General features: G+C 66.5%; 37 protein-coding genes (1 of these 37 cut by a window edge). 19 read left to right on the forward strand and 18 right to left on the reverse strand.

What is annotated here, in order from left to right; all coding sequences use genetic code 11:
* A protein-coding gene (locus AC5P78_RS02315; protein WP_109337278.1) for an acyl-CoA dehydrogenase family protein crosses the window boundary here: on the forward strand, positions 1 to 441 show its 3' end. 708 nt of this gene lie to the left of the window's left edge; the window shows 441 of its 1149 coding nt (coding positions 709-1149); the start codon falls outside the window, past its left edge; it ends in the stop codon at positions 439 to 441.
* A 45-nt stretch (positions 442 to 486) separates the two neighbouring features.
* On the opposite strand, the gene AC5P78_RS02320 is transcribed toward AC5P78_RS02315, so the two are convergent.
* Positions 487 to 1404, reverse strand: a complete 918-nt coding sequence (locus tag AC5P78_RS02320; RefSeq protein ID WP_049397586.1) for a hypothetical protein — start codon at positions 1402 to 1404, stop codon at positions 487 to 489.
* Between the two features lie 277 nt (positions 1405 to 1681).
* On the opposite strand from AC5P78_RS02320, the gene AC5P78_RS02325 reads away from it, so the two are divergent.
* On the forward strand, positions 1682 to 1975 hold the full coding sequence (locus AC5P78_RS02325; RefSeq protein ID WP_033833585.1) for a hypothetical protein: 294 nt from the start codon (positions 1682 to 1684) through the stop codon (positions 1973 to 1975).
* Positions 1976 to 2128: 153 nt separating this feature from the next.
* On the opposite strand, the gene AC5P78_RS02330 is transcribed toward AC5P78_RS02325, so the two are convergent.
* Genes AC5P78_RS02330 through AC5P78_RS02340 form a run of 3 tightly spaced genes read right to left on the reverse strand, consistent with a single transcriptional unit; the run spans position 2129 to position 7242 of the window.
* A complete protein-coding gene (locus tag AC5P78_RS02330) occupies positions 2129 to 5302 on the reverse strand; it encodes a multidrug efflux RND transporter permease subunit (RefSeq protein WP_012480771.1) in 3174 nt (1057 codons plus the stop codon).
* A gap of 15 nt (positions 5303 to 5317) precedes the next feature.
* Entirely contained in the window at positions 5318 to 6586 is a 1269-nt protein-coding gene (locus AC5P78_RS02335) for an efflux RND transporter periplasmic adaptor subunit (RefSeq protein ID WP_414498326.1), read from the reverse strand.
* On the reverse strand, positions 6586 to 7242 hold the full coding sequence (locus tag AC5P78_RS02340) for a TetR/AcrR family transcriptional regulator (protein ID WP_005410245.1): 657 nt from the start codon (positions 7240 to 7242) through the stop codon (positions 6586 to 6588). The genes AC5P78_RS02335 and AC5P78_RS02340 overlap by 1 nt, the downstream gene beginning before the upstream one ends.
* A gap of 250 nt (positions 7243 to 7492) precedes the next feature.
* Between AC5P78_RS02340 and AC5P78_RS02345 the strand changes: the two genes are divergently transcribed.
* The 3 genes from AC5P78_RS02345 (at position 7493) to AC5P78_RS02355 (ending at position 14517) form a co-directional block, all read left to right on the forward strand.
* The gene (locus tag AC5P78_RS02345) at positions 7493 to 12469 is read left to right on the forward strand and encodes an NAD-glutamate dehydrogenase (protein ID WP_414498325.1); all 4977 of its coding nucleotides are present in this window, start codon (positions 7493 to 7495) and stop codon (positions 12467 to 12469) included.
* A 282-nt stretch (positions 12470 to 12751) separates the two neighbouring features.
* Complete coding sequence (locus tag AC5P78_RS02350) at positions 12752 to 13525, forward strand: NAD kinase (protein WP_010480442.1); 774 nt, start codon at positions 12752 to 12754, stop codon at positions 13523 to 13525.
* Positions 13526 to 13572: 47 nt separating this feature from the next.
* Positions 13573 to 14517 carry a 5'-nucleotidase gene (locus tag AC5P78_RS02355; RefSeq protein WP_005410242.1) on the forward strand — a complete coding sequence of 315 codons (945 nt, stop codon included), beginning with the start codon at positions 13573 to 13575 and terminating at the stop codon, positions 14515 to 14517.
* Between the two features lie 180 nt (positions 14518 to 14697).
* Here the strand turns inward: AC5P78_RS02355 and AC5P78_RS02360 are convergent, their stop codons facing one another.
* The 11 genes from AC5P78_RS02360 to asnS all read right to left on the reverse strand — a co-directional run bounded on the left by AC5P78_RS02360 (position 14698) and on the right by asnS (position 24234).
* Positions 14698 to 15249 (reverse strand): DUF2939 domain-containing protein, encoded by a 552-nt coding sequence (locus AC5P78_RS02360; protein WP_012480767.1) that lies wholly within the window; start codon positions 15247 to 15249, stop codon positions 14698 to 14700.
* A gap of 55 nt (positions 15250 to 15304) precedes the next feature.
* Entirely contained in the window at positions 15305 to 15991 is a 687-nt protein-coding gene (locus AC5P78_RS02365; RefSeq protein WP_005410240.1) for a DUF2461 domain-containing protein, read from the reverse strand.
* Complete coding sequence (sbcB, locus tag AC5P78_RS02370) at positions 15988 to 17427, reverse strand: exodeoxyribonuclease I (protein WP_043034704.1); 1440 nt, start codon at positions 17425 to 17427, stop codon at positions 15988 to 15990. The genes AC5P78_RS02365 and sbcB overlap by 4 nt, the downstream gene beginning before the upstream one ends.
* The gene (locus AC5P78_RS02375) at positions 17427 to 18794 is read right to left on the reverse strand and encodes an FAD-dependent oxidoreductase (protein WP_043034703.1); all 1368 of its coding nucleotides are present in this window, start codon (positions 18792 to 18794) and stop codon (positions 17427 to 17429) included. Before AC5P78_RS02375 ends, sbcB begins: the two co-directional genes overlap by 1 nt.
* Positions 18795 to 18825: 31 nt before the next feature.
* A complete protein-coding gene (kynU, locus tag AC5P78_RS02380; protein ID WP_005410237.1) occupies positions 18826 to 20100 on the reverse strand; it encodes a kynureninase in 1275 nt (424 codons plus the stop codon).
* Positions 20101 to 20262: 162 nt separating this feature from the next.
* Entirely contained in the window at positions 20263 to 20784 is a 522-nt protein-coding gene (locus AC5P78_RS02385; RefSeq protein WP_012480763.1) for a 3-hydroxyanthranilate 3,4-dioxygenase, read from the reverse strand.
* A gap of 20 nt (positions 20785 to 20804) precedes the next feature.
* Entirely contained in the window at positions 20805 to 21467 is a 663-nt protein-coding gene (gene can / locus AC5P78_RS02390; RefSeq protein WP_005413910.1) for a carbonate dehydratase, read from the reverse strand.
* A 74-nt stretch (positions 21468 to 21541) separates the two neighbouring features.
* Positions 21542 to 22180: an FMN-binding negative transcriptional regulator gene (locus AC5P78_RS02395; RefSeq protein WP_065183938.1), complete on the reverse strand. Its 639-nt coding sequence runs from the start codon at positions 22178 to 22180 to the stop codon at positions 21542 to 21544.
* A gap of 7 nt (positions 22181 to 22187) precedes the next feature.
* The gene (locus tag AC5P78_RS02400) at positions 22188 to 22502 is read right to left on the reverse strand and encodes a hypothetical protein (protein ID WP_006453002.1); all 315 of its coding nucleotides are present in this window, start codon (positions 22500 to 22502) and stop codon (positions 22188 to 22190) included.
* A gap of 7 nt (positions 22503 to 22509) precedes the next feature.
* Entirely contained in the window at positions 22510 to 22809 is a 300-nt protein-coding gene (locus tag AC5P78_RS02405) for a hypothetical protein (RefSeq protein ID WP_005410232.1), read from the reverse strand.
* Positions 22810 to 22839: 30 nt separating this feature from the next.
* A complete protein-coding gene (gene asnS, locus AC5P78_RS02410) occupies positions 22840 to 24234 on the reverse strand; it encodes an asparagine--tRNA ligase (protein ID WP_414498324.1) in 1395 nt (464 codons plus the stop codon).
* Between the two features lie 128 nt (positions 24235 to 24362).
* Here asnS and AC5P78_RS02415 point away from each other — a divergent pair, with 128 nt between their 5' ends.
* From AC5P78_RS02415 to zipA, 7 genes are all read left to right on the forward strand, one after another.
* Entirely contained in the window at positions 24363 to 24701 is a 339-nt protein-coding gene (locus AC5P78_RS02415; RefSeq protein ID WP_005410230.1) for a HesB/IscA family protein, read from the forward strand.
* Positions 24702 to 24767: 66 nt separating this feature from the next.
* A complete protein-coding gene (locus AC5P78_RS02420; protein WP_005410229.1) occupies positions 24768 to 25310 on the forward strand; it encodes a CbrC family protein in 543 nt (180 codons plus the stop codon).
* 230 nt (positions 25311 to 25540) lie between these two features.
* Entirely contained in the window at positions 25541 to 25978 is a 438-nt protein-coding gene (rpsF, locus tag AC5P78_RS02425; protein WP_005410228.1) for a 30S ribosomal protein S6, read from the forward strand.
* An 11-nt stretch (positions 25979 to 25989) separates the two neighbouring features.
* Positions 25990 to 26220, forward strand: a complete 231-nt coding sequence (rpsR, locus tag AC5P78_RS02430) for a 30S ribosomal protein S18 (protein WP_002804494.1) — start codon at positions 25990 to 25992, stop codon at positions 26218 to 26220.
* Between the two features lie 104 nt (positions 26221 to 26324).
* Positions 26325 to 26774 (forward strand): 50S ribosomal protein L9, encoded by a 450-nt coding sequence (gene rplI, locus AC5P78_RS02435; RefSeq protein WP_005410227.1) that lies wholly within the window; start codon positions 26325 to 26327, stop codon positions 26772 to 26774.
* 252 nt (positions 26775 to 27026) lie between these two features.
* Entirely contained in the window at positions 27027 to 30530 is a 3504-nt protein-coding gene (gene smc, locus AC5P78_RS02440; protein ID WP_099527300.1) for a chromosome segregation protein SMC, read from the forward strand.
* Between the two features lie 46 nt (positions 30531 to 30576).
* On the forward strand, positions 30577 to 31317 hold the full coding sequence (zipA, locus tag AC5P78_RS02445) for a cell division protein ZipA (protein ID WP_005410225.1): 741 nt from the start codon (positions 30577 to 30579) through the stop codon (positions 31315 to 31317).
* 95 nt (positions 31318 to 31412) lie between these two features.
* Here zipA and AC5P78_RS02450 read toward each other — a convergent pair whose 3' ends face one another.
* Positions 31413 to 32537, reverse strand: a complete 1125-nt coding sequence (locus AC5P78_RS02450; RefSeq protein ID WP_012480756.1) for a pyridoxal phosphate-dependent aminotransferase — start codon at positions 32535 to 32537, stop codon at positions 31413 to 31415.
* A 248-nt stretch (positions 32538 to 32785) separates the two neighbouring features.
* Between AC5P78_RS02450 and ligA the strand changes: the two genes are divergently transcribed.
* From ligA to AC5P78_RS02485, 7 genes are all read left to right on the forward strand, one after another.
* Positions 32786 to 35257, forward strand: coding sequence for an NAD-dependent DNA ligase LigA (ligA, locus tag AC5P78_RS02455; protein WP_172958440.1), 2472 nt, complete (start codon positions 32786 to 32788; stop codon positions 35255 to 35257).
* Between the two features lie 49 nt (positions 35258 to 35306).
* Positions 35307 to 35792, forward strand: a complete 486-nt coding sequence (locus tag AC5P78_RS02460; protein WP_005413904.1) for a GNAT family N-acetyltransferase — start codon at positions 35307 to 35309, stop codon at positions 35790 to 35792.
* Positions 35789 to 36745 carry an EF-P lysine aminoacylase EpmA gene (epmA, locus tag AC5P78_RS02465; RefSeq protein ID WP_099523252.1) on the forward strand — a complete coding sequence of 319 codons (957 nt, stop codon included), beginning with the start codon at positions 35789 to 35791 and terminating at the stop codon, positions 36743 to 36745. Before AC5P78_RS02460 ends, epmA begins: the two co-directional genes overlap by 4 nt.
* A gap of 138 nt (positions 36746 to 36883) precedes the next feature.
* On the forward strand, positions 36884 to 37612 hold the full coding sequence (locus AC5P78_RS02470) for a DUF3011 domain-containing protein (RefSeq protein ID WP_065183944.1): 729 nt from the start codon (positions 36884 to 36886) through the stop codon (positions 37610 to 37612).
* A 47-nt stretch (positions 37613 to 37659) separates the two neighbouring features.
* Positions 37660 to 38724 carry an S-methyl-5-thioribose-1-phosphate isomerase gene (gene mtnA, locus AC5P78_RS02475; RefSeq protein WP_005413901.1) on the forward strand — a complete coding sequence of 355 codons (1065 nt, stop codon included), beginning with the start codon at positions 37660 to 37662 and terminating at the stop codon, positions 38722 to 38724.
* A 218-nt stretch (positions 38725 to 38942) separates the two neighbouring features.
* Positions 38943 to 41657, forward strand: a complete 2715-nt coding sequence (gene gyrA, locus AC5P78_RS02480) for a DNA gyrase subunit A (RefSeq protein ID WP_111197195.1) — start codon at positions 38943 to 38945, stop codon at positions 41655 to 41657.
* 130 nt (positions 41658 to 41787) lie between these two features.
* Positions 41788 to 44316, forward strand: a complete 2529-nt coding sequence (locus tag AC5P78_RS02485) for a membrane-bound PQQ-dependent dehydrogenase, glucose/quinate/shikimate family (protein ID WP_414498651.1) — start codon at positions 41788 to 41790, stop codon at positions 44314 to 44316.
* 51 nt (positions 44317 to 44367) lie between these two features.
* Here AC5P78_RS02485 and AC5P78_RS02490 read toward each other — a convergent pair whose 3' ends face one another.
* A complete protein-coding gene (locus tag AC5P78_RS02490; RefSeq protein WP_201862251.1) occupies positions 44368 to 45312 on the reverse strand; it encodes an IS481-like element ISStma12 family transposase in 945 nt (314 codons plus the stop codon).
* A 141-nt stretch (positions 45313 to 45453) separates the two neighbouring features.
* Positions 45454 to 45586 (reverse strand): integrase core domain-containing protein (locus tag AC5P78_RS02495; RefSeq protein WP_139338732.1); only part of this gene is annotated, 133 nt, incomplete at its 5' end.

Below are 45586 nucleotides of genomic sequence, written 5' to 3' on the forward strand. Positions count from 1 at the left end.
ATGAGCGTGCTCGATGCTGGCCGCATCGGCATCGCCTCGCAGGCCATCGGCATCGCCCGAGCCGCCTATGAGGCGACCCTGGAATACGTGAAGGAGCGCAAGGCCTTCGGCGCGGCCATCGGCACCTTCCAGATGACCCAGGCCAAGATCGCCGACATGAAGTGCAAGCTGGACGCAGCGCTGCTGCTGACCCTGCGTGCCGCGTGGGTGAAGGGTCAGGGCAAGCGTTTCAGCACCGAAGCAGCGGTGGCCAAACTGACCGCTTCGGAAGCAGCGATGTGGATCACGCACCAGGCGGTGCAGATCCACGGCGGCATGGGGTACTCGAAGGAGATGCCGCTGGAGCGTTACTTCCGTGATGCCAAGATCACCGAGATCTACGAGGGCACCTCGGAGATCCAGCGCCTGGTGATCGCGCGCAACGAGACCGGGTTGCGCTGATGGACGCGACGGGGCGGCGATTGCCGCCCCGTTTCCTTTGTGCGATCAACGTGGCAATCGGCAAACGATATCCGTTCCGTTCCATTCACAGACGATCTGCAGCGACTCAGGTGGAGCACCGGGGAACATGTTCACCCCATAGAGGCGACCGGAGTCGATCCATCGATCCAGATCGTCCCGGCTGTTGAAGTTGTAGGTGCCGGCGAAGTGTTGGGCCAGGCCGGGGCTGGTTGCCGCGCCGTCGGGAATCATGTTGCCATTGGCGTCCTTGCTCTGGCCTTGCACGTATCTGGCGGTGTCCACTGACGAAGAGACGATGACCAGCGTAGTCTTCGAGCCATCGCGCCAGGTGATCCTGTAGATTGCACCGTCGATTCCGAGGGCCTTGCTGACGAAGCTCAGGCCGATCGAGGACAGGAATATCGCCATGCTGTTCCAGGCCCTCGACGATGTCGTGGCGCCAGTGAATGCCTTGCCCATGGCGCTCTCCAGCCTGAATCGCTCGGTTGCCATCTGCACGACATCGTAGGCGTTGAGGTTCTTGTGCTCTTCCGGGAAGCCTATGCTGTTGGCGTATTGCGGGTCATCAGGATGAACCTCGTACTGGACTCCTCTTCCGGCCCACTGCCGCGGCGCGAACTGTACGGTTGGCACGTTGTTGTCGAGCATCCCCATGATCCGATTGAAGGATGCGTTGATTGGCCCGGGAATCTGCGCCCTGGTGGCGCGATAGCGACGCAGCTCGCGATCGTATTCCACATCGAAGCCATGGATCCGGCGCTGCTGGAAGTCGGCGACGATGGTGGGCCCCGTGCCCGAGGACAGCGCCAGCGCGCGTGGATCGCGACAGTTGTCGCAGACGAGAACGCCTGCCGCATGTGCGTCCTGGACGCTGCTGGCCGCGAAGAGCGCACCAAGCAGAAGGGCGGGGCGGCTGAAGCGTCGTAGTGGTGCTCTTTCCATGAACTGTCTCCTGGGCGGCATCGGATCGATTGCCGTGGAGGTATCTGGATAGCAACGATCCGGGCGTGCCGCACTACTGCGCGCCCAGGAATCCAAAGCGGGGGCCTTATGCGAAACCGGTAGACGCCTTGAGCGCCTCGTTGTCGGCGCAGCAGTGGAAGGGACTTTTCAGTACAGGCCGTATGCGACCGGTCTCCGGGCAGTCGACATGCCAACGGTCCATTGGCATTCCCGCTCCTTGGTCGCAGAATGCTCCACCGTTCATGGACGCCACCACATGCTCATCTATCGAGGCGCAGGGCTGCTGACCCTGCTCACACCGATCGCTGCCGTGCTGCTCATCCTCATCCTGTTCCCGGATCCAGCGGTAGGTCGCGGCAATACTTCACTCAGTCAGGTCCTGCTGGCGTTCGGCCTTGGCTCGGCAATCAACACGGTGCTGGGTTTCGTGCTCAATCGAAAGCCGCGTGCACCTGGGCAGCATGCTCCGCATCACTTCTTCTTCCTGCCGATGCAATGGCCTGCACTGGCGATTGTGGCGGCATGCGTGGTGATCGCAGTGTTACGCTGAGACGCTGCCCGGACAGCGCCCACCAAGGTTGGCGACTACCGGGTATGCCGTTGCCCCGGTAGATGCCAACCTGGGGCGGCATGGATCCAGAAGCGGCAACAACAAAGGCCCCGGATCGCTCCGGGGCCTTTCTCGTTTCAGTTCACCGCTGGATCAACGATCCGGACGGTGTGCTGCATCCGCGTCGCGCTGGCGTTCCATGAACTCCTTGGACGGTTCATCCAGCTTGTCGCCCAGCATGCGGCGCACGACCACGAAGAACACCGGGATCATCAACAGGCCGAGCAGGGTGGCGAACAGCATGCCGCCGATCACGCCGGTACCGATGGCGTGGCGGGAGTTGGCGCCCGCGCCGGTGGAGATCGCCATCGGGATCACGCCCATGATGAACGCGAACGAGGTCATCAGGATCGGGCGGAAACGCAGGCGGGCCGCTTCGATGGTGGCATCGCGCAGGTTCTTGCCGGCGGCGCGCTGCTCCACCGCGAACTCCACGATCAGGATCGCGTTCTTCGCCGCAAGGCCGATCACGGTGATCAGGCCGATCTTGAAGAACAGATCGTTTGGCAGGCCGCGCAGCATCGACAGGCCGAGGGCACCGAGCACACCCAGCGGCACCACCAGCAGCACCGCCACCGGGATCGACCAGCTCTCATACAGCGCGGCCAGGCACAGGAACACCACTACGATCGACAGCACCAGCAGCAGCGTCGCCGCGTTGCCAGCCAGGATTTCCTGGTAGGACATGCCCGACCAGTCGTAGCCGAAGCCGGCCGGCAGATCGTCGTTGACGATGCTCTCCATGGTCTGCATCGCCTCGCCCGAGCTGGTACCCGGGGCCTGCGAGCCGACGATGTTGATCGCCGAGTAGCCGTTGTAGCGGCTCAGCGACGGCGGTGCCGACACCCATTCGGACTTGACCACCGTGTTCAGCGGGATCATCGAATTGGTGCCATCGGCGTTCTTGGTCAGGCTGGAGGGGCTGTAGAAGCTCTTCAGCGACTCCTGGCCGGTGCGGTACGGACCATCGGCCTGCATGGTCACGCGCTTGATGCGGCCTTCGTAGAAGAAGTCGTTGACGTACACCGGGGCCAGCATCAGCTGGATGGTGCTGTACACGTCCGACACCGACATGCCCATCGACTGCGCCTGCACGCGGTCCACATGCAGCTGCAGCTGCGGCGCGTTTTCCAGGCCGTTCGGGCGCACGCCGACCAGGTGGTCCGGCTTCTGCGCGGCCTGGCCGAGCAGGATGTTGCGGGCCTGCGTCAGCTGCTCGTAACCGGCACCACTGCGGTCCTGCAGCCACATGTCGAAGCCGCCGAACTGGCCAAGGCCCTGCACGGTGGGCAGGTTGACCACGAAGATCTGCGCTTCCTTGATGCCGTAGAACGCGCCGTTCATGTTCTGGATGAACTCGGGTGCGGTGAACTTGCGTTCTTCCCACTGCTTCAGGCGGATGAAGCCCATGCCCACGTTCTCGCCGGAGCCGACGAAGCTGAAGCCGGCCACCTGCAGCATGCCTTCATAGCCATCCTGCTTTTCCAGGATGCCACGCATCTGCGCGAACACTTCGTTGGTCTGGCCCTTGGTCGAGCCCGGCGGCAGCTGCACGATCGCCAGCGCATAGCCCTGGTCTTCTTCCGGCAGGAAGCTGCCCGGCATGCGGGTGAACAGGAAGCCGCACAGTGCGGTGAGCACCACGAACAGGATCATCCAGCGCGGCGCATGGCGCACCGCCGAGGTGATGTGGCCGACATAGGTGTGGCTGATCTTGTCGTAGTACTTGTTGAAGGTGCGGTAGACGATGTTCGGGTTGTCGTTGTGCGTCGGCTTCAGGAAGGTCGCGCACAGCGCCGGGGTGAAGCCCAGCGCCAGGAACGCCGAGAACGCCATCGAAATGGCGATGGTCAGGGCGAACTGCTTGTAGATCTCACCGGCGGCGCCGCCCTGCAGGGCGGACGGGATGAACACCGCAGCCAGCACGACGGTGATCGCCACCACCGCGCCGGTGATCTGGGTCATCGCCTTCTGCGTGGCCGGCTTCGGCGCCAGGCCTTCCTCGGTCATGATGCGTTCGACGTTCTCGATCACCACGATCGCGTCATCGACCACGATGCCGATCGCCAGCACCATCGCGAACAGGGTCAGCTGGTTGATCGTGAAGCCGATCATCCACATGCCCAGGAAGGTACCGAGCAGCGCCACCGGGATGACCAGGGTCGGGATCAGCGTGGCGCGGAAGTTCTGCAGGAAGATCAGCATCACCAGGAACACCAGGAACACTGCTTCAAACAGCGTCTTGACCACTTCCTGGATCGAGATCTTGACGAAGGTGGTGCTGTCGTACGGCGAGAACCAGGTCACGCCGGCCGGGAAGCTGGGTTGCAGCTCGTCCATCTTGGCGCGCACCGCCTCGGCCACGTTCAGGGCGTTGGCGCCCGGCAGCAGCTGGATGGCGAAGGCACCGGTCGGCTTGCCGTTGTACTGGGTGTCGAAACCGTAGTTGTTGGCACCGAAGGCAACGCGGGCGATGTCCTTCAACAGCACCCGCGAGCCGTCAGCGTTGGCGCGCAGGATGATGTTCTCGAACTCCTGCGGCGAACTGAAGCGGCCTTCGGCCGAGACCGTGGCGGTGAAGTGCTGGCCTTCCGGCGACGGATCCGAGCCAAGCGCACCGGCGGCGAACTGCACGTTCTGCGCGCGCACCGCAGCCAGCACCTGGCTGGCCGACAGGCCATAACCCTGCATCTTTTCCGGGTTCAGCCAGATGTTCATGGCGTACTCGGAACCGAACTGCTGGGTGCTGCCGACGCCGGGGATACGCGAGACCTGGTCGAGCACGCGCGAACCAACGATGTCGTTCAGCGCATCACGGTTGATGGTCGGGGTATCGGACTGCAGCGCCACCACCATCAGGAAGCCGGCGTTGGCCTTGGCCACCACCACGCCCTGCTGGGTCACTTCCGAAGGCAGTCGGGGCGTGGCCAGCGAGACCTTGTTCTGCACCTGCACCTGGGCGATGTCCGGATCGGTACCCGTCTCGAAGGTCAGGGTGATCTGCGCACGGCCGTTGGACGACGAGGAAGAGCTGAAGTACAGCAGGTGATCGATACCGGTCAGCTGCTGCTCGATCACCTGGGTGACCGATTTTTCCGTGGTGTCGGCACTGGCGCCCGGGTAGGTGGCCGAGACGGTGACCTGCGGCGGGGCGATGTTGGGATAGGACTCCACGCCCAGGTTGAGGATCGCGATCACGCCGCTGAGCGAGATCAGGATCGCCACCACCCAGGCGAAGACTGGATGTTCGATGAAAAATTTAGGCATGACGGAAGGTTCCCGTTACTGCTTGTTCGAATCGGTGGCGGCCGGCTTGGCCGCATCGGCCTGCTCGGGCTTGGCCGCGTCGGCCGGTGCCTTGCCAGCAGCCGGTGCGGTGCCCGCCGCAGCGGCGCCGCCTGCGGCCGGCTTGCCGTTGGCGTCCTGCCCCGGGCTCCACGGCTTGGCCACCGCCGGTGCACCTTCCTTGACCTTCTGCACGCCGGCCACGATCACCTTGTCGCCGGCGGCCAGGCCGTCGCTGACCAGCCAGTTGCCGTTCTGCGCGCCATCGGTCTTCACGTTCTTGCGCGCGACCTTGCCGTCGGCGCCGACCACCATCACGTAGCCGCCGGTGGTGTCGCGCAGCAGGGCCTGCTGCGGTACCAGGAAGGCATTGTTGCGTTCGCCCAGGTTGGCCTGGAAGCTGACGAAGGCGCCCGGCAGCAGGATCTGCTGTGGGTTCGGCAGCAACGCGCGCAACGACACCGCACCGGTGGCCGGGTCGACCGTGGTCGAGGAGAAGTCCAGGGTGCCCGGCTCGCTGTAGGTGCTGCCATCGGCCAGCTTGACGTTCACCGTGGCCTTGCCGTCGCCCGACAGCGCCAGCGCGCCCTTGGCCTGTTGCGCGCGCAGCTGGGTCAGCTCGTCCACGCTCAGCGAGAAGTTCACGTACAGCGGGTCGAGCTGGTCGACGGTGGTCAGCAGGGTCACATCGCCCTGGCCGACCAGCGCGCCTTCGGTGACCTGCTGCTTGTTGGCCACGCCGCTGATCGGTGCGGTTACTTCGGTGTAGCCCAGGCTGATGCGCGAGGAAGTCACCGCTGCTTCGGCCTGCTTGACCGCCGCCAGCGCGGTACGCTCGGCCGATTCAGCGTTGTCCAGGTCGGACTTGGAGACGAACTGCTGCGGCGCCAGCGAACGTGCACGGTCGGCGGCCACCTTGGCGTTGGCGTAGGTCGCGCGGGCCGAGGCCAGCTGTGCTTCGGAGGCGTTGAGCGAGGCACGCAGCGGCGCCGGGTCGATCAGGAACAGGGTCTGGCCCTGCTTGACCTGCGAGCCTTCCTGGTAGACGCGCTTGAGCAGCACGCCCGGCACGCGCGCACGCACGTCGGCGCTGCGGAACGGCGACAGGCGACCGACCAGCTCGCGCTGCAGCGGCAGGGTCTGCGGCTTGGCGTCGATCACGCCCACCTCCGGCGGCGGGGGCGTCTGCTGTTCCGGCTTCTTGCAGGCAGCCAGCGCGACAGCAACGGCGCACGTCAAGGCAAGGGTGCGGAGTGGGGCGGTCATCAGGAGGAACTCCGGGGTTGGTTTGAAGACGGGGCCGGCGACGGCTGAGGCGCGAAGGCGCGCAGGAAGCTGTCGACGGAGAACTCTGCCCAGCGCCGACGCAGCCGCGCGTCATCACGATGGGGGGTATGGAAACGCTGTTTGTCGAAATCCTGACCGGCAATCATGCTCAGCAGCAGTTCGGCCATGAAGTGCGGGTCGTCATGCCGGAGCTGGCCACGCATGCAAACGGTTTCAATCCATTCAGCAAGATGAAGCGTCAGTGCGCCGGCTCCGTGCCGGTACAGCGTACGCGCCTCTTCGGGAAACTGGGCCGCGTCGGCGGCGATCAGCCGGCAGGCCTGGCCCACGTGCGGTTGGTTGAAGTGCTCCAGGAAGTCGGTGGCGAACTGGAGCAGGCTGGCACGCAGGTCGTCAGTGCGGAGTGCACGAACCATGGCGCCGGTGGCGTGGCCGACGTGGCGCTGCATCACCCGGCGCAGCAGTTCCTGCTTGCTGCCGTAGCGCGAGTACAGGGTCTGCTTGGAGCAGCCGGCGTGCTGGGCCACCGCCTCCATGCTCATCTGCATGCCCTGCTGGGCCAGCAGTTCGCGTACGGCGTCGAACACACGCTCATCGCGTGCATCGAGGGCAACGGGGAGGTAGGCCGGGTTCACGCGGTGGACTATACCGTCCAGTTCAGGATTGTGGAATCGCGTCGGCGTCGCCGCGTGTGTCTTCCGGTAACACGTTTTGCCGATCCTGTCGGCAGTGCTGAAACAGGCGCCAGCACCATACCGGTGCGAACTGAATAGGCGTTTGAACCGCAGCAAACCCGAATCTGCTTATTCCGTCCTGCAGCAAGGCCTTTTCGCGCGGTAGGGCTACAATTTCATTTTCCCAACTGAGCAAGCGCATCGCTCTGCCATGAAACCGCAAAAAACCGCAGCCAAGACCGTGAAGAACAAGACGAAACCAGCAGAGTCGGAGGTCGCAGTGACCGCTGGTTTCTCCCTGGAGCCGGTGTACACGGCCTTGCGCAAGCGCTACCCCGCGGCCGCACAGGCCGAAGCAGTGGCCTTTGCCACTGACTTCTACAAGCGCATGGAATCGGACGAGTTCCCGCACCACAGCGCTGAAGAGTGGGCCGCTCTCGCGGCTGAGACGCTGGAATTCGCGCGTGCCCGCAAGGCCGGCAAGGCCAACGTCCGCGTGTTCAATCCGACCGCGAAGGCCAACGGTTGGGAATCGCCGCACACCGTTCTGCAGATCGTCAACGATGACATGCCGTTCCTCGTGGATACGGTCACCATGTCGCTGGCCGAGCAGGGCGTGGGCGTCCACGTGCTGGGCCACCCGGTGCTGCGCTTCACCCGCGACAAGGCCGGCAAGCTGGTCAAGGTCGGCGAGGGTGATGCCGAGTCGGTGATGCTGCTGGAGATCGACCGCCAGCCGGCCGAAGCCATGGCCGCCATCGAACAGGCCATCAACAAGGCGCTGGACGAAGTGCGCGCGATCGTGCGCGACTGGCAGCCGATGAAGGACAAGGCGTTGGCGCTGGCCGACGACCTGGGCAAGCGCCAGCTGCCAGTCGACGATGCATCGCGCAAGGAAGCACAGGAGTTCCTGCGCTGGGCCGCCGACAACCACTTCACCTTCTTCGGCTACCGCGAGTACCGCGTCGAGAAGCAGGGCAAGGAAGACGTACTGGCGCCGCTGAACGACACCGGCCTGGGCCTGATGCGCGGCAAGGACAAGTCCGCGGCCCGCCCGGTCAAGACCCTGGCCGCGCAGGGCCTGAACGCCACGTCCGGCCTGAAGGACGCGCTGATCCTGACCAAGACCAATGCCCGCTCGCGCGTGCACCGCGCCGGCTACATGGACTACATCGGCGTGCTGGAATTCGACGCCAAGGGCAAGATCATCGGCGAGCAGCGCTTCCTTGGCCTGTTCACCTCCAGCGCCTACAACCGTCGCCCGTGGGAGATCCCGCTGGTGCGCCAGCGCCACGAGCACGTGATGAAGCAGTCGGGCCTGGCCCCGGCCAGCCACAGTGGCAAGGCCCTGCGCCACATCCTGGAAACCCTGCCGCGCGAAGAACTGTTCCAGTCCAGCGAGGACGAACTGTTCCGCACCGCGATGGGCGTGCTGGGCCTGCAGGAACGCGTGCGCAGCCGCCTGTTCCTGCGCCGCGACAAGTACAGCCGTTTCATCTCCGCGCTGGTCTACCTGCCGCGTGAGCGCTTCAACACCGACGTGCGCCTGCGCATCGAAGCGATGCTGAAGGACGCGCTGCACGGCGAGTACGTCGACAGCTCGGTGGTGCTGGGCGAATCGCCGCTGGCCCAGGTGCACCTGATCGTGCGCCCGAAGCCGGGTGAAATGCTCGACGTTGATACCGCCGAACTGGAGCAGAAGCTGGCCCAGGTGCTGCGCAACTGGCAGGACGACCTGCGCGAAGCGCTGGTGGCCCGCCACGGCGAGACCGAAGGCCTGCGCATCGCCGCGCGTATCGGCAAGGCGCTGCCGGCCGGCTACATCGAAGACAACAGCACCGCGGTTGCAGCCAACGATGTCAGCCAGCTTGATGCCCTGACCGGCCCGGACGACCTGCGCCTGAGCCTGCAGGCCGTGCCGCGCGAAAGCGGTGATGGCCTGCGCCTGAAGCTGTATCGCCAGCTGGACGACATCCCGCTGTCGGACGCGCTGCCGATGATGGAAAACATGGGCCTGCGCGTGATCGCCGAGCGTCCGTACCGCCTGTCGGTCGACAACGCCCCGGTGTACGTGCAGGACTTCGAGGTCGAATCGACCGCCGGCGCGATCGATGCCGCCAGCGTCGATGAAGCCTTCGGCGAGACCTTTGCCCGCGTCTGGCACGGCGATGCCGAGAACGACGGCTTCAACCGCCTGGTGCTGGCTGCCGGCCTGCACTGGCGCCAGGTCGCCATGCTGCGTGGCTACTGCAAGTACCTGCTGCAGACCGGCGTGCCGTTCTCGCAGGCCTACGTGGAAGGCACCTTCGCGCGCTACCCGCTGCTGGCCCGACTGCTGGTCGAGCTGTTCGAAGCGCGCTTCGATCCGGCTACCGGCCACGAGAGCAAGGACGACATCGCCGCCGGCCAGGCCCAGCTGAAGGCCCACTTCGATGTGCTGGCTGCTGGCGACGACGCCACCCTGAAGGTGCTCAAGACCGTGGTCGACGCCCGCAAGGGTGACCGCGACGCGCAGATGCAGGCCGCGCGCGATGCGCTGCTGAAGCTGATGGACCGTGTGTCCAGTCTGGACGAGGACCGCATCCTGCGCTCGTTCATGGGCGTGATCGACGCGACCCTGCGCACCAGCTACTACCAGACCGATGCCAACGGCCAGCACGGCCATGTCATCAGCTTCAAGTTTGATTCGGCGCTGGTGCCGGACCTGCCGAAGCCGCGCCCGTACCGCGAGATCTTCGTCTACGGCCCGCGCGTGGAAGGTACCCACCTGCGCTTCGGCGCGGTCGCCCGTGGCGGCCTGCGCTGGTCGGACCGTCGCGAAGACTTCCGTACCGAAGTGCTGGGCCTGGTCAAGGCTCAGATGGTCAAGAACACCGTAATCGTGCCGGTCGGCGCGAAGGGCGGCTTCTTCGCCAAGACCCCGCCGGTGAACGGCGACCGCGACGCGATCTTCGCCAACGGCGTGGCCTGCTACAAGCTGTTCATCCAGGGCCTGCTGGACATCACCGACAACATCGTCAACAACAAGATCGTGCCGCCGGTGGATGTCGTGCGCCACGACATGGACGATCCGTACCTGGTGGTGGCCGCCGACAAGGGCACCGCGACCTTCTCCGACATCGCCAACGGCCTGGCCATCGCGCACGGCTTCTGGATGGGCGATGCGTTCGCCTCCGGTGGTTCGGTTGGCTATGACCACAAGGGCATGGGCATCACCGCACGCGGTGCGTGGGAATCGGTCAAGCGCCACTTCCGTGCTCTGGGCCGTGACAGCCAGACCCAGGACTTCACTGCGGTCGGCGTCGGCGACATGTCCGGCGACGTGTTCGGCAACGGCATGCTGCTGTCGCGCCACATCCGCCTGGTCGCTGCCTTCGATCACCGCCACATCTTCCTGGACCCGAACCCGGATGCGGCCACCACGTTCGTCGAACGTGAGCGCCTGTTCACCGTGCCGCGTTCGAGCTGGGCGGACTACGACGCCAAGCTGATCAGCAAGGGCGGCGGCGTGTACCCGCGCAGCCTGAAGTCGATCGAGATCACCCCGCAGGTGCGTGAAGCGCTGGGCCTGGATGACAACGTCAAGGCGCTGTCGCCGAACGATCTGATGAGCGCGATCCTGAAGGCACCGGTCGACCTGCTGTGGAACGGCGGCATCGGTACCTACGTGAAGGCTGCCAGCGAGCAGCACAGCGATGTCGGCGACCGCGCCAACAACGCCCTGCGCGTGAACGGTGGCGAGCTGCGCTGCAAGGTGGTGGGCGAGGGCGGCAACCTGGGCATGACCCAGCTGGGCCGCATCGAAGCCGCCCAGGCCGGCGTGCTGCTCAACACCGACTTCATCGACAACTCGGCCGGTGTGGACACCTCCGACCACGAAGTCAACATCAAGATCCTGCTCAACGATGTGGTGCGGGCCAAGAAGCTGACCGTCGAGCAGCGCAACAAGCTGCTGGCCTCGATGACCGATGAAGTCGCCGAGCTGGTGCTCAATGACAACTACCGCCAGAACCAGGCGCTGAGCCTGATGGAGCGGATGGCGGTCAAGCGCCTGGGTTCCAAGCAGCACTTCATCCGTACCCTGGAACAGCAGGGCCTGCTGGATCGCCAGATCGAGTTCCTGCCGTCCGACGCCGAGCTGTCCCAGCGCAAGGCACGCGGCCAGGGCCTGACCCGCCCGGAACTGTCGGTGCTGCTGTCCTACTCGAAGCTGGTGGCGTTCGCCCAGCTGCTGGAATCGGACATCCCGGAAGATCCGTACCTGTCCAAGGAACTGCAGCGCTACTTCCCGACCCCGCTGCAGAAGAAGTACGCCGACGCGATGGAGCGTCACCGCCTGAAGCGCGAAATCATCGCCACGGCCGTGACCAACCAGACCATCAACCGCATGGGCGCTACCTTCCTGATGCGCATGCAGGAAGACACCGGCCGTTCCATCGCCGAGGTCGCCAAGGCCTACACCATCAGCCGCGAAACGCTGGATGCACGCGCGCTGTGGGCGCAGATCGATGCCCTCGACGGCAAGGTGCCGGAGTCGGTGCAGATCGATGCGCTGGAAGTGATCTGGAAGCTGCAGCGCTCGTTCGTGCGCTGGCTGCTGTCGCGCCCGGGTGCGATGCCGGGCATCACCGAAGCGGTCAACCGCTACCAGGGTCCGTTCAACGACATCCGCGTTGCTTCGGGTGTGCTGCCGGATTCGCAGCGTCCGACCTACGAAGCCCTGGTGGCCGAGTGGAAGGAGAAGGGCCTGCCGTCCGCACTGGCGCAGCAGTTGGCCGAACTGCACTTCCTGGAGCCGGCGTTCGACATCATCGAACTGGCCCGCACCCGCAAGCTGAAGCCGGTGGACGTGTCCAAGGTCCACTTCCGCCTGGGCGATGCCCTGCAGCTGCCGTGGCTGTTCGAGCAGGTCGACGCGCTGGAGGTCAACGGTCGTTGGCACGCCGTGGCACGTGGCGTGCTGCGTGACGAACTGGCGGCCAACCACCGCAACCTGGCTGGCCAGGTGCTGGGCACCAAGGGTGGCAGTGCTGAAGCCAAGGTCGCTGCCTGGATGGGCCGTGACGACAACAGCCTGCGCTTTACCCTGGCGATGCTGGCCGAACTGGCCGAGCAGAAGACCCTGGACTACCCGACCGTTTCGGTCGCGGTGCAGCGCCTGGGCCAGCTGGCCGCGCATGGTGCGTAAGCGCATTCGCGCTGACGCCCCACGGTTTGCTCTGCAAACCGTGGGCCCCATGCCAACCATGCTCCCAGACCCCCGCGCCGTTGGCGCGCCCCCCTGACTCAGGAGGGCTCCTGATCTGCAGCAGTTGGAGGAACGGCCCCGCGAAAGCGGGGCCGTTCTGCATTGCCTGGTAGTGTCGGCCGCTGGCCGGCAACCGCATGAACCGCAACCGGGTGCAGCTGCCGGCCAGCGGCCGGCACTACCGGGTATGCTCTTGCTGGCACACCCCACCCGGATCCACCGATGAGCGACACCCCCCGCATCGCTTTCCTGGCCAGCACCACCGAACCTGCGCAGATGGCTCGCGCGGCGATGATTTCGCGTTATGGCGATCACACGCCGGAGCAGGCCGACGTACTGTGCCCGCTGGGTGGCGACGGCTTCATGCTGCAGACCCTGCACCGGCACGGGCACTTGGGCAAGCCGGTGTTCGGCATGAAGCTGGGCACGGTCGGTTTCCTGATGAACCAGTACCGTGGCGACGATGACGTGCAGGCCCGCATTGCGCGCGCCGAACCGGCCAACCTGCGCCCGCTGGAAATGGTGGCGCTGACCGAGTCCGGCACCAGTACCGGCTCGCTGGCCTACAACGATGTTTCGCTGCTGCGCCAGACCCGGCAGGCCGCGCATATCGGTATCGATCTGAACGGCCAGGAGCGCGTGGCCGAACTGATCGGCGACGGCGTGCTGGTGGCCACCCCGGCCGGCAGTACCGCCTACAACTATTCCGCGCATGGTCCGGTGCTGCCGCTGGGCTCGCACACCATCGCGCTGACGCCGTTGGCCCCGTACCGGCCGCGGCGCTGGCGCGGCGCGATCCTGAAGGCTGATACCGAAGTGCGCTTCCGCGTGCTCGATCCGTACAAGCGCCCGGTCAGCGTGACTGCCGATTCGCACGAGACCCGCGACGTGGTCGAGGTGACCATCCGTGAGTCGAAGGACCGCCGCGTGACCCTGCTGTTCGACCCGGAGCACAACCTGGAAGACCGGATCCTGAGCGAACAGTTCGTTTTTTGAGGACAATGGGCAGCCGGCCGTGCCGACCGCTTGAAGGACCCCCACCGATGGGCGACAACTCCCCCCGTTTGCTGACCGTCGCGGTGACCTCGCGCGCGCTGTTCGACCTCGAGGAAAGCCACGCGCTGTTCGAGAGCGATGGCGTGGCGGCCTATGCCGAATTCCAGCGCCAGCACGAGGACGACATCCTCGGCCCCGGCGTGGCCTTCCCGGTGGTGCGCAAGCTGCTGGCTTTGAACCAGGGGGCCAGCCCGGAGAATCCTCGCGTCGAGGTGATCCTGCTGTCGCGCAACTCGGCCGATACCGGCCTGCGCATCTTCAATTCGATCCAGCACTACGGCCTGGGCATCATCCGTGCAACGTTCACCGCCGGCGAGCCGACCTGGCCGTATGTGAAGCCGTTCGGCACCGACCTGTTCCTGTCAGCCAACCCGGAATCGGTGCGCAGCGCGCTGCGCCACGGCATCGCCGCGGCGACCATCCTGCCCAAGCCGCCTGGCGAAACCGCCGCCGCGGCGGCCGACCAGATCGATACCGGTCGCCCGGCCGGCCAGTTGCGCATCGCCTTCGACGGTGACGCAGTGATCTTCGGTGACGAGAGCGAGCGCATCTCGCGCGAGCAGGGCGTGGAGGCGTTTGGCCGGCACGAGCGTGAACGGGCCCGCGAACCCCTCAGCGGCGGCCCATTCCGCGGTTTCCTGTCGGCCCTGCATACGCTGCAGGAAGTGTTCCCGGCGGGCGAGAGCGCGCCGATCCGCACTGCGCTGGTGACCGCACGCTCGGCACCGGCGCATGAGCGCGTAATCCGCACCCTGCGCGAGTGGGGAGTGCGCCTCGACGAAGCGCTGTTCCTCGGCGGCCGCCACAAGGGGCCGTTCCTGCAGGCGTTCGGTGCCGACATCTTCTTCGATGATTCGCAGCACAACATCGACAGTGCGCGCGAACACGTGGCCGCCGGCCACGTACCGCACGGTGTCGCCAACGAGGGGTGAGACCATGCCGGGTGGGTGCCAGCCATTGGTTGGCACTGCCATGCATCGACGCCCACCAAGGTGGGCATCTACCAGAGCGCTGTACCGCGGTAGTCGCCAACCTTGGTTGGCGCCGTCCTGGATCCATGCCCACCAAGGTGGGCATCTACCGAAAGCAGCACCGTCGAAGGGCATGACCCGTCACGGGGTGGCCGACATCCCCAACTGCAGATCCACCACCTTCCAGCGCAGGCCCTGCGGTTCCAGCACCACTTTCATCGGCGGCTGGTCGGGGCCGCGATCGACGTCGATCACGAAGCGGTCCAGCGCTTCGAAGTGATGCTCGGCGTTCTTCAATGGCCGTGCCGGCTCGGTCGCGCCGAAGGCATCACCGCCCTGCAGTTCATTGCGGCCGCGCTTCCACAGCACGTGGCCCTGCAGCATTGCGCCGATCCCGGTCGGGGTCACCATGGTCTCCACCGCTGCACCGCCGAGCTGGTCGCCGAGGCCGTACAGCAGGGCGCCGAACGGGCTGGCCGCTACATCCGGGCCGGCCTGGCGTACCAGATAGTCGTTGAGCTGGGCGCGCAGGCTGCTGCGCACGCGAGGGAAATCGACATAGCGTTCCAGTCGCGCCGTGTCGCGTTCTTCGATGGCCTTGGACAGGCCACGCACGGCCATGTACGGGCCGCCGAACCACCACGCAGCCAAGGCCAGGACCAGCAGCACAGCCAGTGCAGTGAGCTTCTTCATGCTGTCCAGACTGCCGCAAGTGAGGCAGCCAGTGGTGAACGGCAGGTGATGCGGCTCAGAACTCCAGGTCCAGCGCCGCGCACAGGTAGTCAACGAACGGGCCGAGCCCAGCCAGGTCCTTGCCCAGCGTGGACAGCAGGCGCGGGCCGGTCATGGTGGCATCGTCCAGCGAGCGCCACATCACCCAGTTGCGGTGCTTGAGGTCGTCGATGAACTCGAAGTCGGCCGGGAAGCCACGCGGGGGCCGCACCAGCTTTTCGCTCTCCTCGAAATCGAAGCGTTTGCGCAGGGCCGGTGCATGCGCGGCGGCCTTCCAGCTGCCCGGATTGTCGAGGATGAAGTGGCGTACGCGGCGCTGGGTTTCCGGTTCCGGATGCCACAGGCCGGCGCCGACGAAGCTCTCGCCCGGCTGCAGGTGCACGTAGAACGAGGGCGCAGCCACTTCGCGGCGGCGCTCATGGAACAGGCGTGCACCCTGCCAGGTCTTGTACGGCGACTTGTCGTTGGAAAAACGCGCGTCACGATGGATGCGGAACAGCGAGCCACCGACGCCACGGGTATCGGCGCGGAAGTGCTCGCTGACCTCGGCCAGCGCCGGCTGCAGGTCGCCCAGCAGGCGCAGGAACGGCTGCCGCACGTGGTCTTCGTACTGCTGGCGGTGATCGTTGAACCAGGCCTTGTCGTTGTGCCGCGCAAGGCTGCGCAGGAACTTGAAGCTGGCGTCCGAGAAATAAGTGCTCACAGCGTCTCCTGCAGGTGCTGGCCCCAGTCGCGCAGCGATTGCAGCAGGGCCTGGCGCCGGGTGTCATCGGGCGCTTCGGCGGCCAGTGCGTCCAGTTGCTGCTGGTACTGGGGCAGGTTGAGTTCGCCCAGGCCGCCGTCTCCGAGCAGGCGCTGGCGGCGGTAATCCTGCCAGCGCTGGCGTTCAGGCGGCGCGAGGCTGTCGGGATGATTGCGCGCGCGGTAGCGGAACAGCAGCTCCGGCAGGCGCGGGTCGCGGAAGCGACCTTCCAGCGCGGCCAGCTGCTCGGGCGCAGTGGTGCGTGCAAGCGCAAGCAGCGGCTTGTCACCGTTGCCGAGGAAGCCGTCGTACAGCGAGGCATCGACGTCGGCCACGGTGGCGGCGCGGGGCTGGTTGTAGACCTGCCGGGCTTTTTCGGCCAGCTGCGGGGCGAACGCGCGCAGGCGTTCCACCTTGGCTTCGATCGCAGCCACATCCAGGCCGAGGCGCGCGTGGTCATCGGCGCGCAGGTGGTTCCAGGCGATCAGCGCCGGCACCTTGTTCAGATGCACTTCCTTCAGCGGTACCCGTGCCGCGCCTTCGGGCAGCTCGCTGGCGCGCATGTACAGGCGCTGTGCGATCACCTCGGCCGGCAGTTCCAGCAGGTCGTCGATCTCGCCATCCAGGTCGAATACGATCACCCGGTTGTTGATGGTCGGGTGCACGGCCAACGGCAGCACCGGTGCCGCGCACAGGCGGCTGGCCGGGTAGCGCATGGAAATGTGCAGCACCGGCTTCATCGCGGCCACGTCCAGCAGGCCGCCGACGAAGCGCTTGTCGCGCAGCTTCAGGGCGTAGTCCCACAGGCGTGGTTGCGACTGCTTGAACAGCCGCGCCATGCCGATGGTGGCGCGCACGTCGGACAGTGCTTCGTGTGCATCGCCTTCGCGCACGTGGTTGGCTTCGGCCAGATGTTCGAGCTTGAACGAGGTGGCGCCATCCTCGCGCAGCGGCCACTGGATGCCGTCCGGGCGCATCGCGCGCATCAGCCGCAGCATGTCCAGCAGGTCCCAGCGCGAATTACCGTTGCGCCACTCGCGTTCGTACGGGTCGTGGAAGTTGCGGAACAGCCCGTAGCGGACGAACTCATCGTCGAAGCGCAGCGTGTTGTAGCCCAGCGCGCAGGTGCCGGGGCGCGACAGCTGCTCGTTGATGCGGTCGAAGGCCTCGGCCTCGCTGATGCCCTCGGCCAGTGCCTGCTGCGGGGTGATGCCGGTAACCAGGGTGGCCATCGGCGAGGGCAGCAGATCATCGGCCGGGCGCACGAAGAAGCTGACCGGGGTGTCGATTTCGTTGAGATCGGCGTCGGTTCGGATGGCGGCGAACTGCGAGATGCGCGTGCGCCGCGGGTCCTGGCCGAAGGTTTCCAGATCGTAGAACAGGAAGCTGTCAGCCATCAGTGCGCGCCCTCCAGGACCGGCAGCTGCGCGTGGATCTGCGCTTCCAGCGCGGCCCAGTCGATGTTGTCCAGTGAATCATGGCCGGCGGTGGCGGCCACCAGCATGTCGCGTTGCAGTTCGGTGCGGCGCAGCGCCTCGGCGTACGGCGTGTGCAGGAAGGTGACCATCGTGTAGTGCGGCACGAAGCGGGTCGGCCAGCGCCGCTGCAGTTCCTGTTCCAGTTCGCGCTGCAGCAGGAATGCAGGGTCGGCGACGCGGTCGCGCATTTCCAGGTAGTTCTCCAGCGCCATCTGCTGGATGGCACGTGCATTCGGCTTGCGCTCGGCTTCGAACGCGGCGAACGCACCTTCCAGATCATCGGCCTCCATCAGGTGGCGGGCCAGTGCAACGCAGTCCTCGAACGCGCAGTTCATGCCCTGGCCGTGGAACGGCACCATCGCATGCGCGGCGTCGCCGATCAGCACGGCACGGCCCTGCTGGTGCCAGCGATCGAGCGTCAGCGTGCCAAGCAGGCCCGGCGGGTGCTGTTCCCAGTCTGCGCGCAGGTTCGGGATCAGTGGCAGGGTGTCGGCGAACTCGCGCGCGAACAGCGCCTCGGCCTGCGCGCCGGTATTGATCGTGGCGAAGCTGGGATCGCCCTGGTTGGGCAGGAACAAAGTGACGGTGAAGGTGCCTTCGTGATTGGGCAGGGCGATGCACATGTAATGGCCGCGCGGCCAGATATGCAGCGCGTTGCGCTCGATGCGGAAGCTGCCATCGTCGGCCGGCGGAATTTCCAGCTCCTTGTAGGAGTGATCGAGGAACGCGATGTCCTCGCCCAGCGGCGCCCGCCGGTTCATCGCCGCGCGCAGGGCCGAGCCTGCACCATCGGCACCGATCAGGGTGTCGAAGCGGATGTCATGCGGGCTGTCGTCGCGGTCGTCGATGAAGCGTGCGTAGCCGGCGTCGAAATCGACGGTGTGCAGGCGGCGGTGGAAGTGTACGGTCGCGCCAGCCTGTTCGGCCAGTTCCAGCAGCGTGGTGTTGAGGTCGCTGCGATGGATCGACCAGATCACTTCGCTGTCGTCGCGGCCATAGCGCTGCAGTTGCGGTTCGCCTTCGCGCGGATGCACCATGCGTCCGCGCATCATCACCGCGCGCGCCATGACCTCGTCTTCCACACCGGCCTGGCGCAGCGCATTGCGCCCACGCTCGGCCAGCGCCAGGTTGATCGAGCGGCCGCTCTCGTAGTCGGCCACGCGTGGATCGCCACGGCGTTCGTACAGGGTGATGCGCCAGCCCTGGCGTGACAGCAGGATGGCCAGCAGCGACCCGGCGAGGCCGGCACCGATAATGCTCAACGAGCGGGAAGCATGTGCGATCAACGAACTGTCCAGCAGTAGGGGAGGGACCGGCTCAGAGGCCGGCCCAGGCTTCCACTTCCTCGACGAAGTGGTGCACGTCCAGGTAGCGGTTGTAGAGCGGGGTGGGCGAGATGCGGATCACGTCCGGCTCGCGCCAGTCGCCGAGCACGCCGATGCCGCGCAGGTGCTCGAACAGCGCACGGCCGCGCTCGCGGCCACCGATCACGCGCAATGACAGCTGGCAGCCACGGCGCTGTGGCTCGGCCGGGGTGATGATGTCGAGCACGCCGGAAAGGCGTGCACGTACAAGCGCTTCGAGCATGCCGGTCAACGCCAGCGACTTGTTGCGCAGTGCCTCCATGCCGGCGCGCTCGAACAGGTCCAGCGACGCGCGCAGCGGCGCCAGGCCGAGGATCGGCGGATTGCTGAGCTGCCAGCCTTCGGCACCGATGGCGGGGGTGAACTGCGGTGCCATCTGGAAGCGGGTGGCTTCCTCATGGCCCCACCAGCCGGCAAAGCGCGGCAGCGTGGTGTCGCGGTGATGGCGCTCGTGCACGAACGCGCCGGCCACCGCACCCGGGCCGCTGTTGAGGTATTTGTAGTGGCACCACACGGCGAAATCGGGTGCGACGTCATGCAGGCGCAGCGGCAGGTTGCCGACCGAGTGCGCCAGGTCGAAGCCGATGCGCGCGCCCTGCAGGCGGGCAGCACGGGTGATTGCATCGAGGTCGAAGGCCTGGCCGGTGCGGTACTGCACGCCGGGCCACAGCACCAGTGCAAGGCGCGGACCGTGTTCGGCGATGGCGCGCTCGATCGCGGTGAGCGAGATCGTTCCGTTGGCTTCGTCCGGTTGCACTTCCACCAGGCACTCGGCGGGGTCGAACCCGTGGAAACGGATCTGCGCTTCGACCGCGTGTCGGTCGGTCGGGAACGCACCGGCTTCCATCAGGATCACCGGGCGCTGCGCGGTCGGTCGGTAGAAGCTGACCATCATCAGGTGCAGGTTCACGCTCAGCGTGTTCATCGCCACCACTTCGCTGGGCAGTGCACCGACCACGCGGGCCAGCTGCGCGCTCACCAGGCGGTGGTAGGACAGCCACTGCGTCGGGCCGGTGAAGTGGCCTTCCACCGCCAGCTCGCCCCATTGCTTCATCACTTCCTGCACCGCGGCCTGGGCGCCACGCGGCTGCAGGCCCAGCGAGTTGCCGACGAAGTAGGTCTGCTCGCCACCGCCATGGCGCGGAATCAGGAATTCGTTACGCAGCGGGCGCAGCGGATCGGCGGCGTCCAGAGCAATGGCGTGGGTGCGGCTGAGCAGGTCGGACATGGTCGGGCAACAGGCTGCAACGGGACCGCCAGTGTAGCGCCTGGGGCATGGCCCGGTGGACGCGGCCACGCTTCGAGCGCCGCGTCTTCTGGTAGTGGCCCACCTTGGCTGGCGCGCGTGGATCGATGCGCCCACCAGGGTGGGCGCCTACCGGTGTGGGCGTCAGCCCGCCGCCGGCACCGGCAGCGGATCCACATGCCCGCACTGGCTGCAGGTACGCAGCTCCAGGCTGGCGTGATAGCGCGCGAACACCTTGGGCAGGTCGGTCTCGATGTTCTGCAGCGGGAAGAACTCTTCGTGCAGCTTGTGGTTGCAGCGTTCGCAGTGCCAGATCACGCCGTCCTTCTCGTGCGGCAGGCGCTTGCGCTCGACCACCAGGCCGATGCCGCCGGGCGGGCGCCGCGGCGAGTGCGGCACCCTGGCCGGCAACAGGAAGATCTCGCCGGCGCGGATCGGGATGTCGCGCACCGCGCCGTCCTCCTGCACCTTCAGCACCATCTCGCCCTCGAGCTGGTAGAACCACTCCGGGCCTTCGTCGTAGTGATAGTCGGTGCGCGAATTCGGCCCGCCCACGACCATCACGATGAAGTCGCCGTTGTCGATCATCTTGTTGCCCACCGGCGGTTTCAGCAGGTGGCGGTTTTCTTCGATCCAGGCGTGCAGGTTGATCGGCGAGGCGGGCATGGTCGTGGTCCGTAGTGAGGTCAGTCGCGCCGGCCCTGGCGGGGCACGTAGGACAGTGCCTTTTCATAGGCTGGCTTCAGCTCTTCCGGTCCACCGACATCGATCCCCATTTCGCTGACCCGGCCGTTCTTCAGGCTGTAGACCCAGCCGTGCACCATCAGCTTCTGCCCGCGCGCCCAGGCGTCCTCGACGATGGTCGAACGGCACAGGTTGGCGACCTGCTCGATCACGTTCAGTTCGCACAGGCGCGCGTGCTTCAGCTCGTCATCCTCGATCGCATCGAGGATGCCCTGGTGCTTCTGCACCACGTCGCCGACATGGCGCAGCCAGTTGTCGGCCAGGCCGACGCGGGTATTGTGCAGGCAGGCGTGCACGCCGCCGCAGCCGTAGTGGCCGACGATCAGGATGTGCTTCACCTTCAACTGGTCCACCGCGTACTGCACCACGCTCAGGCAGTTCAGGTCGGTGTGCGCGACCACGTTGGCGACGTTGCGGTGCACGAACACTTCACCCGGGGCCATGCCGATGATCTGGTTGGCCGGCACCCGCGAGTCGGAGCAGCCGATCCACAGGTACTCCGGGTGCTGCTGCTTGGACAGCTGCTGGAAGAACTCAGGGTCTTCCTTGGCGATGCGGTCGGCCCAGTCGCGGTTGTTCTGCAGCAGGCGGTGGATGTCTTTCATGTGCGGTATCCCTGGCGTCGGGTGGGGGCAAGGCGCGGCCGTTCTGGTCGCGCCGTCGCGGGAAGCTGGGGTGATCAGCCGCTGGAGGCGGACTGTTCACGGTGCCAGCGCATCCACTGCGCCAGCTCATGGGAGGACGGGGAGGCGAGTGCGTCCAGTGCGGCGATCACGGCCTGCTGGTTGGCGTCGGGATGGTTCTGGCTGAGTTTCAGCTTCAGCTGCACGTGTTCCACCTGGAAGCGGAAGCCGACGATGGCGCGCAGCTCCGGGCCGTGTTCGGCGCGCGCGGGATCGAACCGCCAGGCCTGGCCGACGCTGGCTTCGAAGCGGTCGCTGATCGCGCCGACCAGTTCGGCCAGCGCATCAGCGTCGTCGAAGGTCTGCAGCTGGCCACGCAGCTCGGCAGCGGCGTAGTTCCAGGTGGGTACCCGCGCAGCGGGTTCCTTGTCCGGATACCAGCTGGCCGAGACGTAGCCGTGTGGGCCATCGACCAGTACCTTGGCCGCGCCGCTGTGGCGCGACTGCGGGTTGGCGCGGGCCCAGTGGCCGCGCAGTTCGATCTGGTCGCCGTCACGCCGGTACAGCACCGGCATCCGGGTCAGCTCCGGCAGGCCATCGCTGCCGGGGGTGAGCACGGTGACGAACGGGTCGCGCGCCAGCAGGCGGTCCAGCCAGAGCAGGTCGGTCTCGGCGAAGGCGCGCGGGGTGAACATGCAGGGATCAGGCGCGCCCGCCCAGCGACTGGATCATGCGGCCACGCAGACCCTCGTCGCTGTCGGCCTGCGGCGGCTGCACTTCGTGCAGGCTGAAGCCGCGCACCAGTGCGTCCTCCTCGTCCAGGCCGTCGTACTCGACGAACTCGGCGTCGAACAACTGCGAACGGGCGGTGTCTTCGCTGTCGTAGCTCAGCGTGTTGCCATCGCTGTCGAGCACTTCGGCGGTGCCGGCCGGGCGAACGCGCAGGCGCGCCCAGATCAGGGTGTTGCCGAGGCTGGCCAGCCACCAGCTGTCGCGCGAGGCGGTGATGTCGTTCATGAGCGTATTACCAGAGCGAGGCCAGCCAGAGCAGGGCGGCCATGCCCAGTCCGGCCAGCAGGGTCAGCAGCGATACCCAGGCCGGTGTCGCCAGCCCGGACAGCGAGCGGTCCGGTTGCTGCCGATAGTCGCGGCGCAGCAGCCAGGCCAGGGCATCGGGCTTGAGGAAGGCGCCGCTGCCGAAGCGCGCGGCGAGCGCCGGATGGCGGTCGCGCACGTGCACCAGGGTCAGCGGCCAGAAGATCACGAAGGCACTGAACCCGGCCACTGCAACGCCAACGAAACAGAGGGCGAAGAACAGGGTCATGGGGGCAGTACCTCCGTGGTCGTATGGGGCTTAGAAGTCCGCGCTGCCCGGGGCGCGCGGGTAGGGGATCGCATCGCGGATGTTGGACAGCCCGCAGACGTACACCACCAGGCGCTCGAAGCCCAGGCCGAAGCCGGCGTGCGGCACCGAGCCATAACGGCGGAAATCGCGGTACCAGCTGTAGTGCTCGCGATCCAGGCCGAACTGGGCCATGCGCGCGTCCAGCACGTCCAGGCGCTCTTCGCGCTGGCTGCCGCCGATGATCTCGCCGATGCCCGGGGCCAGCACGTCCATCGCGGCAACGGTCTTGCCGTCGTCGTTCAGGCGCATGTAGAAGGCCTTGATGTGCTCCGGATAGTTGGTCACCACCACCGGGCGGCCGACGTGTTCCTCGGTCAGCCAGCGCTCGTGCTCGGTCTGCAGGTCTAGGCCCCATTCGACCGGGAAGTCGAACTTCCTGCCGGACTTCTGCAGCAGGCTGACCGCGTCGGTGTAGTCGATGCGCTCGAACGGTGCGTTGATGAAGTCTTCCAGCTTGGTGATCGCGTTCTTGTCCACGCGCTCGGCGATGAAGGCCAGGTCGTCGCTGCGCTCGTTCAGCACCGCACGGAACAGGTACTTCAGGAACTCTTCGGCCAGGCGTGCGTCTTCGGCCAGGTCGGCGAAGGCGATTTCCGGCTCGATCATCCAGAACTCCGCCAGGTGGCGGGTGGTGTGGCTGTTCTCGGCGCGGAAGGTCGGGCCGAAGGTATAGACCTTGCTCAGCGCCAGGCAGTAGGCCTCGACGTTCAGCTGGCCGGACACGGTCAGGAAGGTTTCCTTGCCGAAGAAGTCGCGGCTGAAATCGATCGTGCCCTTCTCGTCACGCGGCAGGTTCACCATGTCCAGGGTGGACACGCGGAACATCTGGCCGGCGCCTTCGGCGTCGGAGGTGGTGATGATCGGGGTGCTGATCCAGTTGAAGCCGTTCTCGTGGAAGAAGCGGTGCACGGCCTGGGCCAGGCAGTTGCGGATGCGGGTGACCGCGCCGAACAGGTTGGTGCGCGGGCGCAGGTGCGCCACTTCGCGCAGGAACTCCGGCGACATCGGCTTGGGCTGGATCGGGTAGGTGAGCGGGTCTTCGACCCAGCCGACCACTTCCACTGCACTGGCCTGGATCTCGAACGACTGGCCCTTGCCCTGCGACTTCACCAGGGTGCCGGTGGCGATGACCGAGCAGCCGCTGGTCAGGCGCTTGATCTCGTCGAAGTTGGCCAGGCTGTCGCCGGCCACGACCTGGATCGGGGCGAAGCAGGAGCCGTCGCTCACATTCACGAAGGCCAGATTCGCTGAACCGCGCACCGTGCGCACCCATCCGCGTACCGTGACTTCGCCGCCTTCCGGGATCTTCCCGGCAAGCGCATGTTCAACGCTGACCACCGTCATGACTTGAATCCTCTGCTGATCGACTCGATCTGTGAACACGGGAGTTTACCGGTTGCAGCGTTCTGCTTGCGAGGCATTTTTCGCGGCAACGGCTCCTTATAATGTCCCCGTACCTCTGGAGTAGCCCCATGGCCGTCAGCCTGACCCCCATTGCTTTCGAGCGCGTGCAGCGCTTTGTCGCCCAGACCCCCGGTGCGCTGGGCCTGCGTTTCGGCGTGACCAAGACCGGTTGCTCCGGCTGGGGCCACATCACCGACCTGGCACGCGACGAGCGCGAGGGCGATACCGTGTTCGAGCAGGATGGCGTGAAGATCTATGTCGACGCCAAGAGCCTGGCGCTGGTGGACGGTACCGTGATCGACTTCGGCAAGCACGGCCTGAGCGAGACCTTCACGTTCAGCAACCCCAATGCCACCGCCGAGTGTGGCTGCGGCGAGAGCTTCACCACCGACGCCGACAAGGCCTGACGGCCCGGCGCGTCCCGGTAGCTGCCGACCTTGGTCGGCACGCGGGGCTCGGCAGGGACCCCACGGATGGAACGACCGGCTTTTACCTATCATCCCAACGCCTACGCCCTCTCCTTCGAAGAGGTCGACGGAATCTGTGACTGCTGCGGCCAGCCGCGCACACTGCGCTACCGCGGGCCGTTCTACACCCGTCTGCGTCCGGATTACCTTTGCCCCTGGTGTATCGCCGACGGCAGGGCGGCGGCCAGCTACGAGGGTGAATTCACCGGCTGGAGTGATATCGAAGGGGTCTCGCCAGACCCGGCCGACCCGCCGCCGAGCATCGCCCGTGAGCTGCTGCTGGAGATCTGCGAGCGCACGCCGGGCTACCCGTCCTGGCAGCAATCGGTCTGGCTGAGCCATTGTGAACGGCCCTGCGCCTTCCTCGGTTTCGCCGGCAGCGACGATCTGCTGCCCATCCTCGACCAGGTCCGGCCCGATGTGGCGGAGGTCAATCCGCGCGACGCCGACTGGGTGCTGGCGCACCTGAGTCGGGACGGGATGATGGTCGGCTGCCTGTTCCAGTGCCTGGAATGCGGCCAGCATCGCCTTCACGTCGACCTGGGGTGAATCCAGGCGGATTCTTGGGCTGTGCGGGGCTCCGGTAGCGGCCAGCCTGGGTCGGCATGGGGGCTGCGCCCCCGGTTCAGGTTGCCCTGTGACCCGCCGGTTGCCCGGCACCCCCATCTGCGCCATAATGCGCGGCTTCCTGCCTCCCGGCGGGAATCCTTGCCCCACCGCGGTCTCAACGGCGGGGGGCTGTCCGGCCGCAAGGCCACATCCGAAAGGTAGAAAAAAACATGAGTCGTCATTACGAAATCGTGTTCATGGTCCACCCGGACCAGAGCGAGCAGGTCCCGGCCATGATCGAGCGCTACAAGTCGCTGGTCGAGAACGGCAACGGCACCATCCACCGTCTGGAAGACTGGGGCCGCCGCCAGCTTGCGTACCCGATCCAGAACCTGGTGAAGGCCCACTACGTGCTGATGAACATCGAAGCCGACCAGGCCGTTCTGAACGAACTGACCGAGAGCTTCCGCTTCAACGACGCCGTGCTGCGCAACCTGGTCATCAAGCGTGACGAGGCTGACACCGAGCAGTCGCTGATCATGAAGAGCAAGGACGAGAAGGGTGACAAGCCGGAGCGCGGTGAGCGCCGTCGTCGTGACGACGAAGAAGGCGAGTCCAACAACACCGCTGACAACGAAGCCGGCGACGACGCCGCTTCCGCCGCCTAAGGAGCCTTCCCATGTCCAAGTTCTTCCGTCGCCGCAAGTTCTGCAAGTTCACTGCTGAAGGTGTGAAGGAGATCGACTACAAGGATCTCAACACCCTGCGCCAGTACCTGACCGAGAACGGCAAGATCGTGCCGAGCCGCGTCACCGGTACCAAGTCGAAGTACCAGCGCCAGCTGGCGACCGCCGTCAAGCGCGCTCGCTTCCTGGCCCTGATCCCGTACACCGACAACCACGACGTCTGATGCCAGCGGGGCGGCCCGGCGCCGCCCCCGCTGTGCCAGCTATTCGGACAGCCTTTGTTGCGGGGCATCGCCTCGCTAACGAATAACTTATCTGGAGCAATACCATGCAGCTGATCCTCCTGCAGAAAGTCACCAACCTCGGCAACCTGGGCGACCTGGTCGACGTGAAGCCGGGCTACGGCCGTAACTTCCTCGTGCCGCAGGGCAAGGCCGTGCCGGCCACCGAGAGCAACAAGGCCGAGTTCGAAGCCAAGCGCGCCGAATACGAAGCCAAGGCCCAGGCCATCCACGCCGACGCTGAAGGCCGCAAGGCCAAGCTGGAAGGCGCGAGCGTGACCATCGCCGCCAACGCTTCGACCGAAGGCAAGCTGTACGGCTCGGTTGGCCCGCGCGACATCGCCGAGGCCTTCACCGCCGCCGGCCTGCCGCTGGAAAAGAGCGAAGTCATCCTGGGCGAAGGCGCCTTCCGCAACATCGGCGAATACGACGTGCTGGTCCACCTGCACGCCGACGTCGAGACCACCGTCAAGGTCGTCGTCGTCGCCGAAGCCTGATCCCACGCCGCAAGGCTTGGCATCACCGCAGAACGGGCGCCCGCAAGGGTGCCCGTTTTGTTTTTGGCGCCGTTCCGCGGTGTCGGGCCAGGTCCGTCCGACGGGGTGGGCAATGTTCCACGCCCATTCGTAGAATACGTCCACATCGGTATACTCAGGGCGTCACACCCGTTCCACGGGCATCGATCCCAACAGGATCAATGGCTTGGAGGGTAAACGCAGGCCGCTTGCCGGCCCCAGTCCGGAACCCCTATGCGTCTTTCCACGATCAAGCTGTCCGGCTTCAAGTCGTTCGTCGATCCGACCACCCTGCACCTGCCGACCAACATGACCGGCGTGGTGGGGCCCAATGGCTGCGGCAAGTCGAACATCATCGACGCCGTGCGCTGGGTCATGGGCGAGAGTTCGGCCAGCCGCCTGCGTGGCGACTCGCTGACCGACGTAATCTTCTCCGGGTCCAATGCCCGCAAGCCGGTGTCGCAGGCCACGGTCGAGCTGATCTTCGACAACTCCGACCACACGATTTCCGGCGAGTACGCCTCGTTCAACGAGATCTCGGTCAAGCGCACGGTCAGCCGCGACGGCACCAGCAACTATTACCTCAACGGCACCAAGTGCCGTCGCCGCGACATCACCGACCTGTTCCTCGGCACCGGCCTGGGCCCGCGCAGCTACTCGATCATCGAGCAGGGCATGATCAGCCAGATCATCGAGGCGCGCCCGGAAGACCTGCGCGTGTACCTGGAAGAGGCAGCCGGCATCTCCAAGTACAAGGAGCGCCGCAAGGAGACCGAGACCCGCATCCGCCACACCCGTGAGAACCTGGACCGGCTGGGTGACCTGCGCGACGAGATCAGCAAGCAGCTCGAACACCTCAAGCGCCAGGCCAGGCAGGCCGAGCAGTACCAGGCTCTGCAGGAAGAGCGTCGGATCAAGGATGCCGAGTGGAAGGCGCTGGAATTCCGTGGCCTCGATGGGCGCCTGTCGAAGCTGCGCGAAGGCCTGTCGCAGGAAGAGACCAAGCTGCAGCAGCTGATCGCCGATCAGCGCGACGCAGAGGCCCGCATCGAAACCTCGCGAGTGCGTCGCGAAGAGGCCGCCGATGCGCTCAACACCGCGCAGGCGGCGGTCTATCAGGTCGGCAGCACCCTGGCCCGCCTGGAGCAGCAGATCCAGCACCAGCGCGAGCTGTCGCAGCGCCTGCACAAGGCGCGCGACGAAACCCAGCAGGCTCTGGCCGAACTGGGGCAGCACATCAGTGGCGACGAGGCCAAGCTGAGGGTGCTGCGGGAGGCGGTAGAGGCCGCCACCCCGCAGCTGGAAGAACTGCAGGAAGAAAACGAGATAAAGCAGGAAAGCCTGCGCGAGGCTGAAGACCGGCTGGCCAGCTGGCAGCAGCGCTGGGAACAGCACACCTCGCAGAGTTCGGAAGCCTCGCGCGCCGGCGACGTCGAGCGCACGCGCGTGGACTACCTGGACAAGCAGATCCTCGATGCCGACCGGCGTCGTGAAGCCCTGGCCGCCGAGCGCGCCGGGCTGGACGTGGATGCGCTGGAAGAAGCCTTCGAGCAGCTGCACCTGCAGCACGACACGCAGAAGACCGCGCTGGATGAACTGAGCGAAGACGTCGAGCTGCGCAAGCAGGGCGTGGCGGCGGTGCAGGAACAGCAGCGCAATGGCCAGAACGAACTGGCCGAACTGCGCAAGCAGGCCAATGGCCTGCGCGGTCGCCTGGCTTCGCTGGAAACCCTGCAGCAGGCCGCGCTGGGCCAGGAGCAGGGTGCTGCCGTGGCCTGGCTGAAGGCGCGTGGGCTGGACTCGGCGGCGCGTGTCGGCGAACGCCTGGATGTCGATGCCGGTTGGGAAAACGCGGTGGAAAGCGCGCTCGGCCAGTTGATCGAAGGCGTGCTGGTCGATGACCCGGCCAGCCTGGTCGACGCGCTGGGCGAACTGGGCGAGGGCCACATTGCGCTGGTCGCCAACGATGGCGCGGACCTGAAGGTCGCGCCGACCTCGCTGGCTGCACGCGTGCGTGGCCCGGCAGCGATCCGGCGCCTGCTGGCGCACCTGCACGGTGCCAGGGATCTGTCCGCGGCCAAGGTGCTGCAGGCCAGCCTTCCGGAAGGCGATTCGATCATCACCCAGAGTGGCGAGCGCCTGGGCCAGGGCTGGCTGCGCGTATCGCGCTCCGGTGCCGCCGCGCAGGGCGCGCTGCTGCGCGAACGTGAGATCCAGGAACTGCGTGAGCAGATCGAGCAGCTGCAGGACCGCGAGGCCGAACTGGAAGAACAGCTGGCCGGCTTCCGAGAGCAGCTGCAGGCTGCCGAACAGCAGCGCGAAGACGCGCAGCGTGCGCTGTACCAGGCCCATCGCGCGGTGTCCGAACTGGCCGGCCAGCTGCAGGGCCAGCAGGGCAAGGTGGAGGCAGCGCGCACGCGCATCGATCGCATCGAAGGCGAGCTGAAGCAGCTGCAGGAAACCATTGAAGCCAACAACGAACAAGCGCGTGAAGCGCGCTCGCGGTTGGAGAACGCGGTCAGCAGCATGGGCGACCTGGAATCGACCCGGCAACGGCTGGAGGGCGAGCGCCGCCAGTTGACCGAGGCGCGCGACCTGGCTCGCGACGCCGCCCGTGCGGTACGCGAGCGCGCGCATTCGCTGGCCCTGACCCTGGAATCGCAGCGTGCGCAGCTGGCCTCGTTGGGCCAGGCGCTGGAGCGCATGGGCACCCAGCGCGGGCAGCTGGATTCGCGCCTGGGCGAACTGCATTCGCAGCTGGATGAAGGCGATTCGCCGGTCGAATCGCTGCAGGCCGAGCACCAGAACGCGCTGGAAGAGCGCGTGCGCGCCGATCGCGTGCTGACCGAGGCGCGCACGCTGCTGGACGGCATCGACGCCGAGCTGCGCAACTACGAACAGACCCGCCACCAGCGCGACGAACAGGCATTGGCCCAGCGTGAGCGTATTTCGCAGCGCAAGCTTGACCAGCAGGCGCTGGTGCTCAGCGCGGATACCCTGCAGGCGGCGGTGGAGAAGGCCGGGTTCGTGCTGCAGGACGTACTCAACGCACTGCCCGAGGATGCCCGCCTGGGCGATTGGGAGCAGGCCGTGCACCAGATCGATGGCCGCATGCGCCGGCTGGAGCCGGTCAACCTGGCTGCGATTCACGAGTACGGCGAGGCCTCGCAGCGCTCGGACTACCTGGATTCGCAGCACGCCGACCTGACCACAGCGCTGGAAACCCTGGAAGATGCCATCCGCAAGATCGACCGCGAGACCCGCGGCCGCTTCAAGGACACTTTCGACCGTGTCAACGCCGGCGTGCAGGCGCTGTACCCGCGCCTGTTCGGTGGCGGCCACGCCTACCTGGAATTGACCGGTGAAGACCTGCTCGACACCGGCGTGACCATCATGGCGCGCCCGCCGGGCAAGCGCGTGTCCAGCATCTCGCTGCTGTCCGGCGGCGAAAAGGCGATGACCGCAGTAGCGCTGGTGTTCGCCATCTTCCAGTTGAATCCGGCACCGTTCTGCCTGCTGGACGAGGTGGACGCACCGCTGGATGAAGCCAACGTCGGTCGCCTGGCCAACATGGTCAAGGAAATGAGCGAGAAGGTGCAGTTCCTGTTCGTCAGCCACAACAAGGCGACGATGGAAGCTGCGCACCAGCTGTCGGGCGTGACCATGCGCGAACCGGGCGTCAGCCGCCTGGTCAGCGTGGACCTGGAAGAAGCCGCACGATTGGCGGGCGCGGCCTGACGTGCCATCCTAATTACCTGAATGAACTAGCCGGAGAACCTATCGAATGTCCGACACGGCACTGTTGCGCATCGGCATCCTGGCCGCCGGCCTGCTGTTGATCGCTGCGATCTTCCTGTTTGGCCGTCCGAAGAAGAAGCCCCAGGGGCGTCGCGTGGAAAGCGCGGAACCGACCGGCGGCGAGCGTCGCGAGCCGGTGCTGGGCGATGATGGCGTCACTGTGGCCGATGGCCGCGTAGAGCCGGGCATGGGCTCGGAAGGCGAGCAGGCCGAGCTTGGCCTGGCCGACACCGACGCCGGCGCGGCCAGCGACCTTGGCAAGCGCGCCACCCAGGACTTCGACAAGATCGTGTCGCTGTTCGTGGCCGCTCGCGCCGGCGAACAGCTGCGTGGCGAAGACATCGTGGTGGCGGCGGAGAAGACCGGCCTGGTGTTCGGCCACATGAACGTGTTCCACCGCCTGGTGGAAGGCCACCCCGAGCGCGGCCCGATCTTCTCGATGGCCAGCATCATGAAGCCGGGCAGCTTCGACATGGCCAACATCCGCGCCATGGAGACCCCGGCCATCGCCTTCTTCCTGACCCTGCCGGCGCCGCTGACCGCGCTGGATGCCTGGGAGAAGATGCTGCCCACCGTGCAGCGCATGGCCGAGCTGCTCGACGGCGTGGTGCTGGACGACAGCCGCAACGCTCTCGGCCGGCAGCGCATCGCGCACATCCGTGACGAACTGCGTGCCTATGATCGCCAGCACCAGGCGCCGCCGCTGACCAAGACCCCGCGCTGGTGAGCGCCCTGGTGTGCCGACCAGCGGTCGGCACCCACAACAGTAGATCCACGCCATGCGTGGATGGGGCGAACCAAGGTTCGCCCCCACCAACAGGGTCAGGCCGGTACGCCGGCGACCTTGGCAAATGCCCCGCGGAACGCGGCCATCTCGTCCTCGGTGCCGACGGTCACGCGCACGCGCTGCGGCCAGATCGGCCAGCTGCGGCCGATGATCACGCCGTTGTCTGCCATCGCCTTGGCAAAGGCGGCACCGTCGCGCTGCACATCCACCACGAAGCAGTTCGCTTCCGACGGCACGCAGCTGAAACCACGCTTGCCCAGCCACGCGATGGTGGCCTGCCGCACCTTGGCATTCTGCAGGCGCCGCTGCGCGATCAACTGAGGATCCTGCAGGCTGGCCAGTGCCGCGGCCAGTGCTGGCACGGGTAGCGGGTTGTCGCCCAGGCTGGCCAGTTCGCGCAGGCGGTCGGGATGCGCGGCCGCCACGCCCAGGCGCAGGCCGGCCATGCCATAAAGCTTGGAGAACGTGCGCAACACGATCAGGTCATCGCGCTGCGCCACCTGCGCGATCAGGCTCGGCTGCTCGCTGTACTGCAGGTAGGCCTCGTCGACCAGTACGCGGGTGGACGCAGGCTTGTGGGCCAGCAGCCAGGCGAGCTCATCCGGCGGGCTGATCGAGCCGGTCGGGTTGTTCGGGTTGCACACATACAGCAGGCCGGTCGAGCGCGCGTGTGCGGCGGCCACCATCGCGCGCAGGTCATGTGCGCCGTCGTCGTGCAATGGCACTTTCTGCACGTGCGCACCGTGTGCGGCCGCGACCTCGCCCAGCGTCTCGAAGGTCGGATCGGCGACTACCAGTCCCGCCTGCGGGCCGGTCCACAGCACGGCGGCACGGTTCAGCGGTTCGCTGGAACCCGGATAGAGCCGCACGTGATCGGCCGGAATGCGCGCCTGTTCGATGAAGGCGTCGCGCACCTGACCGGCCAGTGCGAAACGGTAGCGGCCGCAACCGGCGATGCTGTCGCGTGCCGCCTGCTGGGCTGCGGGCGAGGGGCCGTAGGGGCATTCGTTGAAATTCAGCAGCACCGCACCTTCGGCGGGGCCCGGGGCGACGGCTGTCGCGGGTTGGGCATGGCCGGGCCGCGGCAGCCCGCTGCCGGCGACGGCGAGGCCGGCTCCGGCCAGTTGCAGGAAGCGTCGACGGGAAGCGGGCAGGGTCACGGGCAGGATTCCGAAGGGCAGACCGTCGCACGCTAGCGCCGGCGAGGGTGGGCGGCAAGCTGCTTTTTGTGGCGTCGCGCCATGCAGATGTGCCAACCAAGGTTGGCACCTGCCGGAACGAGGGAGAAGGTTGGCACCTGCCGGAGCGGGGAGTGCCCGTCGAGCACGCTCGACGCTGCAAAGGCGGAGGCGTTACAGGGCCTGACGGCTGGGCGCGGTAGAATCCCCGGCCATCCCAGAACCACCGGATTCCGATGAGCCCCAGCCCCGCCGAACGCGCCGAAGACCTTCGCCGGCAGATCGCCCAGGCCAACCGCGCCTATCACGAGCTGGACGCGCCGGAGATCCCCGACGTCGACTACGACCGGATGGTGCGCGAGCTGGAAGCGCTGGAGCGCGAGCACCCGGAACTGGCCCGTGCCGACAGCCCGACCCAGCAGGTCGGTGCGCGCCCCTCTGGCCGCTTCCCGGAAGTGCGCCACGCGGTACCGATGTTGTCGCTGTCCAATGCCTTCAGCGACGAGGAAGTGGCCGATTTCGTGCGTCGCATCGATGAGCGCCTGGGGCGTCGCAGCCTGCGGTTCTCGGCCGAGCCGAAGATGGACGGCCTGGCGATCAGCCTGCGCTACGAGGATGGTCATTTCGTGCTTGGCGCGACCCGTGGCGATGGCAGTACCGGCGAGGACGTGACCGCCAACCTGCGCGAAATCGGTGACATTCCCAAGCGCCTGCACGGCAAGGACTGGCCGGATGTGCTGGAGGTGCGCGGCGAGGTCTACATGGCCCGCGCCGACTTCGAGGCCTACAACGAACGTGCGCGCCTGCAGGGCGGCAAGGTGCTGGCCAATCCGCGCAACGCGGCGGCCGGTTCGCTGCGCCAGCTCGACCCGAAGATCAGTGCGCAGCGCAGGCTGAGTTTCTTCGCCTACGGCACCGGCGAAGTGCAGGGCGGCGAGCTGCCGGACACCCATTCGGGCACCCTGGCCCAGCTCGGCGCCTGGGGCTTCCCGGTCAGTGAGCTGTGCAAAGTGGTGGAGGGCACCGACGGCCTGCTCGGTTACTACCGCACTATCGGTGAACGCCGCGACGGCCTGCCGTTTGATATCGATGGCGTGGTCTACAAGCTGGATGACCGGGCGGGTCAGCAGGCGATGGGCTTCGTCTCCCGTGCGCCGCGCTGGGCCATCGCGCACAAGTTCCCTGCGCAGGAACAGAGCACCACGGTGGAGGCGATCGAGATCCAGATCGGCCGCACCGGTGCTGCCACGCCGGTCGCGCGACTGGCGCCGGTGGCTGTGGCTGGCGTGATCGTGTCCAACGCCACCCTGCACAACGCCGACCAGATCGCGCGCCTCGATGTGCGCGTTGGCGACAGCGTGATCGTGCGCCGCGCTGGCGACGTGATTCCCGAGGTGGTCAGCGTCATTCTCGACCGCCGCCCGCAGGGCACCACGCCGTGGCAGATGCCGACGCGCTGCCCGGTGTGCGGCTCGGAGATCGTGCGTGAGGAGGGGGCGGCGGCGTGGCGTTGTTCGGGCGAACTGTCCTGCCCGGCGCAGCGCAAGGAAGCCATTGCCCATTTCGCTTCGCGCCGTGCCATGGACATCGACGGTCTCGGCGACAAGTACATCGAAACCCTGGTCGACGCGGGCATCGTCAAGAGCGTGGCCGACCTGTACCGGCTCAGCCGCGATACGCTGCTGCACTTGAAGCTGGTGCTGGACGCCGAGGAGCCGTCGGCGCTGGCAGCGGCGCTGAAGCTGCACCTTCCCGCCGAGGGCAGTGGTGCGGTGCTCAATGCGGTGCTCAAGCTGGACGGCAACGATCCGGGCTGGCGCGCGCAGGCGCTGGCGCAGCCGGCCAGCTTCGAATGGAACACGAAGAAGATCGCCACCAAGTGGGCCGACAACCTGATCGCAGCGATCGACGCCAGTCGCGCGGCCACGCTGGAGCGCCTGCTGTTCGCGCTCGGCATCGAGCATGTGGGCGAAAGTACCGCCAAGGCGCTGGCGCAGTGGTTCGGTGACCTGGAGCTGATCCGTCACCTGCCGTGGCCGCTGTTCAAGCGTGTGCCGGACATCGGTGGCGAAGTGGCGCGTTCGCTTGGCCACTTCTTCGAGCAGCAGGGCAACCAGCAGGCCATCGATGACCTGCTGCAGGTCGGCCAGGTGCGCATCAGCGACGTGCATGCGCCCAGTGCCAAGCTGCGCGAAGGGCTGGATCTGGCGCAGTTGCTGGTCGAGTCGGAGATCCCCGGCATCACCCGTCTGCGCGCCGAAAAGCTGGTGGCTGCGCTTCCCGGCGCACAGGCGGTGCTCGACGCCGAGCATGGCCAGTTCGTCAACGCCGGCCTGCCCGATGACACCGCGCGCGGTCTGGCCGAATGGCTGGACGCTGATGGCCACGGTGCGATGCTGTTGGCCGCCGAGAACGCGATGCGGGAGATCCTGGCCAAGGCGCCGGCGCTGGCCGAGATCGTGGCGGGTCCGCTGGATGGGCAGACCGTGGTGCTGACCGGCACCCTGGCCCAGCTCACCCGCGATGCCGCCAAGGAACGCCTGGAAGCGCTGGGTGCCAAGGTCTCCGGCAGTGTGTCGAAGAAGACCAGCTTCGTGGTGGCCGGTACCGAGGCCGGCTCCAAGCTGGACAAGGCACAGTCGCTGGGCGTGCCGGTGTGGGATGAGGACCGCCTGCTGGCCTATCTTGCCGAACACGAATGATGACGCCGCCGGGTGCCCGGCACCCGGCATGAAGCACAAAGGAACACCGATGCAGACTGCCCCACTGGATTTCCGCCTGGCCACCCGTGCCGACGAAGAACTGTTGATCGCGTTGATGCGCGAGTTCTATGCCGAAGACAGGATCGACTTCGACGACGCGCGCGTGCGTCGCGGCGTGGATGCGCTGCTGGCCGACCCACGCAACGGCGAAGTGCTGCTGTGGCTGGACGAGGCGGCCGAGGTGGTCGGCTACGCAGTGATCGCGATGGGCTTCAGCCTGGAGCAGGGCGGCCACTTCATGCTGCTGGACGAGCTGTACCTGAGCCATCGTGCGCGTGGTCGCGGCCGCGGCAAGCAGGCGCTGGCCATCTGCGAACAGCGGGCACGGGGCCGCGGCGTAAGCCGCCTGCGCCTGGAAGTGAACCATCACAACGAGCTGGCCCGTCGCCTCTATCTGGCGAGCGGTTACATCGATGACACCCGCGATCTGCTGACCCTGCCGCTGGACCACCCGCGCCCGGAGGGCATCCTGTGAGCGAGGCCCTGCTGCGCGCGCTGCAGCAGCGCGCCGCGCTCAATGCGCTGGTCCGCCGCTTCTTCGCCGAACGCGATGTGCTGGAAGTGGAAACGCCGATCCTGTCGGTGGCCGGCAACACCGAGCCGAACATCGACAGCTTCCATACCGATTTCACCGGCCATGTCGATGCCGGCGGACGCCGCCGCTGGCTGCGCACCTCGCCGGAGTATCCGCTCAAGCGCCTGTTGGCGGCGGGCGTGGGTGACTGTTACGAACTGGGCCGGGTGTTCCGCAATGGCGAGGCGGGCGGCCGCCACAACCCGGAATTCACCATGCTGGAGTGGTACCGGGTTGGCTGGGATCATCATCGCCTGGTGCAGGAGACCGCCGAGCTGGTCGGCCAGGCGCTGGCGCTGGTCGGGCGCAGTGCGACCCTGCGCGTGCTGAGCTACCGCGAGCTGTTCCAGCAGCATGTGGGCGTTGACCCGTTCAAGGCCGATGAGGCTGCATTGCGGGCCACGCTGGGTGATGTGCACATCGATCCGGTCGGGTTGACCCGCGACGACTGGCTGGACCTGTTGATGACCCATCGCATCCAGCCGCACTTCGATGACGCGGTGATGACCGTGGTCCATGACTGGCCGGCCAGCCAGGCGGCGCTTGCGCGCATCCGTGCCGGTACACCGCCCCTGGCCGAGCGTTTCGAGTTGTACCTGGGCGCGGTGGAGCTGGCCAACGGCTATCACGAACTGAACGACGCCCACGAGCAGCGCGCGCGCTTCCAGCGTGACCTGCAGCGACGCCATGAACGTGGCCAGGTGCAGCCGGCGCTGGACGAGGCGCTGCTGGCCGCACTGCCATCGATGCCGGCGTGCGCGGGCGTGGCGGTGGGGGTCGATCGCCTCCTGATGGCGATGAACCGCACGCCGCGCATCGCCGACGTGCTGGCCTACGACTTTGCCCACGCATGAGCGACCTGCGTTCCTGAACGTCAAAGACTGAACGGAATTCCGCGATTCCGCGCTTGCTTCGGTAAGCAGGATGATGCTCTTATCACGGCAGATGCCGGACACTGGCACGCAGTTCATCCATTCCTGCTGGGGAAGGCTTTGGTCAAGTGGTTTGCGGTTGTCGCTGCACCGGTTTACTCCATCGCGCTCTGGGGTGCCTGGCTGCCGTCATCGGCATCTGCCCAGCAGGCCGGCTACGACGGTGAAGTGGTGACCTGCGAATCACGCGACATGGGCTGGGTGCATTGCGATATCGATGTCAGCAACGGCGTCGACCTGGTGCGCCAGCTTTCCAACAGCAGCTGTATCCGTGGCAGCGAATGGGGCACCGACCGCAGTGGCGTGTGGGTCACGCTGGGCTGCCGCGCCGAGTTCCGCGCACGCCGCGCTGCGGGTGGCGCGCCGGTAGCCAGCGAGGGCAAGCGCTTGGTCCGTCGCGTGGTGCGTTGTGAATCCAATGGTCGCCCGCAGAGCTGCCCGGTGCGCCTGGATGGCGCGCCAGTACGCCTGCTGCGCCAGCTGTCGGCGCTGCCATGCCGCGAAGGACAGGGCTGGGGCTACAAGCGCAATGAAGTCTGGACCAGCCGCGGTTGCCAGGGGGATTTCGAAGTGGCTGACGAGGACGGCCGATTCGTTGACGTACCACGCCGGCTGACCTGTGAATCGAAGTCGAAGAAGCGCCGCTTCTGCGGCGCCAGCATCTCGGTCGGTGCCGCCGTCTCCGAGCAGCTGTCCAGCACCCCGTGCGAGGAAGGCAACACCTGGGGCTGGAACCGCAACGGCATCTGGGTGGACGGTGGCTGCCGCGCCGAGTTCTCGGTGAATTGAGCCCGGGCGGGCTCCAACCCCGGGGGGCGTGGCCCTACAATGGGCCCATGAACACTGCCTCCGACATCGACTACGCCCGTTACGACCATATCCGCCCGATCCTGTGGACCGGCGATGCCCTGCAACTGCTGGACCAGCGCAAGCTGCCGTTCGTGGTCGAGCATGTGGTCTGCCATGACAGTGACGAAGTGGCTGCGGCCATCCACGCGTTGACCGTGCGCGGTGCGCCGGCCATCGGCATCGCCGCCGCCTGGGGCGTGGTGCTGGCCGCACGTGACGTGCAGGCCGCAGACGGTGCGCACGCGCTGCAGCAGCTGGAACCGGCGCTGCAGCGTCTGAACGCTTCGCGTCCGACCGCCGTCAACCTGGCCTGGGCGCTGGCGCGCATGCGCCGTTGCCTGAATGCCGCCGGTGCTGACTGGAAGGCGAAGCTGGAGGCGGAAGCGCAGGCCATCGCCGAGGAAGACCTGGCCGCCAATCGCCACATGGGCGCGCTGGGCGCAGGCCTGATCGAAGCCGGCAGCGGCGTGCTGACCCACTGCAACACCGGCTCGCTGGCCACCGCCGGCTTCGGCACCGCGCTGGGTGTGATCCGCGCCGGCATGGCCCAACACCGCATTGCCCGCGTGTTCGCTGGCGAGACCCGTCCGTGGCTGCAGGGCGCGCGGCTGACCGTGTGGGAGCTGCAGCAGGATGGCATTGACGCCACGCTGATCGCCGATTCGGCCGCCTCGCACCTGATGAAGACCGGCGCTGTGCAGTGGGTGATCGTCGGTGCCGACCGCATCTGCGCCAACGGCGATACCGCCAACAAGATCGGGACCTACCAGCTGGCCATCGCCGCCCGCCATCACGGCGTGAAGTTCATGGTCGTGGCGCCGTCCTCGACGGTGGACATGGAGACCGTGGACGGCAGCCAGATCGAGATCGAGCAGCGCGATCCGGGCGAGCTGTACGGCGTGGGCGGCACCCGCACGGTGGCAGAGGGCATCGCTGCCTGGAACCCGGTGTTCGACGTCACCCCGGGCGAGCTGATCGACGCCATCGTGACCGAGCGCGGCGTGATCCTGAACCCGACCCCGGAGAACATGCGCGCCGCCTTCGGCGGCTGACGCGCGGGGGAGGGGCCGCGTGACCTCCGCCCCCCGGTGGTGCCGGCCGCGGGCCGGCAACCCCCTAAGTTCCTGATTTGTGCAGGTAAAATACCCGTAAAGGGAGGCGGAAAACGGCCTGTTGTGGTAATATCCGCAGGTTGAATCGAGGTTCCGGCACGACCCCCTCCCGGAGGGGGCTGCGCCGGACTGGACCGCTACCAGACAACGGAACCCGAATGGCAGAAACCGCCAAGGAAATCATCCAGGTCAACCTGGAAGACGAGATGCGCAAGAGCTACCTCGATTACGCCATGAGCGTGATCGTGGGCCGCGCGCTCCCGGATGCGCGCGACGGCCTCAAGCCGGTGCATCGCCGCGTGCTGTTCGCGATGAATGAACTCAACGCGCACAGCAACAAGCCCTACTTCAAGTCGGCGCGTATCGTCGGTGACGTCATCGGTAAGTACCACCCGCATGGCGATCAGTCGGTGTACGACACGCTGGTGCGCCTGGCACAGCCGTTCTCGCTGCGTTACATGCTGGTTGATGGCCAGGGTAACTTCGGCTCCATCGATGGCGACTCCGCCGCGGCAATGCGATACACCGAAGCGCGCATGTCGCGCCTGGCGCATGAGCTGATGGCGGACATCGACAAGGAAACCGTCGATTTCCAGCCCAACTACGACGAAAAGGAACTGGAGCCGACGGTCATGCCGACCCGGTTCCCGAACCTGCTGGTCAACGGTTCGGCCGGTATCGCGGTGGGCATGGCGACCAACATCCCGCCGCACAACCTGAGCGAATCGATCAACGCCTGCATCGCGCTGATCGACAACCCGGAAATCGACGTCGACGGCCTGATGGAGTACATCCCGGGCCCGGATTTCCCGACCGCCGGCATCATCAACGGCACCGCCGGCATCGTCGCCGGCTACCGCACCGGCCGTGGCCGCGTGCGCATCCGTGCCAAGGCCGATATCGAAGTGGCCGACAACGGCCGTGAGTCGATCATCGTCACCGAAATTCCTTACCAGGTGAACAAGGCGCGTCTGATCGAGAAGATCGCCGAGCTGGTCAAGGAAAAGAAGATCGAAGGCATCAGCGAGCTGCGCGATGAGTCCGACAAGGACGGCATGCGCATCTACATCGAGATCAAGCGCGGTGAATCTGCCGAGGTTGTGCTGAACAACCTGTACCAGCAGACGCAGATGGAATCGGTGTTCGGCATCAACATGGTGGCGCTGGTCGATGGCCGCCCGCAGTTGATGAACCTCAAGCAGATGCTGGAGGCGTTCGTCCGCCACCGTCGCGAAGTGGTCACCCGCCGTACCGTGTTCGAGCTGCGCAAGGCGCGCGCCCGTGCCCACGTGCTGGAAGGCCTGACCGTCGCGCTGGCCAACATCGACGAGATGATCGAACTGATCAAGACCTCGCCGAACCCGAACGAAGCACGCGAGCGCATGCTGGCCCGCGTGTGGGAGCCGGGCCTGGTCGGTGCGATGCTGGGTGCCGCCGGCGCCGAAGCCTCGCGCCCGGAAGACCTGCCCAAGGGCGTGGGCCTGATCGAGGGCGGCTACCAGCTGACCGAGATCCAGGCTACCCAGATCCTGGAAATGCGCCTGCACCGCCTGACCGGGCTGGAGCAGGACCGCCTGACCGATGAGTACAAGCAGCTGCTGGAAGTGATCGCCGGGCTGATCCACATCCTGGAAGATCCCGACCGCCTGCTGCAGGTGATCCGCGAAGAGCTGGTCAGTGTCAAGGCCGAATTCGGCGACGAGCGTCGTACCGAGATCCGCCACAGCGAAGAAGACCTGGACATCCTCGACCTGATCGCGCCGGAAGACGTGGTGGTCACCGTGTCGCATGCCGGTTACGTGAAGCGCCAGCCGGTGAGCGTGTACCGCGCGCAGCGCCGTGGTGGTCGTGGCCGTAGTGCGGCCGCGACCAAGGAAGAGGATTTCATCGAACAGCTGTGGCTGGTCAACACGCATGACACGCTGCTGACCTTCACCAGTTCGGGCAAGGTGTTCTGGCTGCCGGTCTACCAGCTGCCGGAAGCGGGCTCCAACGCCCGCGGCCGTCCGATCATCAACTGGATCCCGCTGGAACCGGGTGAACGCGTGCAGGCCGTACTGCCGGTGCGCGATTACGCCGATGGCCAGTTCGTGTTCTTCGCCACCAAGAACGGTACGGTCAAGAAGACCCCGCTGGGTGAGTTCGCCTTCCGTCTGGCGCGCGGCAAGATCGCGATCAACCTCGATGAGGGCGACGCGCTGGTCGGCGTCGGCCTGACCGACGGCCAGCGCGACATCCTGCTGTTCGCCTCCAACGGCAAGACCGTGCGCTTCGGCGAGGACAAGGTCCGCTCGATGGGCCGTACCGCCACCGGCGTGCGGGGCATCAAGATGCCGGCCGGCGAGGAAGTGGTCAGCCTGATCGTGGCCGAAAGTGCCGGTGGCATCGAGGACGAGAACGAGGACGACAACGGTGTCGAGGAAGCCGCCGCCAATGGCGATGCGGTGATCGACGGCGCCGACGACGCCAGCGTTCAGTACATCCTGACCGCCACCGAGAACGGTTACGGCAAGCGCACCCCGCTGCCGGACTATCCGCGCAAGGGCCGTGGCACCCAGGGCGTGATCGGCATCCAGACCACCGAGCGCAATGGCAAGCTGGTCGCCGCGGTGCTGATGGGCTCCAGCGACGAAGTCCTGCTGATCTCCGATGGTGGCACCCTGGTGCGTACGCGTGGCTCGGAAATCAGCCGCGTCGGCCGCAACACCCAGGGCGTGACCCTGATCCGCCTCTCCAAGGACGAGAAGCTGCAGGCGGTGGAGCGCATGGATGCCTCGATCGACGAGGACGAGGACGAGGTGGCTGCCGCCGCCCCGGCCACGACCGACGGCGCACCGGCTGCTGCCAGCAGCGAGGACGCCGCGCAGGAGTGATCCTGCCGCGAGCCTGAGGTACCGACGACGCCGGCCCTGCGCCGGCGTCGTCGTATCCGGGTGCCACGCATACGCGCGCGCTTCACGCAGGCGGTGGGATAAGGGCGCATGCTGCCCCCGGAGATCGACGATGTCCGCCACGCCGCAGTCCGCTCCTGCTCCCGTCCGCGCCTCCCGGCATCCCCTCGTCACCGTGCTGTCACTGCTGCTGGTCGTGCTCGGCCTGGTCATCGGTGGCCTCGGTGGGTGGCTGCTCAGCCTGGGTGGCTCGGCGTACTACGCCATCGCCGGGCTCGGCCTGCTGGCCAGCGGAACCCTGTTGTTCGGCAACCGCCGCAGCGGCGCGCTGCTGTATGCGCTGGTGTTCATCGGCACGCTGCTGTGGACCTGGTGGGAATCGGGCAGCGACTACTGGCGCTGGGTACCGCGGCTCGGGCTGGTGACTGCGCTCGGCATCGTGCTGGCGCTGCTGGCGCCGACACTGCGCGAGCCGGTTTCAAAACCCCTGTCGCGCAGCGTGGCGGGCGTGCTGATGCTGGTGTTCGTGGCCGCCTTCGGCCTGGCTTTCGCGCCGCATGGTGAAGTGGATGGGCATCAGCCGTTCCCGGAAGGCGCGGTCAGCGCCGGACTGGAACCTACGCGCGATACCACGGGCCTGCAGCCGGCTGACCAGCCCGCCGAGGGCGACTGGCCGGCGTGGGGCCGCAGCAATGCGGGTACCCGCTATTCGCCACTGCAGCAGATCACCCCGGCCAATGTGGCCACGCTGCAGCCGGCCTGGCAGTTCCGTACCGGGGATATGCCGAAGAAGCGCTGGGGTGCCGAAACCACGCCGCTGAAGATCGGCGACCGCCTGTACCTGTGCACCGCACGCAACCGCCTGATCGCGCTTGATGCTGCCAGCGGCAAGGAACTGTGGCGGTTCGATCCAAAGGTGAAGGATGCTTCGATTCCCTATACCGCTGCCTGTCGTGGTGTGAGCTATTACGAGCAGCCCAGCACGCCGACCCTTGCTGACGCGGCATTGGCCGATGTCGCTGCCGATCTGGCCCTGCCGGAGCCGCCGCCCAGCGTCACCCGCAGCGCTGCACCGGGCAGTCGTCCGGCGTGCTGGGCGCGCATCATTGAAGGCACGCTGGACGGTCGCATCATCGCGGTGGACGCGGACAGCGGCCGCCCCTGCGCCAACTTCGGCAACAACGGCCAGGTCGACATCACCCTGGGCATGGGCGAGGTGCCACAGGGTTACGTGTCGATCAACTCGCCGCCGGCCATCGTGCGCGGCGTGATCGTGACCGGCCACCAGGTGCTGGATGGGCAGCGCCGCGATGCGCCGTCGGGCGTGATCCAGGCGTACGACGCCATCACCGGCAAGCTGCGCTGGGCGTGGGACATGGACCAGCCCGAGCGCAACGGCCTGCCGCCGCGCGAGCAGACCTACACGCGCGGCACGCCCAACATGTGGACCACCGCCACCGGTGATGAAGCGCTGGGCCTGGTCTACCTGCCGCTGGGCAATGCCGCGGGCGACTACTGGAGCGGCTCGCGCACGGAAAACCAGAACCGCTATTCCACCTCGCTGGTGGCGATCGACGTGGCCACCGGCAAGCCGGCCTGGCATTTCCAGGCGGTGCGCAAGGATGTGTGGGACTACGACCTGGGGTCGCAGGCCAGCCTGATCGACTACCCGACGGCGGCGGGCAAGGTGCCGGCGATCCTGCTGCCGACCAAGCAGGGCGACCTCTATATCCTCGATCGCCGCAACGGCCAGCTGCTGACCGCGGCCGAAGAGCGCAAGGTACCGGTTGGCGGCGTCGAACCCGAGCAGCGTTCTCCCACCCAGCTGTTTTCGCTGTACCACACGCTGCGCCGCGAACATGACCTGACCGAGCGTGACATGTGGGGCATCACCCCGATTGACCAGCTGGTCTGCCGCATCCAGTTCCGCAAGGCGTACTACGAAGGGTTCTACACGCCGCCGAGCAGCGAGCGACATTCCATCGAGTACCCCGGCTACAACGGCGGCTCGGACTGGGGCAGCGTGTCCATCGATACGCGCCGCGGCGTGATCGTGGCCAACTACAACGACATGCCCAACTACAACCGGCTGGTGCCACGCGCGGAGGCCGACCGGCTGGGCTGGCTGCCACGCGAGAAGGTCCGGTTCGACAAGGGCGGTGCCGAAGGCGCGGGCGACCCGCAGGTGGGTACGCCCTACGCCATCCAGGTCAACGCCGGCTGGCGGCTGCCGTTCACTGGCCTGCTGTGCAAGCAGCCGCCCTATGGCGGTATCCGTGCCATCGACTTGCGCACCGGCAAGCTGCTGTGGGACCGTCCGTTTGGCAGTGCGCGCGGCAACGGACCGTTCGGCATCCGTTCCGGCCTGCCGATCGAGATCGGCACGCCGAACAACGGGGGTTCGGTAGTGACCGCCAGCGGCCTGATCTTCATCGCCGCCGCCACCGATGACCTGCTGCGTGCCATCGATCTGAAGACCGGCAAGGAGCTTTGGCACGCCAAGCTTCCTGCCGGCGGCCAGGCCAACCCGATGGTGTACGAGCAGGGCGGGCGCCAGTACGTGGTGATCATGGCCGGCGGCCACCATTTCATGGAAACCCCGAAGGGTGATTACGTGATGGCGTTTGCGCTGCCCAGATAGGGCCGACAGGGTATAACCGGCTGGGTAGAGCCGACCGGGTAGAGTCGACTGTTAGTTGTGTAAACCCACCACGTTGTTCAGCGGGATTCTGGAAATAGGCGGTTGGCTGCCGATCCCCATGTGGGGTCGGTGCCAGTTGTAGTGGTGCAGCCATTCAGGCAGCACGGCGTCGCGCTGCTCTGACGAAGCGTACTCGCAGGCGTAGGCCCATTCGCGCAAGCTGGTCTGGATGAAGCGCTCGGCCTTACCGTTGGTTCGCGGGGTGTAGGGCTTGGTCCGATAGTGCTTCATGCCCAACGAGGCGACGAGTCGAGCGAAGACGCCGGAGCGATAGCAGGCGCCGTTGTCAGTCAGGACACGCTGGAAGGTGACTCCCAGCGTCCTGTAGTACGCCACGGCGGCCAGCAGCGCTTGGCAGGCCGTTGAGCCCTTCTCATCGGTGTGAACGCTACTGAAAGCGACTCGGGAGTGGTCATCAATGGCCACATGGACATAGCCCCAGCCACCGCCGCCAGCGTTGCCACGCCGATTCGGATCGACCCGGTGCCCGGGCCGGCGGAAGTTGCCGAGTTTCTTGATATCCAAGTGCAGCAAGCCGCCCGGGCTGTCGTACTCATACCGGACCGCCTTCTTCGGTGGGTCCAGAAGGCACAGGCGATTGAGTCCTCTTCGACGCATCAGTCGTGAAATGGTGCTGTGAGCCACGCCCAGTGCCTTGGAAATGGTCAGGTAGGTTTGCCGTTGACGTCGACGCTGGACGATCTGCTCAACGAGCGCCTCGGGGGTGCTATGGGGGCTGCGGCTGGGCCGAGAGCTGCGGTTCTGCAGCCCACTCAGGCCCTCGGCTCGATACCGGGCCAGCCACTTGTAAGCCGTGCGCACACTCACCCCGCAAGCCTGGGCGGCCTCTTCTGGCCGAAGGCCTTGCTCAGTGATGCGGCGGACAAGAAGTTCTCGACTAAACGGCGTCAAACGGGCATTTTTATGGTGGTTCATCCGGGCTCTTTGGGGACTGGACAGGTGTGGTAACCACCATTTTCCAAAGATGCCCCGGATGAACAACCTACCGAGAGATCACAGTTAGTCGACTATCGCGCGAAGCGCGGGCTCTTCGTTCCTTCCGCAAACGGCAGTCGACTAACTGTGTAAACCCACCACGTTGTTCAGCAGGACTCTGGAAATAGGTGGCTGGCCACCGATCCCCATGTGAGGGCGGTGCCAGTTGTAGTGGTGCAGCCATTGGGTCAGCACGGAATTGCGCTGGTCCGAG

Source organism: Stenotrophomonas sp. YJH_SMC_133 (assembly GCF_059370655.1).

Coding starts and splice junctions, on each gene's coding strand:
- AC5P78_RS02320 (WP_049397586.1), bottom strand. CDS start 1,404: ATGGAAAGAGCACCACTACGACGCTTCAGCCGCCCCGCCCTTCTGCTT.
- AC5P78_RS02325 (WP_033833585.1), top strand. CDS start 1,682: ATGCTCATCTATCGAGGCGCAGGGCTGCTGACCCTGCTCACACCGATC.
- AC5P78_RS02330 (WP_012480771.1), bottom strand. CDS start 5,302: ATGCCTAAATTTTTCATCGAACATCCAGTCTTCGCCTGGGTGGTGGCG.
- AC5P78_RS02335 (WP_414498326.1), bottom strand. CDS start 6,586: ATGACCGCCCCACTCCGCACCCTTGCCTTGACGTGCGCCGTTGCTGTC.
- AC5P78_RS02345 (WP_414498325.1), top strand. CDS start 7,493: ATGAAACCGCAAAAAACCGCAGCCAAGACCGTGAAGAACAAGACGAAA.
- AC5P78_RS02350 (WP_010480442.1), top strand. CDS start 12,752: ATGAGCGACACCCCCCGCATCGCTTTCCTGGCCAGCACCACCGAACCT.
- AC5P78_RS02355 (WP_005410242.1), top strand. CDS start 13,573: ATGGGCGACAACTCCCCCCGTTTGCTGACCGTCGCGGTGACCTCGCGC.
- AC5P78_RS02360 (WP_012480767.1), bottom strand. CDS start 15,249: ATGAAGAAGCTCACTGCACTGGCTGTGCTGCTGGTCCTGGCCTTGGCT.
- sbcB (WP_043034704.1), bottom strand. CDS start 17,427: ATGGCTGACAGCTTCCTGTTCTACGATCTGGAAACCTTCGGCCAGGAC.
- kynU (WP_005410237.1), bottom strand. CDS start 20,100: ATGTCCGACCTGCTCAGCCGCACCCACGCCATTGCTCTGGACGCCGCC.
- AC5P78_RS02385 (WP_012480763.1), bottom strand. CDS start 20,784: ATGCCCGCCTCGCCGATCAACCTGCACGCCTGGATCGAAGAAAACCGC.
- can (WP_005413910.1), bottom strand. CDS start 21,467: ATGAAAGACATCCACCGCCTGCTGCAGAACAACCGCGACTGGGCCGAC.
- AC5P78_RS02395 (WP_065183938.1), bottom strand. CDS start 22,180: ATGTTCACCCCGCGCGCCTTCGCCGAGACCGACCTGCTCTGGCTGGAC.
- AC5P78_RS02400 (WP_006453002.1), bottom strand. CDS start 22,502: ATGAACGACATCACCGCCTCGCGCGACAGCTGGTGGCTGGCCAGCCTC.
- AC5P78_RS02405 (WP_005410232.1), bottom strand. CDS start 22,809: ATGACCCTGTTCTTCGCCCTCTGTTTCGTTGGCGTTGCAGTGGCCGGG.
- asnS (WP_414498324.1), bottom strand. CDS start 24,234: ATGACGGTGGTCAGCGTTGAACATGCGCTTGCCGGGAAGATCCCGGAA.
- AC5P78_RS02415 (WP_005410230.1), top strand. CDS start 24,363: ATGGCCGTCAGCCTGACCCCCATTGCTTTCGAGCGCGTGCAGCGCTTT.
- AC5P78_RS02420 (WP_005410229.1), top strand. CDS start 24,768: ATGGAACGACCGGCTTTTACCTATCATCCCAACGCCTACGCCCTCTCC.
- rpsF (WP_005410228.1), top strand. CDS start 25,541: ATGAGTCGTCATTACGAAATCGTGTTCATGGTCCACCCGGACCAGAGC.
- rpsR (WP_002804494.1), top strand. CDS start 25,990: ATGTCCAAGTTCTTCCGTCGCCGCAAGTTCTGCAAGTTCACTGCTGAA.
- rplI (WP_005410227.1), top strand. CDS start 26,325: ATGCAGCTGATCCTCCTGCAGAAAGTCACCAACCTCGGCAACCTGGGC.
- smc (WP_099527300.1), top strand. CDS start 27,027: ATGCGTCTTTCCACGATCAAGCTGTCCGGCTTCAAGTCGTTCGTCGAT.
- zipA (WP_005410225.1), top strand. CDS start 30,577: ATGTCCGACACGGCACTGTTGCGCATCGGCATCCTGGCCGCCGGCCTG.
- AC5P78_RS02460 (WP_005413904.1), top strand. CDS start 35,307: ATGCAGACTGCCCCACTGGATTTCCGCCTGGCCACCCGTGCCGACGAA.
- mtnA (WP_005413901.1), top strand. CDS start 37,660: ATGAACACTGCCTCCGACATCGACTACGCCCGTTACGACCATATCCGC.
- gyrA (WP_111197195.1), top strand. CDS start 38,943: ATGGCAGAAACCGCCAAGGAAATCATCCAGGTCAACCTGGAAGACGAG.
- AC5P78_RS02485 (WP_414498651.1), top strand. CDS start 41,788: ATGTCCGCCACGCCGCAGTCCGCTCCTGCTCCCGTCCGCGCCTCCCGG.
- AC5P78_RS02490 (WP_201862251.1), bottom strand. CDS start 45,312: ATGAACCACCATAAAAATGCCCGTTTGACGCCGTTTAGTCGAGAACTT.